The 57,671-nt window shown below is 56.8% G+C and carries 49 protein-coding genes (2 of these 49 only partly in view); 21 read left to right on the top strand and 28 right to left on the bottom strand.

Going from position 1 to position 57,671, the window contains the following annotated elements; translation table 11 throughout:
• Window positions 1-168, top strand: the 3' end of a protein-coding gene (locus D7M11_RS10800) for a peroxiredoxin (protein WP_120747209.1). The gene continues 267 nt to the left of window position 1, outside the view; the window shows 168 of its 435 coding nt (coding positions 268-435); the start codon falls outside the window, past its left edge; its stop codon occupies window positions 166-168.
• A gap of 63 nt (window positions 169-231) precedes the next feature.
• Here the strand turns inward: D7M11_RS10800 and D7M11_RS10795 are convergent, their stop codons facing one another.
• The 4 genes from D7M11_RS10795 to D7M11_RS10780 form a co-directional block, all read right to left on the bottom strand.
• Window positions 232-1,221, bottom strand: coding sequence for an aldose 1-epimerase (locus tag D7M11_RS10795; protein WP_120747208.1), 990 nt, complete (start codon window positions 1,219-1,221; stop codon window positions 232-234).
• A gap of 175 nt (window positions 1,222-1,396) precedes the next feature.
• Complete coding sequence (gene pfkA / locus D7M11_RS10790; RefSeq protein WP_120747207.1) at window positions 1,397-2,362, bottom strand: 6-phosphofructokinase; 966 nt, start codon at window positions 2,360-2,362, stop codon at window positions 1,397-1,399.
• 54 nt (window positions 2,363-2,416) lie between these two features.
• The gene (locus D7M11_RS10785) at window positions 2,417-3,487 is read right to left on the bottom strand and encodes a tetraprenyl-beta-curcumene synthase family protein (RefSeq protein WP_120747301.1); all 1,071 of its coding nucleotides are present in this window, start codon (window positions 3,485-3,487) and stop codon (window positions 2,417-2,419) included.
• A 70-nt stretch (window positions 3,488-3,557) separates the two neighbouring features.
• On the bottom strand, window positions 3,558-3,872 hold the full coding sequence (locus tag D7M11_RS10780) for a hypothetical protein (RefSeq protein WP_120747206.1): 315 nt from the start codon (window positions 3,870-3,872) through the stop codon (window positions 3,558-3,560).
• Window positions 3,873-4,096: 224 nt separating this feature from the next.
• On the opposite strand from D7M11_RS10780, the gene D7M11_RS10775 reads away from it, so the two are divergent.
• The 3 genes from D7M11_RS10775 to D7M11_RS10765 are packed head-to-tail and all read left to right on the top strand — an operon-like array spanning window position 4,097 to window position 8,042.
• Entirely contained in the window at window positions 4,097-5,422 is a 1,326-nt protein-coding gene (locus tag D7M11_RS10775; protein WP_120747205.1) for a multi antimicrobial extrusion protein MatE, read from the top strand.
• Window positions 5,423-5,438: 16 nt separating this feature from the next.
• On the top strand, window positions 5,439-6,728 hold the full coding sequence (locus tag D7M11_RS10770; RefSeq protein ID WP_120747204.1) for an MFS transporter: 1,290 nt from the start codon (window positions 5,439-5,441) through the stop codon (window positions 6,726-6,728).
• Window positions 6,729-6,764: 36 nt separating this feature from the next.
• The gene (locus tag D7M11_RS10765) at window positions 6,765-8,042 is read left to right on the top strand and encodes an MFS transporter (RefSeq protein ID WP_205127045.1); all 1,278 of its coding nucleotides are present in this window, start codon (window positions 6,765-6,767) and stop codon (window positions 8,040-8,042) included.
• Window positions 8,043-8,394: 352 nt separating this feature from the next.
• Here D7M11_RS10765 and D7M11_RS10760 read toward each other — a convergent pair whose 3' ends face one another.
• The gene (locus D7M11_RS10760; protein ID WP_120747203.1) at window positions 8,395-9,741 is read right to left on the bottom strand and encodes an aminotransferase-like domain-containing protein; all 1,347 of its coding nucleotides are present in this window, start codon (window positions 9,739-9,741) and stop codon (window positions 8,395-8,397) included.
• 181 nt (window positions 9,742-9,922) lie between these two features.
• Here D7M11_RS10760 and D7M11_RS10755 point away from each other — a divergent pair, with 181 nt between their 5' ends.
• Window positions 9,923-10,876: a DMT family transporter gene (locus D7M11_RS10755; protein ID WP_120747202.1), complete on the top strand. Its 954-nt coding sequence runs from the start codon at window positions 9,923-9,925 to the stop codon at window positions 10,874-10,876.
• A gap of 79 nt (window positions 10,877-10,955) precedes the next feature.
• Here D7M11_RS10755 and D7M11_RS10750 read toward each other — a convergent pair whose 3' ends face one another.
• Both D7M11_RS10750 and D7M11_RS10745 read right to left on the bottom strand, forming a co-directional pair.
• Window positions 10,956-12,491: an ABC-F family ATP-binding cassette domain-containing protein gene (locus D7M11_RS10750; RefSeq protein ID WP_120747201.1), complete on the bottom strand. Its 1,536-nt coding sequence runs from the start codon at window positions 12,489-12,491 to the stop codon at window positions 10,956-10,958.
• Between the two features lie 611 nt (window positions 12,492-13,102).
• On the bottom strand, window positions 13,103-14,431 hold the full coding sequence (locus D7M11_RS10745; RefSeq protein ID WP_120747200.1) for a Gfo/Idh/MocA family protein: 1,329 nt from the start codon (window positions 14,429-14,431) through the stop codon (window positions 13,103-13,105).
• Window positions 14,432-14,577: 146 nt separating this feature from the next.
• Here D7M11_RS10745 and D7M11_RS10740 point away from each other — a divergent pair, with 146 nt between their 5' ends.
• Entirely contained in the window at window positions 14,578-15,432 is an 855-nt protein-coding gene (locus D7M11_RS10740) for a helix-turn-helix domain-containing protein (protein ID WP_120747199.1), read from the top strand.
• Between the two features lie 88 nt (window positions 15,433-15,520).
• On the opposite strand, the gene D7M11_RS10735 is transcribed toward D7M11_RS10740, so the two are convergent.
• The 4 genes from D7M11_RS10735 to D7M11_RS10720 all read right to left on the bottom strand — a co-directional run bounded on the left by D7M11_RS10735 (window position 15,521) and on the right by D7M11_RS10720 (window position 19,187).
• Window positions 15,521-16,267 (bottom strand): MerR family transcriptional regulator, encoded by a 747-nt coding sequence (locus D7M11_RS10735; RefSeq protein ID WP_120747198.1) that lies wholly within the window; start codon window positions 16,265-16,267, stop codon window positions 15,521-15,523.
• A 21-nt stretch (window positions 16,268-16,288) separates the two neighbouring features.
• Entirely contained in the window at window positions 16,289-17,131 is an 843-nt protein-coding gene (locus D7M11_RS10730; RefSeq protein ID WP_120747197.1) for an Hsp33 family molecular chaperone HslO, read from the bottom strand.
• Window positions 17,132-17,292: 161 nt separating this feature from the next.
• On the bottom strand, window positions 17,293-18,411 hold the full coding sequence (locus tag D7M11_RS10725; RefSeq protein ID WP_120747196.1) for an AbrB family transcriptional regulator: 1,119 nt from the start codon (window positions 18,409-18,411) through the stop codon (window positions 17,293-17,295).
• The gene (locus D7M11_RS10720; protein WP_240041046.1) at window positions 18,411-19,187 is read right to left on the bottom strand and encodes an MBL fold metallo-hydrolase; all 777 of its coding nucleotides are present in this window, start codon (window positions 19,185-19,187) and stop codon (window positions 18,411-18,413) included. Before D7M11_RS10720 ends, D7M11_RS10725 begins: the two co-directional genes overlap by 1 nt.
• Before the next feature lie 108 nt (window positions 19,188-19,295).
• Between D7M11_RS10720 and D7M11_RS10715 the strand changes: the two genes are divergently transcribed.
• Complete coding sequence (locus D7M11_RS10715) at window positions 19,296-20,198, top strand: TetR/AcrR family transcriptional regulator (protein ID WP_120747195.1); 903 nt, start codon at window positions 19,296-19,298, stop codon at window positions 20,196-20,198.
• 89 nt (window positions 20,199-20,287) lie between these two features.
• On the opposite strand, the gene D7M11_RS10710 is transcribed toward D7M11_RS10715, so the two are convergent.
• Window positions 20,288-21,049, bottom strand: a complete 762-nt coding sequence (locus D7M11_RS10710; RefSeq protein ID WP_120747194.1) for a DeoR/GlpR family DNA-binding transcription regulator — start codon at window positions 21,047-21,049, stop codon at window positions 20,288-20,290.
• Window positions 21,050-21,349: 300 nt separating this feature from the next.
• On the opposite strand from D7M11_RS10710, the gene D7M11_RS10705 reads away from it, so the two are divergent.
• Both D7M11_RS10705 and lhgO read left to right on the top strand, forming a co-directional pair.
• A complete protein-coding gene (locus tag D7M11_RS10705) occupies window positions 21,350-22,585 on the top strand; it encodes a Gfo/Idh/MocA family protein (protein WP_158606552.1) in 1,236 nt (411 codons plus the stop codon).
• Window positions 22,585-23,808, top strand: coding sequence for an L-2-hydroxyglutarate oxidase (gene lhgO, locus D7M11_RS10700; RefSeq protein ID WP_120747192.1), 1,224 nt, complete (start codon window positions 22,585-22,587; stop codon window positions 23,806-23,808). Before D7M11_RS10705 ends, lhgO begins: the two co-directional genes overlap by 1 nt.
• A gap of 12 nt (window positions 23,809-23,820) precedes the next feature.
• Here lhgO and D7M11_RS10695 read toward each other — a convergent pair whose 3' ends face one another.
• The 6 genes from D7M11_RS10695 to hprK form a co-directional block, all read right to left on the bottom strand.
• Window positions 23,821-24,732 (bottom strand): helix-turn-helix transcriptional regulator, encoded by a 912-nt coding sequence (locus D7M11_RS10695; protein WP_120747191.1) that lies wholly within the window; start codon window positions 24,730-24,732, stop codon window positions 23,821-23,823.
• Between the two features lie 134 nt (window positions 24,733-24,866).
• The gene (locus D7M11_RS10690; protein WP_120747190.1) at window positions 24,867-26,186 is read right to left on the bottom strand and encodes an ABC transporter substrate-binding protein; all 1,320 of its coding nucleotides are present in this window, start codon (window positions 26,184-26,186) and stop codon (window positions 24,867-24,869) included.
• Window positions 26,187-26,198: 12 nt separating this feature from the next.
• Window positions 26,199-27,497, bottom strand: a complete 1,299-nt coding sequence (locus D7M11_RS10685; RefSeq protein ID WP_120747189.1) for an ABC transporter substrate-binding protein — start codon at window positions 27,495-27,497, stop codon at window positions 26,199-26,201.
• A 32-nt stretch (window positions 27,498-27,529) separates the two neighbouring features.
• Window positions 27,530-29,851, bottom strand: a complete 2,322-nt coding sequence (locus D7M11_RS10680) for a hypothetical protein (protein WP_120747188.1) — start codon at window positions 29,849-29,851, stop codon at window positions 27,530-27,532.
• Between the two features lie 34 nt (window positions 29,852-29,885).
• Window positions 29,886-31,313 carry a N,N-dimethylformamidase beta subunit family domain-containing protein gene (locus D7M11_RS10675; protein ID WP_120747187.1) on the bottom strand — a complete coding sequence of 476 codons (1,428 nt, stop codon included), beginning with the start codon at window positions 31,311-31,313 and terminating at the stop codon, window positions 29,886-29,888.
• Window positions 31,314-31,488: 175 nt separating this feature from the next.
• Window positions 31,489-32,427 carry an HPr(Ser) kinase/phosphatase gene (gene hprK / locus D7M11_RS10670; RefSeq protein ID WP_120747298.1) on the bottom strand — a complete coding sequence of 313 codons (939 nt, stop codon included), beginning with the start codon at window positions 32,425-32,427 and terminating at the stop codon, window positions 31,489-31,491.
• A gap of 480 nt (window positions 32,428-32,907) precedes the next feature.
• Here hprK and serS point away from each other — a divergent pair, with 480 nt between their 5' ends.
• On the top strand, window positions 32,908-34,191 hold the full coding sequence (gene serS / locus D7M11_RS10665; RefSeq protein ID WP_120747297.1) for a serine--tRNA ligase: 1,284 nt from the start codon (window positions 32,908-32,910) through the stop codon (window positions 34,189-34,191).
• 516 nt (window positions 34,192-34,707) lie between these two features.
• On the opposite strand, the gene D7M11_RS10660 is transcribed toward serS, so the two are convergent.
• The gene (locus D7M11_RS10660) at window positions 34,708-35,781 is read right to left on the bottom strand and encodes a GNAT family N-acetyltransferase (protein ID WP_120747186.1); all 1,074 of its coding nucleotides are present in this window, start codon (window positions 35,779-35,781) and stop codon (window positions 34,708-34,710) included.
• A gap of 322 nt (window positions 35,782-36,103) precedes the next feature.
• On the opposite strand from D7M11_RS10660, the gene alr reads away from it, so the two are divergent.
• Entirely contained in the window at window positions 36,104-37,282 is a 1,179-nt protein-coding gene (alr, locus tag D7M11_RS10655) for an alanine racemase (RefSeq protein ID WP_120747185.1), read from the top strand.
• Window positions 37,283-37,366: 84 nt separating this feature from the next.
• On the opposite strand, the gene rpoN is transcribed toward alr, so the two are convergent.
• Window positions 37,367-38,713, bottom strand: a complete 1,347-nt coding sequence (gene rpoN / locus D7M11_RS10650; RefSeq protein WP_120747184.1) for an RNA polymerase factor sigma-54 — start codon at window positions 38,711-38,713, stop codon at window positions 37,367-37,369.
• Window positions 38,714-38,842: 129 nt separating this feature from the next.
• Complete coding sequence (locus tag D7M11_RS10645; RefSeq protein ID WP_120747183.1) at window positions 38,843-39,823, bottom strand: hydroxyacid dehydrogenase; 981 nt, start codon at window positions 39,821-39,823, stop codon at window positions 38,843-38,845.
• Between the two features lie 683 nt (window positions 39,824-40,506).
• Between D7M11_RS10645 and D7M11_RS10640 the strand changes: the two genes are divergently transcribed.
• The 3 genes from D7M11_RS10640 to D7M11_RS10630 are packed head-to-tail and all read left to right on the top strand — an operon-like array spanning window position 40,507 to window position 43,749.
• Entirely contained in the window at window positions 40,507-41,241 is a 735-nt protein-coding gene (locus tag D7M11_RS10640; protein ID WP_120747182.1) for an ABC transporter ATP-binding protein, read from the top strand.
• A complete protein-coding gene (locus D7M11_RS10635; protein WP_120747181.1) occupies window positions 41,238-42,611 on the top strand; it encodes an ABC transporter permease in 1,374 nt (457 codons plus the stop codon). The genes D7M11_RS10640 and D7M11_RS10635 overlap by 4 nt, the downstream gene beginning before the upstream one ends.
• 55 nt (window positions 42,612-42,666) lie before the next feature.
• Entirely contained in the window at window positions 42,667-43,749 is a 1,083-nt protein-coding gene (locus tag D7M11_RS10630) for an efflux RND transporter periplasmic adaptor subunit (RefSeq protein ID WP_120747180.1), read from the top strand.
• 436 nt (window positions 43,750-44,185) lie between these two features.
• Here D7M11_RS10630 and D7M11_RS10625 read toward each other — a convergent pair whose 3' ends face one another.
• The gene (locus tag D7M11_RS10625) at window positions 44,186-44,956 is read right to left on the bottom strand and encodes a LamG domain-containing protein (RefSeq protein WP_120747179.1); all 771 of its coding nucleotides are present in this window, start codon (window positions 44,954-44,956) and stop codon (window positions 44,186-44,188) included.
• Window positions 44,957-45,188: 232 nt separating this feature from the next.
• Window positions 45,189-47,426, bottom strand: a complete 2,238-nt coding sequence (locus D7M11_RS10615; protein WP_120747177.1) for an MMPL family transporter — start codon at window positions 47,424-47,426, stop codon at window positions 45,189-45,191.
• Between the two features lie 197 nt (window positions 47,427-47,623).
• On the opposite strand from D7M11_RS10615, the gene D7M11_RS10610 reads away from it, so the two are divergent.
• From D7M11_RS10610 to mraY, 5 genes are all read left to right on the top strand, one after another.
• Window positions 47,624-48,262 (top strand): TetR/AcrR family transcriptional regulator, encoded by a 639-nt coding sequence (locus D7M11_RS10610; RefSeq protein WP_120747176.1) that lies wholly within the window; start codon window positions 47,624-47,626, stop codon window positions 48,260-48,262.
• A gap of 32 nt (window positions 48,263-48,294) precedes the next feature.
• The gene (locus D7M11_RS10605; RefSeq protein WP_120747175.1) at window positions 48,295-49,224 is read left to right on the top strand and encodes an ABC transporter ATP-binding protein; all 930 of its coding nucleotides are present in this window, start codon (window positions 48,295-48,297) and stop codon (window positions 49,222-49,224) included.
• Window positions 49,208-49,996 carry an ABC transporter permease gene (locus D7M11_RS10600; protein ID WP_240041045.1) on the top strand — a complete coding sequence of 263 codons (789 nt, stop codon included), beginning with the start codon at window positions 49,208-49,210 and terminating at the stop codon, window positions 49,994-49,996. The genes D7M11_RS10605 and D7M11_RS10600 overlap by 17 nt, the downstream gene beginning before the upstream one ends.
• A gap of 117 nt (window positions 49,997-50,113) precedes the next feature.
• Window positions 50,114-50,761 carry a nitroreductase family protein gene (locus D7M11_RS10595; RefSeq protein WP_120747173.1) on the top strand — a complete coding sequence of 216 codons (648 nt, stop codon included), beginning with the start codon at window positions 50,114-50,116 and terminating at the stop codon, window positions 50,759-50,761.
• A 195-nt stretch (window positions 50,762-50,956) separates the two neighbouring features.
• Entirely contained in the window at window positions 50,957-51,910 is a 954-nt protein-coding gene (gene mraY, locus D7M11_RS10590; RefSeq protein ID WP_120747172.1) for a phospho-N-acetylmuramoyl-pentapeptide-transferase, read from the top strand.
• 68 nt (window positions 51,911-51,978) lie between these two features.
• Here the strand turns inward: mraY and D7M11_RS10585 are convergent, their stop codons facing one another.
• From D7M11_RS10585 to D7M11_RS10570, 4 genes are all read right to left on the bottom strand, one after another.
• Window positions 51,979-54,168 (bottom strand): DNA topoisomerase III, encoded by a 2,190-nt coding sequence (locus D7M11_RS10585; RefSeq protein ID WP_120747171.1) that lies wholly within the window; start codon window positions 54,166-54,168, stop codon window positions 51,979-51,981.
• Between the two features lie 113 nt (window positions 54,169-54,281).
• Entirely contained in the window at window positions 54,282-55,010 is a 729-nt protein-coding gene (locus D7M11_RS10580; protein WP_120747170.1) for a YebC/PmpR family DNA-binding transcriptional regulator, read from the bottom strand.
• 202 nt (window positions 55,011-55,212) lie between these two features.
• Window positions 55,213-55,410, bottom strand: a complete 198-nt coding sequence (locus tag D7M11_RS10575; protein ID WP_120747169.1) for a cold shock domain-containing protein — start codon at window positions 55,408-55,410, stop codon at window positions 55,213-55,215.
• A 125-nt stretch (window positions 55,411-55,535) separates the two neighbouring features.
• Window positions 55,536-56,243 (bottom strand): class I SAM-dependent methyltransferase, encoded by a 708-nt coding sequence (locus tag D7M11_RS10570; protein WP_120747168.1) that lies wholly within the window; start codon window positions 56,241-56,243, stop codon window positions 55,536-55,538.
• A 251-nt stretch (window positions 56,244-56,494) separates the two neighbouring features.
• On the opposite strand from D7M11_RS10570, the gene D7M11_RS10565 reads away from it, so the two are divergent.
• Together D7M11_RS10565 and D7M11_RS10560 are read left to right on the top strand one after the other, a co-directional pair.
• Window positions 56,495-57,148, top strand: a complete 654-nt coding sequence (locus D7M11_RS10565; RefSeq protein ID WP_158606551.1) for a GGDEF domain-containing protein — start codon at window positions 56,495-56,497, stop codon at window positions 57,146-57,148.
• Window positions 57,149-57,294: 146 nt separating this feature from the next.
• Window positions 57,295-57,528, top strand: a complete 234-nt coding sequence (locus D7M11_RS10560) for a hypothetical protein (protein WP_120747166.1) — start codon at window positions 57,295-57,297, stop codon at window positions 57,526-57,528.
• A 66-nt stretch (window positions 57,529-57,594) separates the two neighbouring features.
• On the opposite strand, the gene D7M11_RS10555 is transcribed toward D7M11_RS10560, so the two are convergent.
• Window positions 57,595-57,671: the end of a hemolysin family protein gene (locus D7M11_RS10555; RefSeq protein WP_240041044.1), read on the bottom strand. It continues 1,255 nt past the right edge of the window; the window shows 77 of its 1,332 coding nt (coding positions 1,256-1,332); its start codon lies beyond the right edge, outside the window; it ends in the stop codon at window positions 57,595-57,597.

The raw sequence follows: 57,671 nt of genomic DNA, 5'->3' as shown, positions 1-57,671 counted from the left end.
ATCGTCGACGAGGGCGAACGGATCCGCAAGCTGTACGGTGTAGGCAAAATACTGGGCTTGTTCCTTCAGCAGCGGATCGTTTATGCGATCGGCAAAGACGAGACCATAACCTTCGCCAAAAAAGGCAGCCCGCCTGCAAGCGAAATACTCGCATCGCTGCCGAAATGACAGACAAGCCCGAACTCGCAAAAACGCGAATTCGGGCTTGTCCCGTTTCAAACCGCTATATATTCAGCCTTCGCTGTACATTCGGCTCGTCTCCTGCCACACTTCCCCGGGAGCAAGCGAAAGGATGCCGGTTTCGTCTGCGCGAAACGGGGCGTTTGGCGCATTGACCATGTTCGTCTGCGGCTCCGGGCAGAAAAACCCGCTGTTCGCGTCCCCGTTATAGATCATCCAGAACCGGTACGCCTCGCCGGCATCGTATATGAACTTCACGCCGAGCCGCGTATCCGTCAGCTCCATCGCATTGCGGCCGCCCTGGGGCACAGCCGTATAATGGTTGTCCAGCCGGGCGAAATAAGGAGATACCCCGTCTCCCTTCAAGCTTTTCTCGTTGTCGTCCAGCGGGGTAAAACGGCCGTTCGGAAGCATCTGCTCGTTCAGCTCGATCCGCTCGCCGATCGTCATCCGCAGCTTGCAGTCGGACGGGGAGCTGCCCGGAGCGAACGGCGCGTTCAGCGACGTGTGGAAGCCGATTACGCAAGGCATCGCCTCCTGCCCGTCGTTGCGCACGCCCACTTCCTGCCGCAGGCCGTCGCTGCTGAGCGAGTAACGGATTTTGATCGTAAAGCGGTGCGGGAAATACGTATAAGCCGGGTGCGATTCCGTCACCCGCTGGGCTACTACCACATAGCTTGCATGCTCGTCCGAGCCGTAATCGTCAACCTGCCAGGGGATGTCGTAAAAAAATCCGTGCAGATGGTTGTCGCGGTTAGCCTCGTTGACCGGCAAGCGATAAACGGAGCCGTTCCAGGGGAACTTCCCGTCCTCATACCGGTTGGGCGGGAACAATACCGGGATGCCGTGGACCATCGGCCTATTCATAAACGCTTCCATATCGCCTTCCCCAGGCTCGCGAATAAAGCGGAAATTCCTCTCCGTATCGCGGAATGCAACCAGGTTGCCTCCTGCCTGCGGAATCAATGCCGCTTCATACTTCCCGAACTGAAGCCATATGGCTTGTTCACCTTGATAAACGCCTTCAAACGCCTTCGACATCTAACCGTCTCCTCCCGAAATTCCGCCTGGTCTCCAGCCTATGCATGTCCAAGGCAGCTCTATTTCTTGTCATTATAGCACATACGGCAAAGCTTGCCATATGCAAAAAACCGCGCATCCGATATCGGACACGCGGGCTTTGGATGGCTGCTGACAGATCGGCAAGCCGGGAAGCTTACTGGGACAAACGGAGCGCAAGCTCGTACAAGTCGCGGTCAAAGTCCTTCTTCGTATGAACGACCGTATCGATATCGGTAGCGACAAGCTCACCCTTAATGACGCCGCACGCCTTGCCCGAAACGCCTTGAATCAAGCTGTGGACGGCGAAGTCGCCAAGACGGCTGGCCAAAATCCGGTCGTTATGCGTCGGCGTTCCGCCCCGCTGAATATGGCCGAGCACGGTAACCCGGGCATCGATGCCGTTCTTCGACTTGATATGGTCGGCCACGCTCTGAGCGCTGCCCGCTCCTTCCGCGACGACGATAATACTATGCCGCTTGCCGACCTGGAAGTTGCCTTCCATCCGCTTCGCCACTTCGTCGAGATCAAACGACACCTCGGGCACGAGAATCGTCTCCGCTCCGCTTGCAAGACCGGCATACAGGGCGATATCGCCGCAGTGGCGGCCCATCACCTCGACGATCGAGGAGCGTTCGTGCGAGCTCATCGTATCCCGCAGCTTGTTGATCGCATCGACAACGATGCTTACGGCCGTATCGAAGCCGATCGTAGTATCCGTAAACGGAATATCGTTATCGATCGTGCCCGGCAGGCCCATCGCCTTGATGCCAAGCTTCGCGAGCTTATTCGCCCCCTGATAGGAGCCGTCGCCGCCGATGACCACGAGGCCGTCGATGCCTCGCTTGCGGAGGTTGTCCGCCCCGAGCTGCTGGCCTTCCGGCGTTTGGAATTCCTTGCAGCGAGCCGTCTGCAGAATCGTTCCGCCGCGCTGAATAATGTCCCCTACACTGCGAAGATCCATCGGCCGGATATCGTCATTGATCAGACCGGCATATCCCCGCTGCACGCCATAAACTTCCAGACCGTGAAAGATCGCGCTCCGCACGACCGCTCTTACGGCCGCATTCATTCCTTGCGAGTCGCCACCACTAGTAAGTACTGCAATCGATTTAACCGTCATAACCGAAATTCCCCTTTCGTTCGTCGCTTGCGTTGTTGGCTGGAAAACATATGGTTAAGAGGAAGACTTGCGCGTCCAGACGCTGAACGCAAAGAAAAACATACGCATGACCGGACTCCCCTTCATCAGCTTGCGGGAAATAAACCGTACATGCTCCTGCTCCTTTACTTTCGGATCGGATAAGTACAGCGCCAACAGCCCCTCGATAATCATCCGGTGAAACTGCGGATGCTCGAGCCGAAATATATCCTGCCGGGCGCGCTGGGCGATATCCGCGATTTGTCTGGCGGTCGTTTCGCCGTCCTCATAATAACTGCAAAAATTCAAATCGCCGCCGGCCCGGTCTTCCTCCTGATCGATCAAGTAATCGAGCAAAATGTGCAGACCGCACACATGCGGAAAATACGCGAGCCGTATCGCCTCCGCCTGATCTTCGGTCAGACGCTCGCCGGCTGCGGCCATAAACAAATAAAAGACGCCCAAGGTGGAACCGGTCGCCGCGGCAAATTCGTTCCAGCGAAGATGGGGGTATCTCTGGCGGTGCTTGTCCCACCAGGCAAGCAGCTCGCCCTCGCGCAAATCGCGCCGGATATGCTTGTACACCTGCAGATCCGCGTACAGACCGACAAGCTCCTTAACGCGTTCCTTGACCGCCTCGTAAGACGGAAGCTGGGAAACGCAAGACTGGCATGTTTGCACGAGCTTATGTAAATAACCGCCGTCTTCCTTCTCCGCTCTCAGCGCATAATAGTCGGCAAGCGGCGCATTCGGCTCGACCGCATCGAGCATGGACTGGTGCAGCAGCCGGAAATCGTCCGCGTTAAGCGACGTGCTGCGATCGCACAAGTTGTCCAAATAGTCGCTGATCGTTTGGAACGCCACGATAAGCGGGATCAGCACATGACGCATCGGCAAATCGGCGGCGGCGTATACGGCCCCGCCCTTGCAATGGAATTCCTTACTCGTCAAACTGTCGATCGCTTGCTTCCGCAGCTCCGGGTCGGCCATTCTCTCCGCCTCTTCGCGCCAGCGGCCAAGCTGCTTCGTTACTTCCGGAAATACGTACCGATAGACGCGAAAAACGAGCGCTACCGGGTTTCGGGGAACCGTTTGGCCGTATCGCATGGTTGTTTTCACTTGCGGCGATCCTCCAAAGCTTTGATCCCTCTATTATAGTACAAACGGCCGCAACTTCCTAATAATGCCCCTTGACCGAAACGTCCTGATCGGCGCGGAACCACAGATGCAAATCCGTAATGCAGCTGGCGATCTCGGCGATTTCCGTATTCAGTCTGCAGGAACGCGGAAAATCGTCCTCCGTATTCAGCTGATTCTGCTTCTGGATAATCGTGCGCTCGAGCTGCATAATCCGGTCCGGGATACGCCCCCGAATCTGCTCCCAGTCGTGAAGCAAGGCGGCTCGCTCCGCTTCGGTCAGCGCGGCCCAATCCTCGTGCAGCCTGGGCAGTTCGATGCCGAGACGCTCGTCGAATACAAATTCGTATGTCATCGCACCCTCCAAAGGCACGGCTCCCGGCGGTAAGGAAGCTCTTTTTGAAAAGGTCTACGCTTTAATTTATCATGCTTTTGCTCGATACGCCAAGCCAATTTATCGGCTACGTTCGAAAAAAATAGAGCGCTTGTCGCATTTTATACTTTGCGGGGCCGCCTATCCGTTCTATACTAGGATAATACCACTAAAGGTGCGGGCACCGACGTTTGGAGCGAACGAACATGACCGATCAGAGCGAACAACGGCTGACCATGAGGCAGCTTTTTGCTTTTTTTATCCCGCTGGGCCTATCCGCCAGCCTCGTCACGATTTCCCATGTCATCATCAACAGCACGCTTGCCCGTTCCCCCGACCCGGAAATTATTATCGCCAGCTACGCAATCGGTCTCAGTATGCTCGGCGTTATCGAAAAACCCGCCATTTTGCTTCGTCAAACGTGCTCGGCGCTCGTTCGCGACCGGATCTCGTTCAAGGCGATGACCAATGTGGCGGTTTGTCTATTAATCGGCATGTTTGCGGCCGGTCTAGTCATTTCGTACACCGTTGTAGGCAAGCTGCTGTTCCGCTACTTGTTCGGTGCCGAGGATACGATGCTGGAGGCAATCATTCACGTGTATCGCGTGCTCATGTTCGTCAGCATTTTCTCCGGCATCCGCTGCTTGTACCACGGTATTCTGATCAGCAATATGCGCACGAAATGGCTTACCGTCGGCATGGTCGTCCGGCTAGTCGCCATGTACGCGGTATCCTTGTATTTCATTCATACGAACCGGGTGACTAGCGGGCAGGTCGGCGCCATCATCTTCCTGGTCGGCATGGTGATCGAAGCGGCTGTCAGCGTGCTGGAAGGACGGAAGCTCGCCCGGTCGCTGCCGCTCAAGAAGGAAGGCCACGAGGTCGAGCGTACGGGGCACATCTTCGGCTTCTATCGCCCGCTGCTGTTCTCTTCGCTGATCGCCGTCGTGATCGGACCGGCCATCAACGCGATGCTCGGCAAAACGTCGGATATTCAGCTGTCGATCGCCTCGTTCGCCATCGCGGGAAGCCTGACGCAGCTCGTGCAAAGCTTCTTCATGTATATGCACCAGATCGTGCTGAACTTTTATCGCAAAGATGCGGCGCTGGCTCTCCGCTTCGCGCTTTTGTGCGGATTCGTGCCGACCATTCTGCTCGGCGTGCTCGGGTATACGCCGGTCGGCCCCTGGTTCATGGAGCATGTGATGGGCGTAAACCAGCGTCTGATGGAGGCCAGCCTTCACGCGCTGCGCGTCTTTATGCTGATGACGCTGCTGTATCCATGGCTCGATTTTTGCAACGGCCTCCTGATGCTGCGGGGCCAAACGAAAGTAATGATGTTCTCGCAGGCCGCGAACGTGACGGTCACGCTTGCCACGCTTCTCGTATGTGTAGCGGCGGCACCGGGCTGGAACGGGATGATCGGCGCTCTTGCGCAGTCGCTCGGCATCGCCGGCGAGCTGTCCGTCGTACTGTACGTCCTGCGTTCCACGTCTACGGGGATCGAACGCCGGGCATCGTCTTCCATTTAGAAAAGGATGAATCCAAGTGACTACCGAAATCAAACAACAGCCCGCTTCCGGAGCCCGCTCCGGCGATAGCGGCAAAATGCACGACTCGGCAGAACACGAGCGCACAAGCGCACCGGCGCCGGAACACGACGCAAGGCCTACCGTGAAGGATGAGACGGTCATGCGCTCGTTCTCCTTCGTCTTTTATATGACCATGGCGCTAACCGTCTCGTTTTTCCCGCTTTACTTCAAGTCTCAGGGCTACTCGAATTTGCAGATCGGGGTCGTTTATTCAATCGGTCCGTTTATCGGCATCGCCGCGAACCTGTTCTGGGGTTATGCGAGCGACAGGCTGCGGACGATCCGCAAGGTGCTGCTCGTGATGCTGTGCGGTCAACTGCTTACGACGATCGTCCTGACGCAGATCGACGCGATCGCCTGGCTTTATGTGGCGATGACCGTGTACAACTTTTTCCACACGCCCATTAACGGCCTGAACGACAGCTTGACGCTTCTCACGATCCGCCGCAGCGGTAAAAGCTATGCCAGCTTCCGGGTGTGGGGCTCGCTCGGCTTTGCCTTCTCTTCGGTCGTGTTCGGCTTCGTTCTACACACGGTCGGCGTCGAAAAAACGATATGGTTTACGGTCGGCACGATTTCGCTCTCGCTCGTGCTCGCCTACTTCTTGAAGGACCGTTCCAGGGGCGGGCCGGCCGCCGGATCGGGAGCGGTGAAAATGTCCGGCTTTGTCGGCATTTTGAAGCAGCCCGGACTGCTGCTGTTCCTCGCGCTGATCTTTACGATGTCGTTTGCGCACCGGACGAACGACGGCTTCCTCGCCCTTACGATGAGAGGGATGGGAGCGAGCGACACGGTGATCGGCTGGGCGTGGACGGCTTCTTCGCTTAGCGAAATTCCGATGTTTTACTGGCTGAGCAAAAACGGGCACAAGTACAAGGAGCTGCCGCTGCTCATGATCGCTTCGTTTTTTTATGCGGTCCGCTTTTTCCTCGTCAGCATCGTTACCGATCCGATCTGGATCATCCCGCTCCAGATGATGCACAGCGTGACGTTTGGCATCTTTCTCGTTACCGCGCTGCGTTATATTCAGCAGCTTATTCCGGACGAATACCGGGCTACCGGACAGGCGATCTACAATATTGTCTGGTCGTGTCTCGCCGGGCTCGCGAGCGGCGTTGTCGGCGGCTGGGTGTTGGACGGCTGGGGGGCTCCGGTCATGTACCGGATCGCGGCCACATCCGGGCTGGTCGCCTGCGCAGGGTTTCTGCTGACGCATGTCATTCAGCGCCGCCGGGCCGGTGAATAGAAAAAGACCGCGATAATGCGGATATAGAGACAGGATGTGCTGCGAGTGATAACCGCAAACGACAATGCGAACAGGCCGATCACACTCATAGCCGTCGTGACGGCGTTTTGCCTGCTCGGAGATTCAATGCTGTACGTGGTGCTGCCGATTTATTGGCATGAGGCCGGGCTTACATCTCTGTGGCAGGTTGGCATTTTGCTGTCTGTCAACCGGTTCGTAAGGCTTCCGCTTAATCCGCTGATCGGCTGGCTGTACCGGAAAATGCCGCTGCGCGTAGGGCTCGTCACAGCTGTGCTGCTCGGCTCGTTAACGACGATCGGGTACGGCACGCTCCACGGCTTTGCCGCCTGGCTGGTCTTGCGGGCTGTCTGGGGCGTCGCCTGGTCGCTGCTGCGAATGGGCGGCTTCCTGACCGTCATCGCTTATTCCGACGATTCGAACCGCGGCCGCTGGATGGGCCGTTATAACGGCTTGTCGCGCATCGGCAGCTTGTTCGGCATGCTGCTGGGCGGCCTGCTCACCCCGATATTCGGGCTGTCCGCGGTAGCAGTTGCCTTCGGCCTCATCGCCCTGGCGGGCTTGCCGTCCATCAGCATATGGATGCCGAAGCGGAGTACCGCCCCAGGGAAAGCGGACGTAAAGCCCCGGACGGCCTCCGAAGACGGAGCCGCGGACCAAGCGGGAGTGTGGTACAAATCCGCCGCCGTGCGCAAGGCGATCGCCACCGGGCTGATTTTGTCGATGCTGCAAGCGATTCTTACGGCTACGCTCAGCCTCGTCATCGAATCGAACTACTCCGGCGTGCAGACGCTGTTCGGCATCGCCCTTGCCGGTACCGCCCTCGCAGGCGGGCTCCAGGCGGTGCGCTGGACGGCCGAGCCGCTGCTCGCCTCGTGGTTCGGCCGCCTGTCCGACGGCCCGCGCGGCCGGCTGCCGCTGTTCGCGACGGCGCTTGTCGCTTCCGCCGCCGGCTTCGCGCTGATGCCGTGGCCGCTGCCGTTCGCGCTGTGGCTCGCCGCCGTACTGCTCGTCATGGTCGCCGGCACCGCCGTCTCCACGCTCATGGACGCGCTCGCCTCGGATGCGGCCCGCACCGCCTCCGTCATCGCGGTCATGACCGCCTACTCGGTCGCCACCGACCTCGGCTCGGCGATCGGCCCGGCGGCCTCCTATGCGCTCGCCGGCTGGGCGGGCGGGCTCGTTCCGGCCTATGTCGGCAGCGCCGTTATTTTCGGCGCAATCGCCCTGTGGCACTGGCCCCGCCGCAAGGCGAAGCCCTTCTCCGCCGGTACGGGTGCCTCGGGCGGGCTGTGAGCTTGCAGGACGGGCGTGGCTGTAGCCCGGCGGCCGGATAGCGGAACTTGCGGTTCCGCTATCGCCGCTTCGCCGGTCTACAAAGCAGACTTAACAGAAGCGAAAGTTCCGCTATTGGCCGAAAAGCCCGCTTCTAATCGAGCGAATGGCGGCCATAACGGAACTTTCGCTTCCTCTATCGCCTTTGATAGCGCGTTCCGCGAGTATAGCGGAACTTTTATTTCCGCTCAGCCGCCTCCGGGGCGGTGGCACCTCGGCACTGCCTTAACGGAACTTTTACTTCCTTTCTCCCGCCGCCAGCGAAGCTGCGAGTCTTTCTCTCCGCTCTCCGCTCTCCGCTCTCCGCCCCCTTTCAGCCGCGTTTGCCGAGTTCCTCGGCGATCATGGCGACGCCCCGCTCGATATCCGCCTCCTTCACGTTCGAGACGGTCAGCTTCACGATCCGCTCCTTCGGAAAGCCGGATAAATAATGCTTGTCGACCGGCTCAACGAGCACAGACCGCTTACTCAGCCTGGCGATCAAGCCTGGGATCGACGCTTTATCGTTCGGCAAGATATGCGTATGTGTCGACGGGGAGCTTGCAGCCTCGAACCGGTAATGCTCTCCTCCCGGGCCCGCGTAACGCGACAGGACCTCCGCAAGCAGACGGGACCGCCTCGACCACGATGCGCGCAATTTTTGCTTGTGCCGCTCATACATCCCGCTCTTCAAATAAATTTCCAGTGCCGCCTGGGACAGCATCGAGCTATCGATGTCGCTCAGCCGCTTCCGCCGGGCGAACGGCTCCGCAAGCGCCTCCGGCAGCACGGCAACGCCGACGCGAAGCCCCGGGAAAATAAGTTTCGAATAGCTTTTCAAATAGATCACTTTGCCGGCCGTATCGTAAGCATAAATCGGGTCGGACTTGCCGTTCGTCTCCATATCGGCCAAATAATCGTCCTCGACGATATACACACCGTAGCGGGCCGCCAGCTCGGCGATCCGTTTCTTCTCCGTCTCGGTGTAGGAGCTGCCGAGCGGGCTGTGAAAGCGTGGAATCGTATAAAACAGCTTAATGCTGCCCGTGCGAAACAACCGCTCCAGCTCGTCCAGATCGATGCCCTTCGCAGTCCGCCTGATGCCGATAACGGGCAGCTGCAACGTTTCGACGAGCTCGTTTACGAGATGGTAGCCGGGCTGCTCTACAAGCAAGCTCGTTCCGCCGTTCGGTAACGGCATCGAGGCCAGCAGCGCAAGCGCCTGCTGAACGCCAGACGTAATACAGATGCGGCTGTCCGGGGCAAATACCTGATAGTTCGTGAGCTGCTTGCGGACGACCTGAATTAAGGAAGGCAGTCCCTTCGGCGTCCCATATACGAAAAGCTCGTTACGGTACGTATCAATCGCTTTATTGATGCAATGGCGAAAATCCAAGTACGGAAATACGTCCGGGTCGGGTGAAAACGTCGCAAAATCAAGCTGCTGCACTTTCGGCAGCTCCCGCTGCGTCCCCCGTACGACCACGTAATAGCCGCTCTTCGGCACCGAATAGATCAAATGCCGCTTCTCCAGCTCACCCATCGCCCGGACAACCGTTCCCGCATTGCAGCCGTACCGCTCCGCCATAACCCGCACCGAAGGCAGCTTGACGCCCTCCTTATAGGCGCCGGCTTCGATCGACCGCTCAAGCTCGTTTATCAGCTCCATATATTTGTGCATACTTCGCCTCCGCTCCGTTATCCCGCAACGGCACTTTGGTAAGTATCATCCGCGGGAGTCGCATCTGTATCGATACAGACGACCTTTTTTCATATTGTAGCAAAATGGCGTTCGTTTTACGATAGTCGTATCCGTTCGGGTCTACCCCCTATCTTCTCGTAACAAGGAGGCTTGGTCTTACATGCCAACAAACAAGGGCAACCGCTCCGCTTATGCGGCCGCTTTGCTATACGCGTTCATCATCGGCTTTTCGTTCCTGTTCGTCAAATTCGCCCTGACCGCAGCCTCTCCGCTGGACACACTCGCTCACCGCTTTACGATATCGCTCGCCGCAGCTGCGGCGCTCGTCTTGTTCGGACCGTTCAAGCTGTCCATCCGGCTGCGCGACATAGCGGCGATTTTGCCGCTCGCTATGCTGTATCCGACGTTATTCTTCACATTCCAGACGTTCGGCCTCGCCCATACGACGTCCTCCGAAGCCGGTATCGTTCAGGCAATGGCGCCCGCGCTGACGATGATCCTCGCCGCTTTCGTACTGAAAGAGCGTCCCGGCTTGCTTCAGCTGTTGTCGGTGCTGCTGTCGGTAGCCGGCGTCGTCTATATTTTCGTCATGAAAGGCGCCCGGCTCGAGGCTGCTTCCTTGACCGGCGTAGGCCTGATCGCCCTGGCCGCCTTGTCGCTTGCCGGATACGGCGTGCTGACGCGGAAGCTGGCGCAATCGTACCGCGTTATCGACATTACGTTCCTGATGTCGCTTATCGGCTTCGTGGCGTTCAACGGCTTGTCCGTCGCCGCCCATGTGGCCGAAGGATCGCTCTCCGCCTATTTCCAGCCGTTCATTAGCCCCTTGTTCACGGTGTCGATTCTTTACCTCGGCGTCTTGTCTTCGCTCGGGTCGTCGCTTCTGTCCAACTTCGTCTTATCGCGTCTCGAAACGTACAAAATGAGCGCATTCAACAATATGGCGACGCTGATTACGATTTTGGCGGGAGTCGTCATGCTGGGCGAACGGCTGACGATCTACCACGGCATCGGCGCGGTCATGATCATTGCCGGCGTGCTCGGCGCGAACTTGCCCGCAGCCGGGAAACGCAAGGCGCGGACGGTGCCTAACGCCAGCAGTGCGCCAAAATAAGTAGCAAACGATAAGAAGAAGAAAAACCTCGGGAATCGCGTCACAACGCGGGTGCTCCCGAGGCCTTTGTCTTTCCCCATTACCGCCAATTCTCGACCGACCAAACCTGCGTAACCCAGTCTTCGTAAAAGGCGGGCTCGTGCGAAACGAGCACGATCGTGCCTGCATACGCCCGGAGCGCCGTCCGGAACGCTTCCTTCGCCCGCACGTCAAGATGACTCGTCGGCTCATCGAGGACGAGCATGTTGCTGTCGGTCAGCATCAGCTCGCACAATCGGACTTTCGCCTGCTCTCCGCCGCTCAGCGAGCCGATCGGCTGGCGGATCTGCTTATCCGGCAACCCGCAAAGCGCCAGTGTGCGGCGCACCTCCTTCTGCGTTTTATCCGGCCGCATGGCTAGAAGGCGATCGAGCGCCGTCTGCTCCGAGGCAGACAGCTCTTGGGCGAAATAGGCGGGACGCACCCGCTCTCCAATCCGAACCTCGCCGGCCAGAGGCGGAATGAGCCCGAGCAGCGTTCGCAGCAGCGTCGATTTGCCGATGCCGTTATGTCCGACAATGGCGATCTTGTCGCCGCGTTTGACGCGCAGCTCCCGGATCGGGGCGAACAGCGGCTTTGCATAGCCGATCTGCAGCCCTGCCGCCTCCAGCACTGTACCGGACGGCTCGGCGTGTACGGCGAAGGCGAAGCGCGGACGCGGGGCGGACGGCGGCGTATCGATCCGTTCCAGGCGTTCCAGCGCTTTCTCGCGGCTTTTCGCCTGCTTCGCCTTGCGAATGCGGTTTTTGTCGATGAACGCTTCCAGCCGGCCGATTTCTTTTTGCTGCCGCTCGTAGGCTTCCTGAAGCTGCGCCCTGCCCATCTCGCTGCTCCGCAGAAAAGACTCGTAATTGCCGGCGTACCGCTTCATCGTCCGGTTTTCAAGATGATACACGACGGATGCGACTTTGTTAAGAAAAGCTTCGTCGTGCGAAACGACGAGATACGCTTCGCCATACGACTGCAAATAGTCGGTCAGCCAGCGGATGTGGACGTCGTCCAAATAGTTGGTCGGCTCGTCAAGCAGCAGCACGCCGGGCTCCTCCAGCAGCAGCTTGCCGAGCAGCAGCTTCGTCCGCTGCCCGCCGCTCAACTGCGACACGTCGCGCTCCAGGCCGAGCTCCGTCAGACCGAGCCCAGCGGCAACCTCCTCGATTTTCGAGTCGAGCCTGTAAAAACCGGACACCTCCAGCTTGTTCTGCCACTCTCCATAACGGGCCAGCCAGTAGTCCAGCCGGTCATCTCCTGCCGTCATGCGCTCAGCCGCCTGCACCAAGCAGGCTTCGATCTCGTACAAAGGCGCAAACGCGCTCTGAAGCACCTGCCTCACCGTTGTTCCAGGCTGCAAATCTGAATGCTGCCGCAAATAACCGACCGTCACCTGGGGCAGCCATTCGATGTTCCCTCGATCCGGGATCAGCTCCCCCGCCAGCAAACGCAGCAGCGACGACTTGCCTGCCCCGTTGCTTCCGACCAGGGCGGCATGCTCGCCCCTCACGAGACGAAAGCTAATATTTTGAAAAATATGCTTATCCCCATACGAATGGGTTACTTCCTCTACACTTAGCAAACTCATACCGTTCTCTCCTTTTTTTCGGCTTCCTTTGTTGAAGCCAACCGGAAGAACAGCAGGATAAGAAAAACGTCTATCGACGTATATTCGGGTGGGCCGCGGTTTAGGCCCTATTTAGTTGTTTTGCGGATTTACCCAAAAAGAAAAAGGGCAAGGCGAACAAACGCCTTACCCTTTGCCTGTATACACGCAAAGAAAAGGAACACCCGTTCTTTATCTACTGTTCTTCGGTTGGCTTATTGCTGTAAATGGGCAGACTTCTCCCGTTTAAGCCAATTTCCGAATTTGAACAGTCGATAAAAACGTCATTTCCTTTCCTCCTTTATGGTCGCTTGTGAAACGGAATGCGGGGGCCCAAACCTAACTGCGAGAGCCCTGCTCAGCCGCATGCCCCCAGTATACAGAAGGCGCAAACGGAAAGTCAAGACCGGACGGCAGCTTGGATCAGAGCAATCGCATGAAGCGGTAAGCAGCAAATACGGCCGTGCGGAAACAGTTGATCCTCCACTCGCTCTTACAATCGGATTCCTTGATGGAAGAATGCCGGGGTTGGAATCCGCTTGTAAAGGCGACCGCTTCGCTGTTCCGGATGCAACTGTTCCACTCCGCTCGAGCTACCTCCCGAATGCGGTTGCCCTATCAGCCCGCTCCGGGCTACCGTATGCTTCCTGGAGCAAGCCCGGAATCGAGATCGGCTTGTTGTCGCGCACCGACTTCCATACCGCTTCACCGATGGCGATCGAATAAGCGCCGTCCTCCGCGCCTGCCAAAATATCGTACTCCCTGAGCGGGTCCGGTCCCAGGAACAAATCCTCCTGAAGCAGCGGGTCGCCGCCGCCGTGTCCTCCGCTGTTTTGCACGACGCCTATCACTTCTTTGGAACCGAACAGCGGAATATAGTCGATCGTCTGAACCGGTATCGGAAACGGCGTCCGGCCCGGGGAATGGTATTCGGTCGTTTCGATCCGGCCTTTCGTCCCGTTGATCGCCAGCCGGTAGCCTTCGTACGGCGCCGAAAAATTGATCGAATAGCTGAGCAGCGCTCCCCGGTCGTATTTAACCGTCACCGCGTACGTATCCTCGATGTCGATCTCCGAATCGAAAATGCACTGGTCCGGGCGGTAGGTGGTAAACCTTTGCGAAATCGGAGAAGCCTGCGCGACCAGATGATCGTCGGGCGGGACGACTTCCTTGCTGCGCGTCGTCCACCTCATCACATACTGGCAGTTCGGCTTGACGCTGCAGGTTTCGCAGTGGCGGCCGTCTTCCTTTTGCGGATTCAGCTCGCCGTCCGGCCCGAAATAGTTGAGCGCCCCGTAGGCGAACACCTCGACCGGTTTTTGCGCGATCCACCAGTTGACCAGATCGAAATGATGCGTGCTTTTATGAATCGAAAGGCCGCCGGAGTTTTCCCGCTTGCGGTTCCATCGTTTGAAGTAGCTGGACCCGTGATGCGTATCGACATACCAGTTCAGATCGACCGAGGTGACCCGGCCGACTTTGCCTTCGAGCACAAGCTCTTTGATTTTGCGGTGATACGGGCTGTACCGGTAGTTGAACGTTACCGTTACTTTCCCCCGGCTCTCCCGCTCCGCCCGGATAATGTCGCGGCACTGCTCGCTGGATATGGCCATCGGCTTCTCGGTGATGACGTCCAGATCGTGCCGAAGCGCCTGCACGATATATTCCGCGTGCGTGCTATCCTTGCCCGCCACGAGCACGACATCCGGCTTCGTCTCCGCCACCATCTTGGCAAATTCGTTCGGAGCGAAACCCGGTACCCCGCTCAGCTCCGGATATTGCTTGCGGCAAAAATCAAATCGAAGCGGGTCGATATCGAGCAGACCGACGATTTGATAATGATGACCGAACGTTTTTAACATCGGGCCGACAAACATGCCGAGAGCTCGTCCGCTCACGCCGCAGACAACAACCTTTTTCATGAAACATTCCACCTCATCTGTTCTGATTTCGCTTTCTCTGCTATGATCATAAGTAAAAATACGTATACGATCTACGCCAAATTTGCTGCTTTTCGTCGTAAATTGCACATATTTTGACTATTCTATCGCAAGAGGAGTACGAACCGATGAGCGAGGCGACAAACGACCGGCTGAACCCGGTGCCGAGCGGCGATTTTTCGATTCACAGGGCGCACCGGACGACCCCGTTTACCATGCCGCTTAATCATTATCACGAGGCGTACGAAATTTATTACATGCGGTCCGGCGAACGGTATTATTTCATCAAAGACCGGACGTACCGCATCCAGCCCGGCGACCTTGTGCTGATCGACAAGCATGTGCTGCACAAGACGCAGCATATTACGAAATCCCACGAACGCATCCTGCTCCATTATCGCGACGGCTTCCTCGATCCGCTACTCGGCGGCGCCGAATGGAGTCCGGCGTCTATATTCGAGCATCCGGTCGTACGGCTAACGATGAAGCAGCAGTCTTATGTCGAGAGCTTGCTCGACCGGCTGCTGGAGGAAAGCCGGCTTCCCACGCCCGAATCGCCGATTTACATCAAAGTCACGCTGGCCGAGCTGCTGCTGTACACCGCCAGATGCATCCGCGAGCAGACGCACGCCGCGGTCCGCTCCGAGCCGGCCAATCCGATGTTCGAGCGAATTTCGGCTGTAGCCGCCTATATTAACGACCATTACGCGAACGATCTGTCGCTGACGCTGCTGTCCGGCTTGTTCCACATCAACCCGCATTATTTGAGCCGGATTTTCAATAAGGTGACCGGATTTTCATTCGTCGAGTACGTGACCCTCGTTCGGCTCAAGGAAGCGCAGAAGCTGCTGCTGGCCGGCGATAAAAACGTGACCGAGGTGGCGGAAACGGTCGGCTTCGAAAGCTTGTCCCATTTCGGACGCGTCTTCAAGGCGTCGATGGGCATGAGTCCGAAAGATTACCGCAAAATATATGGGAGCTGACCTTGGCAGACGCCCGAGGCAGATGGCGGCGGGATATGTGATGAACCGAGGGAATGTTCAACGGGTAAGCGCCCCATAAATCCGGGGCTCAAGTGGTGGATTTATTAGCCTTTCTTGCAAGGAGTATCTGTTGCAAGTAGGCGAATAACTCTGTGCTTAGGCCGTAGTTCATCTGATGGTGCGAGTTATCTGCATGGAAGCGATGAACCGCATCGTTAAGTTCTGCATTATTGCCGGTAGTAGATTGAATGAATGCAGTCCAATAATCTGCAAGCATTTGCACTTGGGGAGCATCGGCAGCGATTTGCTCCGCCTTACATTTCTTCAACTGTTCAATAAAGGAAAACCATTCTTCTTCCCGTTGTTGCTCTTGCTCGGAAGAGGATTTGTAACGAAGCTTAAGCCAAGTAATTTGTTCCTCCGACAAATATTGCTTGGTGTTCATTTGCATCATCATAATGATTTCGGCCATCTCCTGAACCGAGGGAGAGCGGCAGTTTTCAAGCGATTGCTGAATTTCTTGAAGCGCTTTGCAAATTTCCATTTGCTTGGTAAGGGCCTCGTTTGCCTTTTCCAATTGGATATGGATGAGCAGCGAGGGATCGGAATTCGTCGTACCAAGCATGTCCCGAATTTCCTCCAAGGCAAAACCGAAATTTTTCAAAGCCATAATCTGATAAAGGTTCTGAATGTCTTTCTCAGTGTATAAACGGTGTCCGCCCTCTGTTAAGTGACCGGGAATCAACAGGCCGATTTCGTGGTAATGGCGTAAAGTTCTTATCGACACGCCGACCAATTTGGCTACATCGCCTATTTTCATTAAGTGTCTGTTCATAAGCTGCTCCTCTAATTTCCATTAGTTTTGCGAAATGATATCCTGAGGGGAGTAGGCGTATTTCTGACCGCATAAGTTACAAGCTATTTCTACCGTATTTTTTTCAGAGAATATGTTTTCCAACTCCGTGGTGCCTAAAGCGTATAGCAGTGGCATTAGTGTTTCTTTGGAGCAATGGCAAAATAGGCGGATGGTTTGTTCTTCTACAAGACTGGCTTTGTTGATCGCCAGCTTTATTGTTTGCACAAAATCGGTACCGGTCGTTCTGAACAGTTCTTCATTGTTATCCAGTTCCTTAACCCATTGTTTCATGACACCAACAGGAGTGAAAGGAAGCGCCTGAATAAACGCAACCCGACTATAGAGAACGGAAGTGCCCTGCCCGGAATAAAAGGTTCTGAAAGTCGTATCCAACTGCTCGCTTTGACTGAAAAAGTGAGAGAAGTCGTCGACAATATTTCGATACGGCATATCCACTGTACTCGTAAACAAGGAACCCATGCCAATATCCTTGGTCATACGAATCAGACCCTTGTCTCCAATAAAGCCGGCCAAGTTGTCTAACGTTCGGTTACTTGCGGTAATGGCGTCACTCGCATAGCCTCGCACATCCCCATTAGATTCGATGTCACAATGAAAGTATTCAAAGGGTGTTGATGTTTTCAAACGAATGCTGAGTCTTTGACGTTCCTTCAGCGTACCGCACAAAACGCTTGATATCGAGAAACAGCTCGCAAATGCCTCGGCATACCCCGCTTTCAACGGTTGCCTTTGCATAAGCTGCTGCATCATAGCAGTATTATCCAGTACAAATATTCGCACTTGTTTATCATCGCTCAAAAATTTAGTTATTGTGGATTGCATCAGAAAGCCCCCTTCGCCTGACAGTATACAACCTCACGTTACGTACGATTCAAGTCGCGGAGAAGAGAAACTGAAAATAAAAAGAAAAACCCCCTCCAAGCAGCCGGTTTATTATGTAAACCTGTCTACTTAAAGGGGAACATATCCGTTGCATACAACTATCAGGCCGTTCTGTTCACCTTCAATACCGACCGGAAGACCAGCCTCAGAAGAGGCGGCACCGCAAAAAAGATAAATAACGTTCGGAATAGCTGATAACAGGTAATCACCGATAAATCTGCATTCACTTCCTTGGCGATAAACGCCATCTGATCCATGCCGCCCGGGGAAAGACTAAGGAATGACGTCACTACCGGGATGTCGTGCAGCCGTGCCAGCAGCAGACTCAGCAGGATCGCCACCCCGATGAGCACAAGCCCGTTCATTAGCGCAAGCCATGTAACTTTGAGCTTGTGTTTCAAATTTTCCGGCTTCAGCAGCAGCCCGATGTAGCTCCCCATCATGATCTGCGACAGGTCAAGCACCCAAGTCGGCAGCGAAAATCCTTCGTAGCCCGACAAATTCAGCAGCATAGTACCGATCATCGGCCCAAGCAGAAAAGCCGTCGGGAACTTGATTTTTTGGCCGATAAGCGCGAACAGGATACATACGATTGCGAATAACCATAGATGCGACAACAACCCCATATATCCCTCTGATCCGGTCACGGCGGCTACTGCAGCGTCGTTGCTTCTTGCAACGTGAAACAACGGGCTGAAGATGAGCAGCGGTACGCAGAACATGATCATGATCAGCCTGGATACCTGCAAAAAAGTAACGATCGTCAGATCGATGCCCTTCATTTCCTCGGCCAGCGTTACCATCTGGCTAAGCCCGCCGGGAATGCTTCCCATCAGCAAAGTCGGAAAAGGAATGCCGGACAGCAGCGAGATGACAAAGGCGATGCCTGCGGCGCATAGGAGCAAAAGTGCCGTAAACAGAATCATCGTCGGCAGTTGCTGTCCGATCTGCACCAGGGTCGACGCGGTGAACGACAGCCCCAGCGTGTAACCGATAATGATCATCCCGGTATTGCGGATCCGTGCGGGCCAGTAGAACGTAATGCCCCTGAATACTTTGGAGCCGATCAAGACGAATACCATGGAGCCCAAAAGCCATGGAATCGGCATATGGATCAACTGAAAGAAAAAGCCTCCCATAACGGCAAAGGCACAAGCCGTCAAAAAGCGGATCCATTTGTTTTGTTTCCAAGATGAACCTTGGTGCTCGGTGCCATCCATTACAGGCTCTCCGTCAATTGTTCAATCACCGCATGGACATCGCCTTGAAACAAACCTCCATGATAGCAAATCACAGTATCGATCGGGTACGCCTGCAATTTGCGAAGCGACGCAAGCGCCGTCTTCATGTCGGGCGTAGCTGTCGACCTGGGACCTTGAAGCTTTCCGTTCTCGACGACCATCGCATCTCCGGCAATGAGCGTTTTGCTGGGCTCGTGGTATAAGCAAATATGACCCGGCGTATGCCCGGGCGTATGAATGACCGTAAGTCCTCCGCCGAAAGGCAGCTTCTCCCCGTCCTCCAGCAGACGGGTCACATTTTTGACTTTACCCGAAAAGGCGGATTCGAAAGCGGCGGCCAGATTTTGCGGCAGAGACGTTAGCAGCCTTGTCTTCATTTCCCCGCTGAACTTGATTAACGGCTTCAATCCGTCGATATAAGGCTGGTCATCCGTATGCGCATATACGTCTACGCCTTCGCCTTGGAATTCCGGCAATCCGCCAATATGATCGACGTCCTGATGGGTAACAATAATGGAATAAGGCGCCAACGAATCGAAACCCGCCTCGGTCAATAGCTTTGTAATCGGGCCGTGACAATCGGGCATTCCCGTATCTACCAATACATAAGCTTGTTCGTCGCGAATGACCGACGGGTGGATCACCATTTGGTTCGCCCCCACCCGGACGGTAACTTCCAGCATCTCGATATGTTCACTTATTTTCACGTTGTGCCAAAGCAGATTGCTCTGGCTCACCTCCTTTAATTTTTGCATCCGAAAACTCACGAGTTCATTATATGACTTATAAGTTTTTGGTGTCAATTCGTTTATTGACCATCAGATGGGGACCTGTCAGAATGTGTAGGTATAGAGGTGGTAGGAATGGAACAATTCAAAAGACAACAAATTATCGAAACAGCTATGCGCATTTTCAAAGAAAAAGGATATTTCGCTGCCTCCATGCAGGACATCGCGGAAGCTTGCGGCATGGCGAAAGCGAGCATCTACAAAATTTTTCCCTCGAAGGAGGATCTGTTTACCGGGGTGTTCGTCGAGGTACACCGGACCCTTTTCGAAGAAGCCCGAACGCTCGACCGGACACTTCGATTAGAGGGCCATTCGCCAAAGGAAAGCTTGCGCCGCAAGATCGAATACCAGCTGCAATTTATGCTTGAAAACTATTTTTTCACCCGCGAATTCAAAGATTTGCCGATTACAAGCAACGAAAATTTTCTGATCGAATGGCGTAAAAAACGAGCGACACTGCTTACGATGCATCTCGACTGCTTCCGCGAAGCGTACGGCGAGCCTATCGTCCCTTATCTCGGAGATACCGTCGCCATCTTCCGCGGTATGCTCAGGGAATATTTATCTCATTCGGTTCAAGCTGCGATCTCAGTCCCCATGTCGGATTTGGCCGGATTTCTCGTGGATCGGATGGAAGCGATCGTCGGCGATTTGATCGCAAGCGGAGCGGAGCCGGTACTCAAAGCTTCGAACGCTTATTTCAACGACATCAGCCCGCTGAGCGACGAGGCTCGGCAGGCCAACCTGGAGGCCTTTCTTAACGTTGTTGTTCTCAAGATTAAGGAGCTGCCCCAGCCGATGCGTATCCGGGAGGAGCTGCTGGAGGTCGTCGGCCTGCTGCAGCGCGAGCTCGGGCAACCGAAGCCGAATAGCACCCTCGTAAGGGTGTACATTACTTTCCTAGATACGATCGGTGATCTGAGACCTTATACAAACCAACTCGTCCTTATGCTGAATCAGCCGGCCATGCAACATTAACTCCTTCGGCAAAAAAAAGAAAAAGCCTGCTGCTCGAATCCAAGCAACAAGCTTTTCATGTACTGTAGCTCCCGTCGGCGTTTTACCGCTCAGACGGTGATTACCTTCACCCCACCGTCGCGGAAACGCTGCACTTGCGCCTCGGACGCCTCCTCGCCGGTAATGAACGTGTGCACCGCCGATAGGGGAGCGACCGAATGCAGCGATGCTTTGCCGATCTTCGTGTCGTCGGCGACGACGATAATTTCCTGCGCCGCCCGGATCATCCCCTGCTTCGTCGGCACAAGCTGCGCTTCCGGGTGGGTCAGGCCGTGCTTCGTATGGATCGCCGGCGTGCCGATAAACGCCTTCTGCACGTGAAGCGTCGAAAGGATCTGATCCGTAAACATCCCGTTCAGCATATAGCTCGAATGATACAGCGAGCCGCCCGTCACCAGAACGGAGATTCCTTTCGAATCGCGCAGCTCGGCAGCGATGTTTATATCGTTCGTCACGACCGTAATGTTGGAGCGGTCGACGAGATGCTGGGCGATATGGAACGTCGTCGTGCCGGAATCGAGTATGATATGGTCCCCGTCCTCGACAAGCTCGGCGGCCCGCTTGCCGATCCTTTTCTTCTGATCGAGCTGATCGTGCGCTCGTTCCGTGAAGGACGGCTCCCTGTTGGCCCCCTGATCGACAATCACGCCGCCGTGCGTACGCTTCAGCAGTCCTTCCTGTTCGATCTCGGCCAGATCGCGCCTGATCGTCGCCTCGTGCACCTGAAACGCCGCCGCCAGCGCGGCGACCGAAGCGACCCGATTTTGTTTCACAAATTCCACAATGCGCATTTTCCGTTCTGCCGCGAGCATGGATGGACCCTCCCGATTATGGCGCTATGTACGCGCAGTTTTGTTTGTTCGCTGTATGATTATGCTCGTTTCTATTTTCTCCTAGCTTACGAAGCGGCGACCGCTTTGTCAACTTGCCGCCTGTCACACAGGGCAAACGTTAACGAATGTGAAGGCGGTGGAAAAGACACTCCGGAGGGCCCATGATCCTCCGCACAAAATGGCAACCCCGATCGAACATTGTGACATTCATCCGTACCGGGAAAAAGATTATGATAGGGGCGAATCCATCATCCTGCTTGCATACGGAGGTTTTGTCACTTGAGTTCTGGACCTGTAAAGCTCGCTATCGTCGGCGGCAGCCGCGGAGCCGCCTTTCTTAAAGTGCTCGCACCGCTGGCGGATCAGCTGCAGCTCGTCGCCTTTTGCGACAAGCGCGAAGAGATGATCGCTAGGTGGAAGGAAGATCGGCCCGATCTGCTTACGTTTACCAGCTACGAAAAATTGCTCGAATGCCCCGATATCGATGCGGTGTTTCTCGCCACGCCGTTCACCGTGCACGCCGAACAGTCGATTCAGGCGCTTCGCGCAGGCAAGCACGTGCTGAGCGAAGTGATCGCGGCGACCACGATTGAGGAATGCTGGGCGCTCGTGGAGGCGGTCGAGCAATCCGGTCTGACCTACATGATGGCCGAAAATTGCTTGTTCACCCGCTCCAATATGATGGTGGCGCAAATGGCGCATGCTGGCCTCTTCGGCGAAATATCGTTCGCCGAGGGCGGCTACATCCACGACGTCCGGCATTTGCAGCATAGTTCGGATGGCACGCTCACCTGGCGGGGGCGTTTGCGCAGAGACGTGAACGGAGTCGTATATCCGACCCATTCGCTCGGCCCGCTCGCCCATTGGCTGCGGATGCATGAGCCAAACGGCGATACCCTCGAATCGATGACCTGCTTCGTATCGAAGGAGGTCGCGAATCACAGCTACTTCCGCGAGCTGTTCGGCGACGCTCATCCCGGAGCGGACCGCGATTATTGGCGGCAGGGCGATTCCGCCGTCGCGCTGATCAAGACGAGAAACGGCGTCCTCATCCAGCTGCGGTACGACGTCAAATCGGCCCGGCCGATTCAGAACGCGCATTACGGGCTGCAGGGGGCGAACGGCGCGTTTTTGTCGGGAAGGCACAAGGACGAGGACCCTATCGTATGGATCGGCGGCCGCTCGCCCGGCGTGTCGCCGCAAAGGCACGGGGAGCCGCGGGCGGAGTGGGAGTCGCTCTGGACGTATGCGGAGCAGTACGAGCACCCAGCCTGGCGCAAATGGCGGGCACAAGCCGGAAACGCCGGGCACGGAGGCAGCGACTTTTTCGTGCTGGACGAGTTCAGCTCAGCCATCCTCGAGAAGCGGCGGCCGCTTATCGACGTATACGATGCGGTAATGTGGACCTCGGTATTTCCGCTATCCGTCCTATCGGTGGAAACGCAAGGAAAGCCGGTCAAGTTCCCCCGTTTCAACCGGACTGAAGCCGTCCGCGCCCCCGGGAGCGAAGCGTGATGCGGTGCGACTACTTAATCGCAGGCGCCGGAATCGTCGGCCTATCGATCGCCAGAGAGCTGATGAAGCGGGAGCCGAACGCGCGCATCGTCGTGATCGAGAAGGAAGCGGATGTAGCGCAGCATGCGAGCGGGCGGAACAGCGGCGTGCTCCATGCGGGCTTCTACTATGCGGCGGACAGCCTGAAAGCCCGCTTTACCCGCGACGGCAACCGCGCGATGAAGGCGTACTGCAAGCTCAGGGGAATCGAAGTTAACGAATGCGGCAAGCTGGTCGTCGCGAAGGACGCATCCGAGCTGCGGGGCTTGGAGGAGCTCAAGCGGCGGGCGGAGCGAAACGGCGTCGAGCTGCACTGGGTGGACGAGTCGGAGGCGGCGCGCCTCGATCCGAACGCCCGGACGTACCAGAAGGCGCTGTATTCGCCGACGACCGCCTCGGTCGATCCGGTGGCGGTATGCCGGTGTTTGAGAGACGAGATCGCGACCGGCGGCGTCGAGCTGCTCTACAACACCGGGTACAAGAGGCGGGAAAAAGGCGCGATCCGGACGAGCGGAGGCGTTATCGAATGCAGCTATTTCATTAACGCCGCCGGCCTGTACGCCGACCGGATCGCTCACGATTTCGGTTTCGGAACAGCTTATACGATTATTCCGTTCAAGGGGATTTACTTGAAGTACGCCCCGGCAGCCGTGGATGCGCGCATGCATATTTATCCGGTGCCGAACCTTGGCAACCCTTTCCTCGGCGTGCATGTGACGAAAACGGCGGACGGCGCGGTCAAGATCGGTCCGACGGCCATTCCGGCCTTATGGCGGGAAAATTATAAGGGCCTCAGCCGTTTCCGGCTGGGCGAGTTTATCCGGATCGCCTGTTACGAGACGAAGCTGCTCTGGACGAACGCCTTCCAGTTTCGCCGGCTGGCGCTCGAGGAAATCAAAAAGTACCGCAAAGCAAACTTGATCGGACTTGCGTTGCTGCTAAGCCGCAAGCTCGATCCCGCACAGTTCGGCGCGTTTGCTAAGCCGGGCATTCGCGCTCAACTGCTGCATAAGGAAACGCTCGAGCTTGTTCAAGACTTCGTGCTCGAAGGCGATGGCGAGTCGATGCACGTCCTGAACGCCGTATCACCCGCCTTTACCTGCTCGCTGCCCTTCGCCGCCTACGTCGTCGACTGCATCGAGGAGAAGCGGTCCGGAAAGGAAGCCCGGCATGGGGCCATATAAAGCGCGAACCTGTTACGGGAGGAGCGAAGGCGGTTCATCTTGCCGCTGCTCGCTCCTTCGGCTTGTCCGATATACGCTCGGGGGCATTCGGTAATGATTGCTGAATGCTCTTGTGAATGCGAAAATATCCGAATAGCCGAGCGACAGCGCGATCTCGGTGATCGAAAAATCGGTTTCCTCGAGCATCCGGGCGCCGTTATTCATCCGCAGCCGCAGCAAATATTGCCCCGGCGAGATGCCAAGCAGCTTCGTAAACGCTACCGTAAAATGCGAGCGGTGAATGCCGACGTAATCGGCGACGTCCTGAACGGAAATGGCCTCATTGTAATGCATGGTCATGAACGTTTCGCTTTCCTTGATCCATTCGTACGCGTTTTTGTCGCGTGCGTGCGCGGGACCGGGCGGTTTGGCGACGATCAGCTGATCGAACACCTCGTACAGCCTGCTAACCCAGCGGTAGTAGCTGCCGCCGCCGGACTTCAGCAGCAAAAATTCGTCCAGCAATTGATGCAGCATCCCCGGTATTCCCGGCGAAATCGCCTTGCGCGCATACGGCCGCTCCTCGGTAATGCCTACGCTTTGCAGCAAATAGCGCACGCCCTCCCCTTCCAGACCGAACCAGATCAGTTGAAGCTGCGGCTTCTCCGGTATAACCCCGTATTCCACCGCCTTCTCCGGAAACAGGCAGAACATATCGCCCTTGTCCAAATAAACGGGCTCCCCGTCCGCCTGAAACATCATCTGACCGTCCAGCACGAACTGCACGATAAAATACGCGTACGTGCGCGGTATCGTTTGGTAATGCGGCTTGGCCACCATCCGGCCGGCGAACATCGGGCATAGGCCGATCGCCCTCTCCAGAGCGGACGGCTTGTAAAACGCCATTTTGGCATATTCGGTCGCATATTCCTTCAAACCGCGCATAGCAGCCCTCCCGCTTCTAAGTGTTATTCCAATTTTACCATATCGGCGGCAGTCGTTGACCGGGAAAACAAAAAGGAAAGGACGTACCTCCGAGGAGAAGTACGTCCGGACGCGAGCAAATCGCGGCAACAAGTTTATTTTTTCGGATTTTCCTGAGTCGCAATATACTGCTTGATCTGATCCTCCAGATCGCGAAGCGCCGTATTAACATCTTTCTCGTTTTTGGCCACCTTGGTAAATTCCGCCTCCATCAGCGTTGTGGCTTTGCTGTAATGGCGCGATAGTCCAGGAGCCGGACCCGATTTCCCCTTAAACATGCCGGTGATGTTTTTCCCCTTTAGCTCGGGCATTTCCTCGCCGAACATCTGGATATACTTCGGATCCTTAAGCGTCGATTTTCGCGCCGTCTTCTTAGCCATAACCGTCTGGACTTCATCGGAAAACAGCACTTCCAGCACCCGCATCTGATCGTCGGGGTATTTGCTCATCTTGGTCGGAATCATCAGATGAATGTTGTACCAGCCGCTTATGTTCGGATTGTCTTTGTAATAAGGCTTCTGAACAATGTCCCAATTCAGATTCGGGATATCCTTGAGCTGCGAGAACAGATTGCCTTGCGGCGCCAGCATGGCGACCGTCTTGTCTTTCATAAACCGGTCGTACATTGTTTGGTAGGAGCCGAGGTAAGGATTGTTCGGCACCGAAAATAGGGTCTGGCCGAGCTCGAACGCTTTCTTGTAAGGCTCACTGTTAACGAGGACGTTATTCGTTTTGTAATCGATATAGGGCAGCGACTTTTGGGCGATTAACGAAAGCTCGGTCGATTGCAGCCCGTAATAATTGACTCCCCCGTCCTGGCGGGACAGCTTGCGGGACAATTCGATCGCTTCGTCCCAGGTCATGCCGTCCTTCGGATAAGGCACGCCGAATTTATCGAAAATATCTTTGTTGTAGTACAAACCGATGACATTCTCGGCGTAAGGAAGCGCGATTAATTCGCCGTTGGCCGAATACTGCCGGATTACGTCCAGCGCACCCTGGTCGAACTTACTCAAGTCGAAATTGAATTTTTTGGCCAGCGGGTTAATGTCAGTGTAGATGCCCTCATCCAAGTGATTGGACAGCTCGCCGTTATACGATACCCAGAAATCGAGCTGCTGCCGGGAAGCTACGAAATCGGCCAAATTTCCCGTGACCTTCTCGACCGTAAGATGCGGGTACTTTTTCTTTACCGGATCGGTAATCAAAGCCTGAAAGTCTCCGGCGGGCAAATACGAGTCGGGCGCGAGTACTTTGAGCGTTACCGGTTCGAGCGGCTTGGCCGGCTCGTTTGCCTTGACCGTTCCGGGTGTAGCCGATGCCTTCGCCCCTTCTCCGCCTTGGCTCGAGCAGCCGAGGGCTGCCGCTGTCATAACCGTCGCCATTCCGGCCGCGAACAATCTGTTCATCTTCATGTTCGTATCCCCTTATTTCAATTCGGCGATTTTCTTGTTGATCTCTTCGTCCGCTTCCCGTAACGCCGTGTTGAGGTCCTTGACTCCTTTGTTGTATTCCTCGAACTTTTTCTGCACGATATTCCCGGCGTCCTTGTTGTATTTGGATAACGCGGGAGCAGGAGCCGCTTTGCTTTTGAAAATCGATTGCAGGCTTACGTCCTTCAAATAATCCGCATCCGCGCCGAATTGTTTTTTCGTTTCCGGATTCAGGAGCGGGGAGCTTCTGATGAATTTTCTGGCGCTTTCGATCTGCACCTCATCCGACGTGAGCGTCGTGAGCACCTGCATCGCCGCGTCCCTGTGCTTGCTTTGCTTGGAAATGAACATATAGTGGGCGTCGACCATACCGAATACGTTCGGCTTGTCTTTGAAGCTCGGGTACTGCGCGATGCCCAGATTAAAACCGTTCTTCACGGCGTCTTTGAGCGCATAAAACAGATTGATGGAGCCGTACATGGCCACATTTTGTTTTTTGATAAAGTCGTCGTGCGACGTCGTCGGGCTATTCCCCGGGATCGAGCTGATCCGGTTGCCAAGCTCGAACACTTTTCTCCACAATTCGTTATTGACGTTTGCTCGATCGGTTTTGCCGTCTACGTAGTCGGGGGATAGCGGAAAAGCTAGCCGGTGAATGTTCTCGTAGCTGAGCCCGCGATACTGGACGTCCCCCTCCATGCGCGTCAGCTTCTTGGCAAGCTCCGCCGTTTCGTCCCAGGTCATGCCGTCCTTCGGATAAGGCACGCCGAACTTGTTGAACAAATCCTTGTTGTAATACAGAGCATTAAATTGCATCGAGTACGGAAGGCCGTACAGATCGCCGCCTCCGGCTACAGCCTTGATCGTTTCAAGCGTAGCCGGCTCAAACCGGTTCAAATCGACCTTGTGCTTCTTGACGAGGTCCGAGATGTCTCCGAGAATGCCGAGCTGCATGAATACGCCGGCGCCGCCGTTCCAGTGAACGAGCAAGTCGGGAATATTGCCTGAGGCAACCGCGTTCTCGACGGAGCTGTTCATTTTTTCGAGCGTAATGTTCGGATGCTTCTTCTTCAAGGGCTCGACAAGCAGCGTATTGAATTCTTCGTCGCTAAGCGGCTGATACAACAAAATTTTCAACGTTACCGGCTCGCTTTTGATCGGTTCGACGGCTTCGACCGCTGGGCCTGCTTCGGCTAATTTCTTAGGCTCCTGACCGCAGCCGGCCAAACCGGTCGCAACGAATAAGCTCAAAGCGGCTTTCCAGACAAACGTTTTCCCCATGTTTCTTTTCATTGGTACCCCCTATATGAGATCTGCAGTTTCTATCAAACCTCTACCAAATCGGTATAGTAGCCGAGAACGGAACCCGCCACTTGCTCCGGGGTTACGCCGTCTTGACGAAGCGCACCCTGTCCCGCATACGTTTCGATCACGTTACCTGTAACCGCTTGCACATAAAACACCGCGCTTTTGAACAAATTGCGCCAATCAAGCGCAAGCGCCTCATTCGGTTTCATATTCGACGCATCCGACACTTCCAGCTTGGAGCTTGATATCCATCTGACGATCGTCACGTTTGTCGTTCCGTCGCCTGCCTTCAAGCTGCCTATCGTGGACGGGTAGTTAAACTTCGTTTTGTACAGCTTGCCGTCCAGCCTGCGAATATATTGGCCTTTGGCGACGGTGGTCGTAACGCCGGGTGACGGGGGCGGTTCGAGAAGCATGCTCGATCCCGGCGTATTTTGTTCCAAAACCATGCCTCTGGACAGCTTATAGCCCGAATTGTTGTCGATATCGGATAAATCGTAGATCGGGTAATACGGCTTGACGCCGGGCGCGCAGCTGATTTCATTGTCCTTTATTTGGTAATCGGCGTTTGACGTGTGGGAATTGTTCAGCGTCTTGATCGTTTGCTTCATATTGTCTGGCTCGGCAGTGTACAGCTCGTATTGCTGGAACAGGTTGCCTTGAATGAGCACCCGGGATACATTGCGGTTAACCCATATCGGCAATTTGGTGTTTTTGAACACGTTGCCGGTTAGCGCCACTTGCCTGATCCAGCTTGTGCTGCCGGTGTCCACATGCAAGGCGATCCCGTTCCCGCCGCAATTCACAATCGTGTTGTGCCGAATATCGAGCCCGGTCGCCTCCACGTTAATGTAAAACTTGATCCCGGCGTCGCCGGAATATAAGCTGTCGGACACGGATCGCGTCCTATATTCGATGTAATTGTCATGAATCGTTACATTCCGGATAGGCGTCGTCTGCACCCAGGTCGGCGTTTGCAGCTTCACGTCGATACCGGCATTAGGCTCGGCATGGCCCTGCTGCATATCGTTGATGACAATACTGTTGCCGGCAATCGTTACAGGCCCGAAATGCCCTTCCGGCAAATTCATCGGCCACAGGAAGATTCCCTTGTTCGACGATTCGATCGTATTGTTGCACACTTTGCAGCCGCGGCCCCCCGGCTCCAGCACGAGCAGATTGTTATCGTACGAGGTGGAAGGGGTTACAAGAATGCCGTTCGTAAAGCCGAGGCAAATGTTGTCGTTGCAATGGCTGTTGTGACCCTGGAATTCGATGCACGTTTCCGGAGTGAATGTGGTCCGGTTCCGGCTGTAAAACAAGTTGTTTGCGATATGGTTGTTCTCCCCCGCGATCCAAAGCGCGGAAATATCGAACCAGCCAAGCGGGAAACGGTCGAAGTCGTATACGATTTCGCAATCTCGAAACGTGCTGTTGTTCACGTCCCCCCGAAACACCCATACTCCGTTCGCGATGACCTTCAGGTTTTCCAATATGTAATTGAAGCCTTCCCCGCCGTTGAAAAAGGTGCGATGACTCGTCCATGCCGCGGAGCTCGTGACGGCATTATCGACGTTGCAATCGAGAGTCAGCTGCTTGAACGCGATATTGCGCAGCACCTTGTTCGGGACCGGATGCGTGAACAATTCGCCCCAGTTGCCCGTGGAGCCGTGAATTTTCAAGATCGAGAGATCGCGGTGCACGCCTCGCACGGTTACATTCGACTTTAGAATAATCGTCCTATTCTTCGCGACAACATGGAAGGTGCCCTGGGGGATGATGAGATAGCCGCCGTTCAAGGAGTCCAGGTAGTTTAAACCTTTCTGGATATAGGGCACATTGTCCGGGATCGATTCGCGGCCGCCGAATTGCTTGAGATCAATCGTATTGTCCTTGACGATTAATTTGGCCTGCAAACCGTTCTGCAAATTGTGAACCGAACCGCCGTCTTCGGCAGCACCCGCCATGGCTGCCGAGATGCTGTAGGCTCCTCCGCCGCCGTCGCCGCGCTCGTAATAGCCAAGCGTCACCACGACTCCGCCTTCCTCCAGATCGTCCATGATTTTCATTGCCGCGACATGATCGGCGAACATCGCTCTCTTCGCCAATTGTGCCGTAACTCCGACCGCATATTCCTGCACCACTTCTTCCGCAACCCGGCGAATCCCCGTCGCGTTCCCATTACCGCTCCCATTGCCGTAAACGCTGTTCGCCACTCCGCCGCTGCCGAGCGCGCTGTCGCTGCCGCCGATCCAAGCCCCTGTTACCGCCGCGGCACCCGCCGCTCCGAGCGTCAGCAGCTTTCTTCTCGTCATCCGGTCGTCCAAGCCCCTCTTCATGGCTTTCCTCCTCCCTATGCGTTCACCGCGAAGGCTACACGTCTGTCTGCGTCCCGATGCATCTCGCCAGCAAATTCCGCGTCATTTGCTGCACGCGCGGATCGGGGCCCTGCGCGCGGCCGAACACGCCCTTGGCCGGAATATGCCCGGGCGGGCTGCTCAGTCCTTGCGCCCACCAGATCGTGCCGGCGTTAAACACCCAATTTCCCTTCGGACCGGGGTATATGACGGCTGCGTGCTTGCCGTCGCCTACTCTCGGGCTCGCGTGTTTTTGCCTTGCCGAAGGCGGCGTCACGCCGGTCAGCTCACTGTGCGCGAGCATCTCCAGGCCTTCGATCTGCTTGAACGGAGCGCCGTGGTATTCCCAGCCGACGAGGCCCGGAATGCCGTCGCCTTCCTTCATGCCGGTGCCCTCGAACACCCAGTGATCCGGATTCGAGACGGTCCAGTCGCCGTAGCCCGGGCCGAATGTCGTACTCCCCATCAGCTCGTATTCGTCCAGAAACCGCTCCTTTCTGGCGAAGGCGCGAAACGGCGCTCCCGTAAGCGTGTTGTCGTACGGGATAATATCGTGATTGACCGCATTGCCGCACAAAAACAGCAGGCTGACTCCGGCATCCCTCGCTGCGGCGGCGTTCTCGTACATTTGCCGGGTCCAGTATTCGTCGTGCCCGACCGAGATGAACACTTTGCAGCGGCCCAGAAGCTCGGGATCCTGATGCAGATCAAGGTTCGAGCAGTATGTCACGTTATACCCCTCCGCCTCGAGCCAGAATGCCAGCGGAAACTCCCACAGCAGGAACGATCCGGAGCCGCACGACAGCGGCTGATCCACAATTTGGCAATACTTGGAGTACGGCCGGTCAAAGCTCACCCTCACCTGAGGACCCATGTACCATAACCCGAGTGTTCCGTCGTCGTATATCGAGTTCATGCCCGGCCATTTGTTGTACGCTTGCCAAGTCAAATCGCTCGTCTGCACAAGGATATCGGTCCGTCGCCGCTCCTTGACGACGAAAACGATGTAGCTCTGGGCGCGGGAGGACGTTTGCCGCGTTAGCTTGACCAGATAAACGCCGCTCCGCCAGTCTTCGGGAATTTGCAGCGTCATGGCCGGCTTCCAGCTGCATTCCCGCAACCGCTCGATCGTCTCCATCGGCACCGGCTGCGCCTCGCCGTCGAACGTGCCGAGACAGCCCATATGCCGCCCGCCGGTCCCTCCATAATAGCCGAGCCGGTAAACATCCATCGTATACCGGCATGCCGGTTCGACGCTGACCATCAGATCGATCGACTCTCCGGGATAAACGCTCGTGCGGGATGCGTATCCTTCGATCGTTCTGGAGCGCAGGCCGCCGATCAGCGACGTTTGCACCGTTTCGGCCGTATCGAAGCGAAACCGCGTCATTTGCCAATCGAGCGTACCCGGCTTTGTATTTTCCTCTGCCGTAGCGTGCAGCATGTTGACCCACTCCTAGAAATCGGATGTACTGTGTTCCCCTACATCATAATCGTTCGCTTAGCGCGGATGAATGCTTGAATGTTCGGCTCGATTTGTTATTTTGTTCGCACGGCGGCACGCAAAAAAATAAACCGTTTCGCGTCGTATGCGAAACGGTTTACGGTTGAAGCCGGGCTTAATGCTTCTGCTGCTGTTGTTGTACGGAAGCCTCGATCCGCTGCATAAACTCTTCGGCCGCACTGTAGCCTTGCAGCCGCAAGTACCAGTTGTTGGCCGCCGCCTCTACGAGCCCGGCCACATCGCGGCCAGGCTGCAGCGAAATTTGGATGTGCGGGATGCGGACATCCATGTAAGTCGTATATTTCGGCTCCACGTCGAGCTCGTTGTACAGCTCGTTTTCCTTCCACTGGGTCAGCTCGATATCGAGCACGATCCGGGTTTCGTCCTGAAATGCGCCCCGGCCGTAAATGCGGGCTACGTTGATTAGCCCTACGCTGCGCAGGGCGAGAAACTCCTTCGTTTTGCCGTCATGGGTGCCGAGTATCGTTTCCGGACTCAGCTTCTTCAGCACGACGGCATCGTCGGCGACGAGCCGGTGGCCGCGGCGGATAAGCGTCAGCGCCGTCTCGCTTTTGCCTACGCCGGACTTGCCCCGCAGCAAAATGCCGATACCGGCTACGTTGACGCATACGCCGTGCACTTGAATTTCTTCCGCGAGCGTTTTCGTCAAAAACGCGTCGACCATACCGATCCATTTCGTAGTCGGCTCCTTCGTGCGGAGAAGCGGAATGCCTTCCTTGTCGCAATGCGTAATCAAATAGCGGAGCCCTTCGATTTCCTGGTTCCACGTAACAACAAAGCAGGGCGGATGATACTGGACGATATGGCCGATCCGGTTGTCCCGCTCCCCTTCGGATTGCTTATGCAAATACGTAATTTCTTTGCGTCCGAGCACCTGCACCCGCTGCTGCGGAAAAAAATCGAAATAACCGACAAATTCAAGCCCCGGCCGATGGACGCGCGATTTGCCGATCGTTCGGTCCAGCCCGGTCTGACCTGCCAGAAGTTCCAGATGGAAGCGATTGACCAAATCTTGCACCGTTATTGATTTCATGGCAGTCGCCAGCACCTCTTTCGTTAAATGGCATGACCTCATTATGGCTTGCTTTTGCCTGTTGTGCAAGCGCCTTTCCCCTGCGTCTCGTGCCGATTTGTTGACATTATGCTTCCCCGGCGGGCGGCAGTTTATGGCCTCGGGTACGGCAAAATATTCCTGCTTTTTCGGGCGCTCCGGCATTTGACAGACGCATCCGCATCCTGTATACTTCTGCTCAATCAAATATGCGCAATTAGGCCGATGATGAGCATCCAACTCGGAGGCGTTTGCGACCGGGATTTGTCCTATCAAAAGTGCGGCTAAGCCGCTTGCGATGCGCCACTGTCCTCTAAGCATACCGGGAACCGCCCCGTTACCGCGGAACCAAGCGGACCGGTTTGCCGGTCAAATTGGGTGGCACCGCGGGTGAATCAGCGCTCCTCGTCCCAAACGACGAAGAGCGCTTTTTTGTCATTTTCCGGAAAAGGACGTGGACGTATGCTGGACATCCGATTTATTCAAGAAAACAGGGAGCGGCTCAAACTTACGGCAAACCAAAAAGGGCTGCCCGACTCGATCGACGAGCTGCTAGAGGTGGACGAACAAAGAAGAAGGCAGCTTGCCGATGTCGAACGGTTGAGACAGGAGCGGAACCGGCTGTCGGAGCAGGTATCGGCGCAGATGCGCGCGGGTGCGCGGGAAGAGGCCGAGCGGACGAAAACCGAAGCGAAGCGGGTAGGCACGATGCTGGCGGACCTGGAGCCGCAGCTCGAGGTGCTGGAGAGCCGGTGCAAGGAGCTGATGCTGTACGTGCCGAACGTCGTTTCGCCGGATACACCTGTTGGCGCTTCGGATGCGGACAATGTGGAGCTGAAACGGGTCGGCACGCCGCCCGTCTTTGATTTCGAGCCGCTCGATCATGTGGCTATCGGCGAATCGCTCGGTTTAATCGACATGCAGCGCGGCGTCAAAGCGGCCGGAAGCCGCAACTACTATTTGCTCGGAGCGGGGCTTCATCTACACCGGGCGGTTCAGCAGCTCGCCGTCGATCTGCTGGTGCGCAAAGGTTTTACGGTTATGGACGTACCGATGCTCGTGAGGGAGGACACGCTGACCTCGGCGGGATTTTTCCCCGGCGGCCGGGAGCAAACGTTCGAGCTGCCCGCGGACGACAAATGGCTTGTCGGCACGTCGGAGGCGTCACTCGTCGCCTACTACGCCGGCGAGATCGTCGACATGTCGCAGCCGATCCGGCTCGCTGCCGTGTCGAACTGCTTCCGCCGCGAGATCGGCTCGGCCGGGCGGGACGTGCGCGGGCTGTACCGCGTCCACCAGTTCGCCAAAGTCGAACAGGTCGTGCTCTGCCAGGGCGATGCGGAGCAGTCGGAGCAGATGCTCCAGGAGATTACGCGGAACGCGGAGGAGCTGCTCGCCCTGCTGGAGCTGCCGTATCGGGTCGTCGCCGTCTGTACCGGCGATATGTCGCAAAAAAACTACAAGCAATACGATATCGAAACGTGGATGCCGAGCCGCGGCAGCTACGGCGAAACGCATTCGTCGTCGAACCTGCACGACTTCCAGGCGCGGCGCGCCGGCATCCGTTACCGCGACGAGGACGGCAAGCTGCGCTACTGCCATACGCTGAACAACACGGCCGTCGCCTCGCCGCGCATCCTCATCCCGCTGCTTGAGAACCATCAGCGCGAGGACGGCACGGTTTACATCCCTCCGGCGCTTCGCCCGTACATGTATGGCATGGACGCGATTGGGCCGGGGTTGTAAGGTGGTTTCGGCGGGAAGCGGAGACTGAGAGAGCCGAGGGCTCGAAGCACGCTGCGGAGGCTGGGCGGCTGGAGGATAACGGAATGCTTTTCCGTTATTTAGGGTAAAAAAGGCGACTCTGCAGAAATAGCGGAACAATTTTCCGTTATATCTGCGGCAATCGCCGAAATGAAGTAAAAAACGTGTGAAGTAAGCCATATAGCGGAAATTTGTTCCGCTATTCTCCTGAACCAGTACGATAAAGGGAGAATAGCGGAATTTTTGTTCCGCTATTTGTTCGCGCGCTGTTCGCCGATGCGAACGTATGGCCGCGACCGTCCGATGCCGTGCGGATTACACACGCGTCCGTAGCCGCATTGGCTTGTGCCTTACATTACCCCGGACGCAGACGTATGGTGCGTACGCCTTACATCACACTGGCCGTAGCCGCATTGTGTGGGAGCCTTACATCACACCGGACGCAGACGCACTATGCGGTACAAGGCCGCCCTGCTCCTTGCCCTGCCCTACGTCCCCCTACTCGTTCGCATTCTCACTGTACGTTTCGGCAAACGCCTCGGCCAGCTCGATCGCCAGCTCCTTGTTCGCGACGAGCCGGTCGAGATCGTCCTGCTCCATATCGACGATCGCCGCGCCCGAGAACAAAGCGAGAAACTGCGAATACCGGATCGGCTTCGACAGCCCGACCGCCCGCGAGAACCGCGCCATTTCACAGGCAAGCTGCGTCAGGGTGACACGAATGTCCATCTGCGCGAACACCCGCTCAAGCGTCTCGTCCGTCTCCTGCCCTTCCGGGTTTGACGCGGCGACAGCGGAAGCATCGTCACCGTCCGGCGCCGCTTCGAAAAACTGTGCCGCTTGCTCCTCGATGCGAGCGATATACGTTTCGGACTCGACATTGCCGCGCAAATCCTCGTAAAACTCCATCTTCTCGTACTCGACAATAAAGCTGCGCGTTTTTTTGGTCCACGATGCATACAGCTTCGAGGCGAGCACCTGCTCCATCGTCCGCTCCGGCGTCGCCCCTTCCCGCAGCAAGCTTTTCGCATATTCGGTCAGTTCCTGGGACAAATCCCAATCGGCGTAAAACTTCGCTTCCTCCTCGGGCGTCATCGGTTTGGCCGCTTCCGGGGGAACGAGCCACTTGGCGTACATGTAGCAGTCGTCACCGTCGATCATCCGCCTCTCGTGCATCGAATAGCCGGCGCTTTCGTACAGCGCCTGCGCCGCCGTCTGCGCTGCGGTCGTATCCAGATGAAGCATCGCAAAGCCGCGCTCCTTCGCCCGCTCCTCCAGCTTGTTCAGCATAAGCCGCCCGCAGCCGCGTCCTTGCAACTCGGGCGCTACGCGCATCCTTCTGATCTCCGCCGTATCGTTCGACGTTGGCCGGAAGGCGCCCATCGCCACGATCTCTCCCTCGGCTTCGCCGACCCAAAACTCGCCGCCGTCATCCGTATAAGCCGCTGCAATGTCGCGCAGGTCATCGTCCCACGGTCCGTCGCCCTTGTAAGCCCCCTCTTCCCGCAAAGCCCGCTCGTGCAGCTCCAGCACCCGCTCCCGGTCGCCGCTCCGGTATAGGCGTAATTCCATGTACAGCTCCTCCTCGGTCAAGCTTATTTATGTCCAGAACGATTCATGGAAACAATGAACTAAAAGTAAATGATACCTCGATTCCTCTCCAAATGGAAGCGATACGCCTCCCGGGAATCTTACCCGCGGAGTGCAGCTGCGCCCAAAAAGCTTACGGGATTCGCACCGGTCCGGCGGCAGCTCGTCACGCTCCGGATGCGACGGAAGATTGTGACAACCGACAAAGCGAAGCCGCTTTTTTCGTTCGGAGCAACAAAGACAACATCTTCCATACTCCCCTATACTAAACGTATTTGAACAAAGCCAAAATTGGGTGAAAACAATGGATCTAACGACAAACGGCGCGGAGCCGCCTCACGGATATCGCCATACTTGGGCGGACATATCGCTGGAAGCGATAACGCACAATACGAAACTGTTCAAATCGAACTTGACGGGCGCCGCCGCCCTCATGGCCGTTGTCAAAGCGAACGGTTACGGGCACGGCGCGGTCGAAACGGCAAAAGCTGCTATCCGGGCCGGCGCGGATCGGCTCGGCGTCGCCATCGTCGACGAAGCTCTTCAGCTTCGCGAAGCCGGGATCACGCATCCGGTGCTTGTGCTCGGGTATACCCCCGCCGAATCGGTGAGCGCCGCCGTCGAAAACGATGTAGAGCTAACCGTATTCACCGATGACGTGCTGGAGGCCGTAACGTCTTGGGCAGAGCGGCTAAAACAGCCTGCCCGGATTCATATAAAAATCGATACGGGGATGAACCGGATCGGCGTGTCGGACCGTGACGAGGCGCTGCGCCTCGCCCGCAAAGCGGCCCAGTCCCGTTTTACGGTGCTCGAAGGCATCTTTACCCATTTCGCCGATGCGGACGGGGAACAGCCGGATTACACGCAGCAGCAGTTCGAATCGTTCCTTGAGACCATCCGCTTCCTAGAGTCGAACGGGCTCCGAATACCGGTCAAACATTGCTGCAACAGTGCGGCGACAATGCGCTATCCACATATGCATCTCGATATGGTCCGGGTCGGCATTGCGCTGTACGGGCTGCATCCGTCCGACCGTACGCGTTTGCCGCAATACCCGCTCAGCCCCGCCTTCAGCTTGAAATCGAAAATCGCTTTTCTGAAGTACGCCGCTCCCGGCCAGCCCGTCGGCTACGGGTGCGCGTTCGTGCCCAAACGTCACAGCCTAATCGCCACCGTTCCGATCGGTTATGCAGACGGCCTGTCCCGCCGAATATCGGGCGCCGGATATGCGCTGGTCAGAGGGAAACGCGCCCCGTATGCAGGCCGGGTATGTATGGATCAGCTAATGCTGGACGTCACTGACGTTCCGGACGTACAGCCTGGCGACGAGGCCCATCTGCTCGGCTGCTCGGAAAACGAATGCGTCTCGGCGGACGACATCGCATCCTGGCTTGGAACGATTAACTACGAGGTCGTCTGCGCCGTCGGGAGCCGGGTGCCCCGGACGTATACCGAAGCTTCGAGCGGGCCAGAGACATAAGGGCTGACACTAGCCGGCAGCTCTCGGTAAATTCGATGGCGAAAAAAAAAAAAAAAATAAGGCTCCTTCCGCATCGGGAGGAGCCTATTCTGCGCTTCCGCTATCCTTATCCGCTATAGGCGAGCCGTCCGCCCGCAACCGGGAAGACAGCAGCTGAATCTGCTCGCGGTATTTCATCACCGTCCGTCGGGAGATGCGGATGCCTTCCGCGGCCAACCGATCCGCCATCTGCTGATCGGATAGCGGATTACGTTTATTTTCGCCGTCGATGTACTGCCGAATGAGCACCTTCACCGATTCGGCCGACGCATTGCCGCCGCTTACGGTCGGCACGCCGCTCGTAAACAAATGTCCGAGCTCGTACAGCCCTTGCGGCGTCTGTACGAATTTATCGCGAACGGCCCGGCTGACCGTGGATTCGTGCAGACCCAGCCGGTCCGCGACCGTTTTCATCGTCATCGGCTGCAAAAAACCGATACCCCGCTGCAAAAAATCGCTTTGCAGCTCCGCAATCGCCGTAAGCACCCGGAGCAGCGTCGCATAACGCTGCTCGACGCCGCGGATGAGCCATTTGGCCGACCGGAGGGAGCCGCTCAGAAACGCCTTCGTTTCCCGGCAAGCCGGATTAGACAGCAGCCGCTCGTAATTGGCGTCGATCGATAGATTTGGGACCAGCGCTGCGTTCCATTCAACCGCAAAACGCCCGTTTTCTGCACGAATATAGGCGTCAGGCTCGATATAACCGACTAAAGATGAGCTAAACCTTAGTCCGGGTCTTGGGTCCAGTCCGCGAATGTAGCCGACTGCTTGCCGTACTTCCTCTATAGTGATCCCGAGCTTATCTGCAATCTTTTTCAGTCGGCCACCAGCCACGTCGTCGAGACAATCTTCGACGATAATTGCCGCACATCCGTTCTCCGGGCGCTTCGAGGCGATTTGCAGCAGCAAGCACTCGCGGATATTTCTCGCAGCGATGCCGGCCGGCTCCAGCATTTGCAGGTGGCGCAGAGCGTCCTCCACTTCGGTTAAGGACTCCCCTAACACGTCGGCGGCTTCTTGGACACTTATCGCCATATACCCGCTGTCGTCCAGATTACCGGCCAGAAAACGCGCAATTCGCATCCGGCGCTGTCCGATCCCGCTTGTGTGCAGCTGCTCAAGCAGCACGGATTCGAGCGTATCCGCGCTGCGGCGGCCCTGGTCCTGGGGCTCGGCCCCGCCACCCTCCCGCAAGCTTCCTCCAGACCTGCGTTTCCTCATTCCCGGTGTTCGCCAGGCTACGGAAAGCAGCGGATTGCCTAACGACTGCTCCTGCAAATAATCGGCAAGCCCCGCAGCGGACAACTGCAAAATGTACAGAGACTGCTTGAGCTGCGGCGATAGGCTTAACTGCTGAGCTTGCGTCTGGCCAAGAGTAGCGTTCATCTTCATCGTCTGCACCTGCCATAGCCTTGGTTGTATGTTATTTCCATCATACACGAAATGGCGGCAAAATCGTGTACTAAAAAGAACCTACTGAACTACCCGGTTAGTTCCGGCCTGCTTCGGCAACGCTTCGCTTCACTGCCATACCTCCGGATTGCCGATATACTCCGGCCGTTCCCCCGCAAGAACACGGAGCATGTTTCGGGCAACGGTCGTTGCCGCGATATAGTTGCTTTCCTGCGTCGTCCCCGCCACGTGCGGCGTCAGGATCACATTCTGCAGCGCAAGCAGCGGATGCTCCGCCGGAATCGGCTCCGGCTCAAATACGTCCAGCGCGGCCCCGGCCAGTTGACCACGCCCGAGCGCATCTACAAGATTGTCTTGATCGACAACGGCACCCCGGGCCGTATTGATCAGCCATGCATCCGGCTTCATAAGCCCGAGCAACCGGCTGTTTACGAGCCCGCGCGTATGGCGGTTTAGCGGAATATGCAGCGAGACGAAATCCGATTTGTGGAAAAGCTCGTCCAAATCGGTCGTCAGCTCCGTCTCCAGCCGCTGCGCCGCCTCCCGCTTCGTATCGTCCGCCGTGCGGGTCCAGGCGGACACTTCCATGCCGAGACCGAAGCGCAGCCGCTTCGCCACCTCACGGGCGATCGTTCCGAAGCCGACTAACCCGGCCGTTTTTCCGTACAGCTCCCGCGTCGGAATGTCCATCCGCGAACCGAAACGCCCCTGCCGCATCTGCTCGTGAAACGGAATGAGCGACTTGGCCGCAGCCATTATAAGCATAACGGTATGTTCGGCCGTTGAAACGGCGTTTACGGCGGGCGCGTGAAGGACCGGAATTCGCTTCGACGTAGCATACGCCACATCGATATTGTCGAGCCCCACCCCCGCACCCGAGATCGCTCTCAGCCGCGGAGCGGCATCGATCACTTCCTTCGTAATACGGGCCGGAGCACGAAGCACGATTCCCTCCGCTTCTCGAACCGTATCGCATAAACAGCCGACGTCATAGTCATCCGTGCGTACGACATCCGCTCCTTCCAGAAGCAACTGCTCTCCTTTTGGGTGATACATGGACAGTACTTGTACGATTTTCGGTTTTCTCATCACAGGTTCTCCCTTATGGCGGCGGAGCCGCTCCCGCTAAAGTTTGTCGAGCGTATCCGCGAATGGCGGCTCGAATCGGCCCTTCTCTCATTTTCCGGGACCCCAAATACGCCCCTCGCTACGTCTCTATGATAGCGTGCAATTCGCAGGCGAGCTATGGCTTCCTTCCACAAAATATGGGCGGACTTGCGCGAGTCTTTCAGTCAGCTTCGACAATTTCCGTCCTCCCGGCTGCCCGCTGAACGCTGGCCCCAAATATCAGCTTAACGGAGCCGTTTGTTCCGCTAAACGCTTCCTTCCCCCGTACGTTCCCTCCATAACGGAACAAGAAGTTCCGCTATGCCCTCAAAAAGAGCCGGATTCGGCTTTATTTGCCCGGTTTAACGGAACTTGCACTTCCGTTATCACCTCGTTTCCAGCCTTCCTGCGCAATAACGGAACCGGCGCTTCCGCTATGCCAGCCCGGTCGACGGATACTCGCCGGAGCTTTCCCGTACCTTGCTTCATCAGAAGGAACCCATTTAGCAGCAAAAAATCCGAATCGTTAAGAAAAACTTCACTTTTTCTTGAAGAACTATTAAGTACCATCGTGTATGATAGAAGTCGCTAAAGGAGCCGTCCCGAGGACGGCTTCGTGTCATGGACAAGGACTATCAGCAAAACCATATAGGCGGAGGGGTACCGTGCTAGAAGTGCAACAGCTTTCCCATTCGTTCCCAAGCGGAACGGAATCGACGCAAGTGCTCTCCGGAATCGACTTCCGCGTGGAACGCGGGGAGATGGTCGCGCTGCTCGGCAGCTCCGGCTCGGGCAAGTCGACCCTGCTGAACCTGATGGCCGGCTTGATGAAGCCGACCGAGGGCAGCATTCTGATCGCCGGGCGCAGCATCGACAAGATGAGCGAGAACGAGCTGGCCGTTTTCCGGCGAACGCATATCGGCTTCATTTTTCAAGCGTACGAGCTCATTCCCCATCTGACCGTGCGCGAAAACGTCGAGCTGCCGCTCGTGTTCCAAGGGCTTCGCAGCAAAGTTCGCCGCGAAAAGGCAATCGAGCTGCTCACGCGAGTCGGCCTGGCCGGCAAGACGGAGATGTTTCCTTCGCAATTGTCCGGCGGCCAGCAGCAGCGCGTCAGCATCGCCCGCTCGCTCATTACCGAGCCGGCGGTCGTCTTCGCCGACGAGCCGACCGGCAATCTCGATACGAAGACGGAAGCGGAAATTATCGACCTGCTCATCGAACTCAATGAAAATTCGGGCATTACGTTCGTCATCGTCACCCATGAGCATGAGGTAGCCAAACGGACGAAACGGATCATTCAGCTGCGCGACGGTTACCTGGTCGAAGGCGGCGCCGCGGAAGCTCTGGCGGACGTCACGGCGGCAGAGGCCGAGCCGCTTACGGAGGTGCGGCCATGAGACTGCGCGACTACCTCGTGCTCGGCTGGGACCAGCTTCGACGGCGCAAAGTCGTGACACTGCTGTGCGTCATGGGCATCGCCATCGGCTCCGCTTCGATCGTCGTCGCGCTGGCGTTCGGCGAATCGATCTCGCATTATACGACCAAGCAGATGAGCTACTATTTGAAAACCGACGAGATCACGATCATGAACAGCAAAAGCTCGGGACAAGCCGGCGGCGACACCGAATTCGGCGTACTGACCAAGCAGAAAATGAACCTCATCCGCTCGCTCCCGCATGTCAAGAGTATTGCCGGCAAAGAAAATATCGACCATATGGAATTTATCGCGGACGATTCCAAGGTCGGCAACATTGACCTGATCGCTACCGATCTGGAGACGCTGGCCGACTTCGGCTCGGAATTTCAGCAAGGCGCTCCGGTCGAACAGGATAACGTCATCGTACTCAGCTATACGGCGACGGTCGGGCTGCGGGACAAGCAGGCGTCGCTCAGCGAATCGGCCCGCCAGCGGCAGTCCCAGGAGGAGATCGCCATCCTCGAAGGACGCGAGAACGCCAAGATCGTCTCGTATCCGCTGTATCGCAAGCAAATTCGGCTGACCAAAACGATCACGCTTTCGGACGGAACGACGAAAACGGTCGAGTTTCCGGTCCGGGTCGTCGCCATCGAGAAACGCCCGGAAGGCATGTCGGACCGGATGGCGTATTTTTCGCAAAAAACCGCCTACATCTCGACAGGACTCGGCAGACAGATCAAAGAAGCGATCGCCGCCGCAACGGGCGATACGTCGAAGCTGACCAGCGCCGCCGAAAGCAGCTTCGATAACGTCACCGTCAAGATCGATTCCGCCACAAACGTCGCGGATACGGACAAGCTGATTCAAACGCTCAAACTGCGGACGATGAACAATTTGAGCCGTCAGGAAAGCCTCGGCAAGGAGTTCGTCATTATCCGCATCATTTTCGGAGGAGCCGGCCTGTTCATTCTGTTCGTCGCCTCCATCTCGATTATCGTCGCGATGACGATGTCCACCCACCAGCGGAGAAGGCAGATCGGCATTATGAAGGTGCTGGGCGCCAACCTGAAGCAGATCCGCAACATGTTCGTCGTCGAATCGGCGCTGCTTGGCTTGATGGGCGGACTCGCCGGCATTTTGTTCGCCTATTGGGTCATTTGGGGCATCAACATCATTTTGATCCAGACGAATAGCGGGGGCTCGGGAGGGGATGCGGAAATTTTGTTCATCAGCTTCTGGATTTTGCCGCTCGGCATGTTTTTCGCTATCCTTACCGGCGTTATGTCCGGCATTTTCCCGGCTATCAAAGCTTCGAGAACCGACGCGCTGACCGCGATCAAACGCGATTGATCCGCTTTGCGGTTCCATGTTAAGCCAGACTCTAATTTAAAAGGAGCAAGCAAAGATGCGCAAAAAGAAAAGATGGCTGTACGTGGGAATTGCGGTGCTGTTGTTCGCCATAAGCAGCCTGCTGTATGTGCAGAGCCATCCGGGCGCCCCCAAGACGCCGGCCGCTCCGGCTGGCAGCGCGCTTTCATTTAAGGTAGCGAAAGAAAACCTGGCGAATACGGTCGAGGTGAAAGGAAAATCGTCCTATGTGAAGGAGACGATCGTGTACGCTCCCTTCTCCGCCGACATCACGGAATGGCAAGCGAGCGACGGCGCGCAGGTCGCTCAAGGAGCGCCGCTGTTCAAGCTCGACGACAAGGCGCTTCGCGACGAAATCGCCCAGATGAATGCGAATATGCGCAAATCGGATCTCGAGACGCAGCTCCGGACAGCCGAGCAGGCGGGCGCGGCGAAAGCCGGGGAAGCGATCGCTTCGACCGAAGGCGAAGCGCTGCAGCGTTATGCCAAAAATGCGTCCAAAAATGTGCAGGACGAGCTGGACCAAGTGAACCGGTCGATCCAAAGCTCGCAGCTCGAAACGAAAAAGAGCAAGCTGTCGCAAGCCGTTACTACCGCGCCGGAGCCGGGCATTTTCCTGCTCTCCGCCGCCGCCAAGCCGCAAAAAGTAGCCGAAGGGGAAGCGGTAGGCAAAATCGTCGATGTATCGAAGCTGCAAATGACGACTTCCGTCGGGGAGTATGACGTGTTCCGCATTCAGCCGGGTATGCCCGTACAAATTTCGATTGACGCGCTCAAGCAAACGAAGCTGACCGGCAAAGTCGAGAAAGTGTCGAAGTTTCCGAAGACGACAGGCGCGAACAACACCGGTCCGGCGCAGTTTGAAGTCGTCATTTCGCTGGATACGCACGACAGTCTTGTCGCCGGGCTGAATTTGACCGCCACGATCGAGACGGATAACAAGCAAAATGTACTGACCGTTTCGACGCTCGCGGTACAGCGCGACAAGGACGGCTACTATGTCATGCTGGAAACGCCGGATGGAACGCAGAAGCGGGCGATCAAGGTCGGACTCGAGACGGCCGACAAAACAGAGGTGCTGGAGGGCTTGCAGGAAGGCGACACGGTCGTGCTTCAATAAGCGGGGCAACCGGTGCCGACATACGGGGGATATGGCTATGCTTTGCGGTCATTGCGGCGGATACGGCTTCCGCCCGGTGACGCAAAGCTTTTCGCACCTGATGCTCAGGGACTCGATATAGGTCGGAAAATCAAAGTGCCGAGAAAGTCCTGACCTGAGGACTTTCTCGGCACTTGTCGAAGCCTTAACGGAACTGCGTTCCGCTATTGCTTCATTTCCCGGTTATTTCCCGCGAATAACGGAACGCCATTCCTTTATTCGCCCCATCACCAAGCAATTTGGCCGCTTTGGGGCAAGTTAACGGAACGGCGTTCCGCTATTGTTCGAAGCGAACCGCGCAAACTGCCAATAACGGAACTGCGTTCCGCAAAGTCTCTCTCGAACACGGTACGCGCCAGCGAGCCGTCGGCTCGATAGCGACCAGCGGTAAAACCGCTCAAGCGCGAGCAGGAAGCGTCTTCGCGGCCAGCGCCGCGATCTCCTCCGCGCCAAGCGCCCGGTCGAACACGGCCAAGCCGCCGAGCGTGCCGGTAAAAAAGTTGCCCGGCTCCCCGGAGCGGTCGACGGCCCCGACCGTAAAATCGGCGCCGTCCGAGCCGCCGTCGAACAAGCAGCCCTCATACCGATACGGGTTATACGTTTCGCGCTCGTCCAGACGGCCGTCAAGGTACGCCTTCGCATAAGCGCCGTCGTATGTAAAAGCGACAAAATGCCATTCGTCCCGCGTCACCGGCGTAGAGCCGATGGCCGAATCCATGCAATATTTGTAGCCGGGCGTCGGTCCGCCGACCGAAGAAACATGGCCGCACACTTGCTCGGCGCTGTCCCATATGCGCAGGTTCAGAAACAGGCAGTACTGCCGCTTCAGACGGGATTCGTCCCACATGCCGGCTACCGCCTCGCAGCCGTTGTAGGCCGACCTCCCCCATCGCAGCCACGCCGCAACGCTTACTTGGCTTTGAGGACCGTGCATGTTGAGGCCGGAGCATTCGTCGCGAGGGATGCGAAGCCACTGCCCGAAGTCGAGGCGGGCTGCATAAGGCCCGAATACGCCGCCGTCCACGCGGGCGATCGGACCGTTCATCTCCCGCAGCGGGTACGCGTGCGCGCCGGCCGACAGGCGGTCTTCCCCGCTCGGTTCCTGAAAGCTCCAAAAGCAAATCAAGCCGGATGTTGCAAGCACTTCGGATTGCACCGTTATGGTCATGTATCGTTGTCCTCCTCGGGATAGTTCCTTTCGCTAAAGCGGTGGGGCGCGGACACCCGTATCCGTTTCTAGCATACGCCGGAACGTTTTCCGATTGCCATACACAATACGCGCATCCGGCTGCACTTTTTTGCGCGGCGGCGCCTTCCGGATGCAGGTAGTAAAAACCGGCCCCGCAGGCAGGGCCGGATTCGCATGTAGCCTTATGCGCTTATCGTCCGTGGCGTTCGCTTTACACGGCATGCTCCGGCTTACCAGAAGCTTCCTTGCGAGAAGCCGCTCCCGGCCAGAACGCGAAACGTCCAAGGACGGTAGTGATCGCGGGAACGAGAAACGGTCTGACGATAAACGTATCGAGCAGAACGCCGATGGCGGTAATAATGCCGAACTGGAGCAATACCTGAATCGGCAGCGTGGCGAGAACGGCAAACGTCCCGGCCAGGATGAGCCCGGCGGACGTGATGACGCCGCCCGTTTCGCAGACGCCTTCGCGGATCGCCTCCTTCAGCGGCATCTGGGCTCGTTTTTTCCAAATGCTCGAGATCATGAAAATGTTGTAGTCTTCGCCGAGCGCGACAAGGAATACGAACGCATACAGCGGAATCGCACCCGCTACCGCATCCGCGCCCATGAAGTAATGCAGCACGATCCAGCCGAGCCCGAGCGCCGAGCCGTAAGACAACACGACGGTTGCAATCAGGTAAAGCATGGCGACGAAGGAACGCAAATAAGCGAGCAGCAGCAGCGCGATAAGGCCGATGACGACGGGAATGATGAGACGTTCGTCGCGTTCGGTAGCCCTCTTCGTGTCGTACTGCTGGGCGGTCTGTCCGCCTACCCAGACCCGGTCGACGGCGCTCGCGACGCCGCTGCCTGTCAGAGCCGCTTCCGCCGCTGCACGAATGTCGGCTATATATCCCATCGCTTCGTTGCTGTACGGATTGGCGTGCAGCTTGACGTCGACGGAGACGATATTCGCGTTCATCTTGCCTTTTTGCGGCGCGGACACCTCGTCCACGAACGACAGCTTTGACAGCGCACCCTGCAGGTCGGCCGACTTCCCTTCCGTATCGGCCATCACTTGAACCGGCGCGAGGCTTCCGGGGGAGAACGACTTTGCGATCAGATCGAACCCTTCGCGGGACGGCATCGTTTTCGGAAACGACGAGAGCAGGTCGTACGTATAATTGATTTTTGGAGCGAAGGAAGCGGCCCCGATGAGCACGACAAGCGTTACGACAATGACGGTCCACGGTTTGCGGACGACGACATCGGCGAAACGGGCGCCGAGCGTAGTCCGGCTGCTCTGCTCCTTGACCGGCACGCCCTTCTTCTCGGCGCGTTCCCGGACCATCTCCGGCGTTCTTGGCACGAACGGGTAAAACGACCCGCGGCCGAGTATCGCCAGCAGCGCCGGAACGAGCGTCAGACTGGCGATTGCCATAATCAGAATAGCGAGACTGAACGGAACGGCGAACCGGTGAATGGCCCCGTAATCGGCAAGCAGCAGCGCGGCGAGCGCCAGCACGACCGTAAAGCCGCTCATTGCGATCGCTCCCGACGAGCCGCTGATCGCCCGCTTCAGCGCGGTCCATTTGTTCGCCTCCTCCGTCAGCAACTGACGGAAACGCGCGACGAGGAACAGGCAGTAATCCGTTCCGGCGCCGAACAGCAGCACGGTCATAATCGAGATCGCCTGCGAATCGACCTCGATCCAGCCCATCTTCGCCATCCACCCGAGGATCGGTCCGGATACGCCGTAAGCGAATCCTACGGCAATAAGCGGAATGAACGCCAGGATCGGCGACCGGTATATGGCCAGCAGCAGCACAAGCACGAGCAGCACGGTCGCGATCAGGAGCGACACGTCGGCGTTTTTGAACAAAGCGACGGCATCAACCGATATGCCGGCAGGGCCGGTGACCCGGACAATCAGTTTGGATGACGCTACCTCCTCGGTAAACGGATCGTAGCCGGCCTGGGCCGTAATCGTCTCCTCGAGTTTCTTGAAGTTTTCTTTGAGCAGATCGGATTCCGCCGCCTGGGAAAAGACTATAGGCGTAACGAGCGACAGTTTATCCGCGGAGAGCTGGGCTTTCAGCGCCGGCAGCGGCATCTGGTGATAAGGCGGCAGGGCCGTTTGCTCCGGCAACGGATTTGCGGTAAACGTATCCGCCAGCTTTTGCACAATCTTCAGATCGTCGTCCGTCAGCCCGCCGCTCCGGTACCAGACTAGCAGCCCTGGAACGCCGTCCGCATTCGGGAATTCCCGCTTCGCCACTTGCTCGGCCTGCACTGACGGGAACGATTCGGGCAGATTGGCCGCGTTATTGTTTTCCTGTGAATTGACGGTAGGCAGCAGGGCGTTCAGCACACCCGCAACAACGATCCATAGCAGCAGCGTAATCCATTTGCCGCGCGGTCCGCTCACGCACCTCCCGTATGTTTCAAGCGTCTTGCTCACCCGCATCTCCTCCTGGCTTCGTTCGCGAACTCGACATTTGAGCGTCGTTCGGATACATTGGGAATGTATACTACTCATTATATACCGAACGGTTAATTTTAACGATACAAAAGTTTAAGTTCACTAAAGTGACACAGTCTGAAAAGTGAAATTACGCAGCTTGCATTTTTCACAAAACGTTAACGGAAAAGGAGCGGACCTTTATGAAACCGACACAGCCGCAAGTTCGCCGCAAACCGGGCCGTCCGAAAACGAGCGAGCCGTCCACCGTCAAATCAACGCTGCTGCAAACTGCATCCGCCCTGTTCATGCAGCTCGGCTTCGAAAGCGTATCGATGGAGCAAATCTCGGCCGCCTCCGGCGTCACAAAAGCGTCCGTCTACTATTACTTCCCAAATAAAGCGGAGCTGTTCACAGCCGCCGTCGTCCATATGATGACAGGGATCGGCCGTTTGACCCGGGATATGCTGGAGCAGCCCGGCTCGTCATTTCGCGAACGGCTCGCCGCCGTCGCAGATGCGCATATGCGCGCCGCGCACGTCGACTTCGAGAGCCTGATGCGCGAAGCGTCTCCGGCGCTGTCGGGCGAGCAGATTGCGGCAATCCGCGAGGCGGAGCGATCGATTCACGTCGTGCTTGCTGAGACGTTTCAGCGCAAAATCGACGCCGGAGCGATGCGCCCCGGAGACCCGATGCTATACGCATACGCGTTCTCCTCGCTGCTTATGCTCGGAAACCGCAGCGGCCATATGTACGCAGACGGGGAAAACGGCAAGCTTCCCCCGATCGAAGCGGATACCATTGTCGACCTGTTTTGGTATGGAGCTTACCATATGGTATAATTTGTCCACCTACTTACGTGGAGGTTCAAGATATGTCTCAACAACCCGTAGTTCAACTGCGCCAAGTAACGAAACGAATCGGCGGCAAAACGCTCGTCGATCATCTCTCATTTGATGTGCCGAAAGGCGAGGTGTTCGGCTTTCTCGGTCCGAACGGCGCCGGCAAAACGACGACGATCCGCATGATGGTCGGCCTCATCTCGATGAGCGAAGGCGAGGTGCTCGTAAACGGCCTTAGCGTTAACAAGGAGTTCGAGCGCGCAATGAAGCATGTCGGCGCGATTGTGGAAAACCCGGAGCTGTACAAATTTTTGACCGGGTACCAGAACCTTGTCCACTTCGCCAGAATGATTCCCGGGATCAGCGGCGAACGGATCGAGCAGGTGATCCGGCTCGTCAAGCTGGAAAACCGGATTCACGACAAAGTCAAAACGTACTCGCTCGGCATGCGCCAGCGGCTTGGCGTCGCCCAGGCGATCCTGCACAAACCGGACGTACTTATTCTGGACGAGCCGACCAACGGCCTCGATCCGGAAGGCATCCGCGAGCTGCGCGACTACTTGCGGCATCTCGCGAAGGAGGAAGGGACGGCCGTCATCGTCTCGAGCCATCTGCTGTCCGAGATGGAGCTGATGTGCGACCGTGTGGCGATTATCCAGAACGGCAAGCTCGTGGACGTGCGGCAAGTCCGCGATATGGTCGCGGGCGGCGACGGACAAGCTCAGGTAACGGTTCTCGCCGAACCGGCGGCGCTCGCCGCCAGCGTGGCCGCTAAGGCGGTTCCGAACGGCTCGGTGCAGGAGCAGCCGGGTGGTTTTACCGTGTCCGTCGACTACGGAGACATCCCCGCTCTGGTGCGCCAGCTCGTGCTTGCGGAAGTGAGCGTGTACGGGGTCAAGGCGGCCTCCAAAACGCTCGAGGATCAATTCCTGGAAATGACAAGAGGTGGTCAAATTGAGTAGCCTGCTAAGCTTGATCCGCAACGAAAACATGAAAATCTATTACCGCCCCCGCACTTGGATCATGGCCGGACTCGTGCTCGTCGCGACCATATGCTTCGCCTTCCTGCTGAAATCGTTCGGAACGGACGGTTTCATCAATACGCTGGCCTTCGCCAGCAACGCGGCGTCGCTCACCTTTCTCGTCTTCATCTTCTCCGTCGTCATCGCGGCGGATATCGTGGCGGGCGAATTTACTTGGGGAACGATCAAGCTGCTGCTGATCCGGCCGGTCAGCCGCTCGAAGGTGCTGCTGTCCAAGTACATTGCTGTACTGCTGTTCATGCTGATGCTGCTTGCCCTGCTGTTCGTCAGCTCGCTTGTGCTGGGACTGCTGCTGTTCGGTTCGGGCGGCCCCGGCAGCTCGGAGGATATTCCGCTTACGATGAGCGGTATCCTGCGCGAGTACGGCTTCCGTCTCATCGATCTCGTGATTCAGGTTACGTTCGCGTTTATGATCTCGACCGTATTCCGCTCCAGCGCCCTCGCCATCTCGCTTGCGTTCGTCATCATGTTCGCCTCGAACTCGGTGATGACTGCGCTCATCGCGCTCAAAAAAACGTGGGCGAAATATATTTTGTTCGCGAATACCGACCTGTCCATCTACTTCGGGGGCCGCAAGCCGCCGTTTGAAGGAATGACCCTCGGATTTTCGGTCACGATGATCGTTCTTTACTACGCCTTGTTCATCGTGCTGGCGTGGACGATTTTTCGCAAAAGGGACGTTGCGGGGTGACAGTGGCCAATCGATCGGCTATAATGGAAGAGGAATTTTTTTAGTACCTGGTCTTAAAGACCGGCAGCTCCTGCTTCCATACTACCGACTACGAAGACAAAGGCGGACTAAACCTATATGAACTATGAAGCTTTCAAACAAATCGTGCTCGACCGCAGAAGCGTCCGCAAATTCAAGGAACTGGACGTATCCGTAGAGGACGTCAAAGAACTGATCGACTGCGCCCGGTATGCACCGAGCGATACGAACTCGCAGACTTGGGAATTCATCGCGATCATGAACCGGGAAAAAATCAAGGAAATCGAGCAAATGACGTGGGACGAGCTGCACAAGCGCGCCGCCGGTGCGGAGGAGAGAGGGCTCGGCCGGGAAGCCAAGCTGCTCACCAAGTCGTTCGGTCCTTACGCTACGGCTTTCTCCGATGCGCCTGTGCTGATCGTGCTGCTGGCCACGCCGTACAACTCCAAATTCCGCGAGCGCATCTTCGATCCGATCGCGCTTGTCGATGATGCCGTCTGGGCGGAGGAGGGCATCAAGAGCAGTTGTCTCGCCGCGCAAAACCTGATGCTGGCCGCCCATGCCCGCGGACTTGCGACGTGCCCGATGACCGGACCGGTACTGCTCGCGCAGCATCGGCTCCGCGAATACCTCGGGATCGATGAGAGCCGTCAAATCAATATGGTGATCGCGCTCGGTCATCCGGTTGATCAGCCGGGGCGGCTGGCCCGCAAAGAAGTGGACGAGATTTTGACGATTGTGCAGTAAACATGTTGTGCAATGGCATAGTTCAAGGCTGTCCGATTCAGGGCAGCCTCTCGTTTTGTGCGGAAAGTTACAGCCGGCAGGAATAATTGTCCAATAGGTGAAATTATACTATTACAAAGCGAAGCTGCCTGCCTGCACACCCATACTTCTACAGCCAACCTACCAATACGCCAGTTGAAAAGGAGCTAACCGGACATGGAGCTGACCGCCCTGGGCGTATCCGCCCTCTCCTTCGCATCCGTCGCCCTGCTTACTCCGGTCCTGATCCGGGGACTAAGAACGCTGAAGCTTACGCAGCCGATTCGCGCGGAAATGCCCGCCGATCATCAGGCCAAAAAAGGAACGCCGCTGATGGCCGGCCTCATCTTTCTGATCGGCGTGCTGCTGATCGGCATGTTCTCGCCGAGCCCGCTCAGCTTGTATTTATGCGCAACCTTCGTCCTGTTCGGCCTCGTCGGTTTCCTCGACGATTACAAAAAAGCGGCGTTTCAAGACCCGCGCGGCGCTTCGGGCAAAATGAAGCTGGCGCTGCAATTTTTGTTCACGTTCGCGCTGATCGCCATTCTGTTCCAGATCATGCCGATCGAAACGAACATCGTCGTTTATGGCGACCTCAAGCTGGACATGACCCCGCTTCTGTATGTGGCCGTCATGTCGCTGTTCATCGTCGGGTCGGCTAACGCGATCAACTTTACGGACGGGCTTGACGGGTTATTGATCGTCGTGGCGATCCCTACCTACTTTTTCTTCTTCGTCATCTCCGAGCATCCGGAAGTGAAGCTGTTCTGCCTTACGATGATCGCTTGTTTGCTCGGCCTGCTCATCTATAACATTTATCCGGCCAAAGCGTTCATGGGCGATACCGGCTCGCTGGCGATCGGCGGATCGCTCGCTTTTCTGGCGATGATCGAGAAGGTCGAAATTTTGATCCCGCTCCTGTTTTTCGTTTATTTTGCGGAGCAGCTGTCCGTCATTTTGCAGGTATGGTACTACAAACGGACAAAGCTGCGCATTTTCCGGATGGCTCCGATCCATTACCATTACAGCCTGAAATACGGCTGGTCGGAAAATCGCATCGTCATCGTTTTCGGCCTCATCTCCTGGCTGTGCTGCCTGGCGTGTCTGCTGCTGTGGAAGCTGATCTACTAAACGAAAACAAAACCCTCCTAAGCCATGTTTCGGCTCTGGAGGGTTTGTTTTCGTTTGGATCCGATGCCTCACTCCTGCTTATCCCCGCCGCGCTCCAAAGCCGCTTTCAGCGCATCGCCGAGGCTCGAGCCAAGCGACACATTGTCGCTGAACTGCTTCGCGAGGTGAGCCTGCTGCTTGCGCCCGGCTTTGCCGCCTCCGCCTCCGCTGCCGTCCGTGTCCAGCTTCTCGACGACGTTGCATGGCCGGCACTGAAAATATTTCCCCGCCTTGCCGTCGTGGATTTCCATCCGCTTGTGGCATTGCGGGCAGCGACGACCCGACAGCGATGGTTCGGCCGCCCGCCGGAACCCGCATTCGCGGTTCGGGCATACGAGCATTTTGCCGCGCTTGCCCTTCGTCTCCATCATTCGCTCACCGCAATCCGGGCATTTCGAATGGGTGAGATTGTGCGGCTTGTACTCCTTGCCGCTCGTTTTCACTTCCGCTACAAGTCCGGCCGCCCGGGTGCGGATACCGGCCATAAACGCCTTCGGGTCGCCCTTCCCCTGGGCGATCCGCTCAAGCTCCCGCTCCCACTCGGCGGTTAAGTCGGGCGAGCGCAAATCTTCCGCCACGAGCTCAATGAGCTGCTTGCCTTTGCCTGTCGGCACGAGCCGGTTCTGCCCACGCTCGATCGTATCGGTGTGCAGCAGCTTCTCGATGACGTCGGCACGGGTGGCCGGCGTGCCCAGCCCCCGCTTCTCCATCCCCGACAGCAGCGACGCCTCCGTATGCCGCGACGGCGGTTTCGTCTGATACTCGCCCGCCCGCGTATTCTTCGCCTCCAGCTTCTGTCCGGGCTTCAGCTCGGGCAGACGCTGCGACGGCAGCGTCGCCGCCCGGCTCTCCTGCGACGCTTTGTCGTTTTCCGTTTCGTCCTCGTCGTCCTCTTCGGCAAACGACGGCAGACTGCCGTACAGCTCCTTCCAGCCCGCCTCCTTCTGCACATAACCCCTCGCGTAAAAACGGTCGTCTCCCGCGCGAATGACAAGCGAAGTTTCGTCATAACGGCTCGGTCCGTAAAACAGCGAGATAAACCGCCGCACGATCAGGTCGTACAACCGGCGCTCATCCGGACTGAGCGCGCCAAGCTGGACGTACTGCTCGGTCGGGATAATCGCATGATGGTCGCTTACCTTCGAATCGTCGACGATTCGTTTCGTTACCGCAAGCGGCTTCCGCAGCAGCGGCCGCGCCAGAGGGGCATAAGGCCCGGTCGCTACGCTTTCCAGCCTGCTTTTGAATGTGGGCGCCATATCGGACGTCAAGTAACGCGAATCGGTCCGCGGATAGGTGACCAGCTTGTGCTGCTCATACAGACGCTGGAGCACGTTCGACGTCATCTTCGCCGAAAAGCCGAGCCGCTTGTTCGCATCCCGCTGCAGCTCGGTCAGATCGTAGGCGAGCGGATGCAGCTCCATCCGTTCCGTGGTCCTTACTTGCTCAGCCACGGCTTGCTTCCCACGAATACGGGCGACGATCGCCTCCGCCTCGGCCTTGTCGTACAGACGGCCGTCATGCCGGTCGTCCTTGCGCCACATGGCGGTGAAGCCGCCGAAGTCCGCCGTTACCGTCCAGTACGGAACGGGGCGGAAGCCGGCGATTTCGCGCTCCCGCTCCATTACCATCGCAAGCGTCGGCGTCTGCACCCTCCCGGCGGCGAGCTGCGCGTTGTATTTACTCGTCAGCGCCCGCGTCACGTTTAACCCGACCAGCCAATCGGCCTCCGCGCGGCAGACGGCGGACATATACAATCGGTCGTAGTCCCGCCCCGGCTTCAGCTTCTGGAAGCCTTCCCGGATCGCTTTGTCCGTCTGCGATGAAATCCACAGTCGCTTGAACGGCTTCCGCCAATGGACAAGCTCCATGATCCAGCGGGCGACAAGCTCGCCCTCCCGGCCGGCATCGGTGGCGATAATAAGCTCGCCGATATCGGGCCGTTTGCACAGCTGTGCCACCGCTTTATATTGATGCGACGTTTCGCGGATCACCTTCAGCTTCATCTCGCCGGGGATGATCGGCAAATCTTCCAGCCGCCACGTCTTGTAAGTCGGATCATAGTCCTCCGGCTCCGCCAGCTCGACCAGATGACCGAGCGCCCACGTGACGACATAGTTCGGCCCTTCATACCAGCTTTTCTGCTTCCCGTTCGCCCCGAGCACGCGGGCGATTTCTTTCGCGACGCTCGGCTTTTCGGCCAGCACGAGAGATTTCATAACAGACGTTTCCCCTTCCCGATTCCAAACTCCGTTCCAACCATACTTAGGCAAAAACCCGCCCAAGGCTCGCTCGGCCAAGGACGGGTCCGTATGCGTACTTCCAGAAGCTATCAAGCTTCGTCGGTCTCAAAGTTGGCGTACACATCCTGTACGTCGTCGTTGTCGTCGAAGCCTTCCATCATCTTCATCAGCTTGTCCGCATTTTCGCCTTCCACTTTCACGTAATTTTGCGGCACCCAGCGGATAGCGGCGCTGTCGAACGTATAGCTGGAGGCTTCCAGCGCATTTTTCACCGTTTCGAACTCATGCGGATGGGTTAAAATCTCGAAGCTTTCGTCGCTCACGACTACGTCCTCGGCTCCCGCCTCGAGCGCTTCTATAAGCACTGTGTCTTCTTCCAGCTCCTCGCGGTCTTCCCGGTCGATCGTCAGCACGCCCTTCTGGTCGAACATGTACGACACGCAGCCGGATTCGCCCATATTGCCGCCCCGTTTGTTGAAAATGGAGCGTACGTCGGCCGCCGTCCGGTTCCGGTTTTCGGTCAGGCATTTGACCATAATGGCAACGCCGCCTGGTCCATAACCTTCATAAATGATCTCTTCGTATTCGACGTTGTCCCCGCCGCCTGTCGCCTTCTTGATCGCCCGCTCAATATTGTCGCCGGGCATATTAATCTGGCGCGCGTTGGCGATAGCCGTCTTCAGCTTGAAGTTGCCTTCCGGGTTCGGGCCGCCCTTTTTCGCTTCCATATAAATTTCCCGGGCCAGTTTGACGAACATATTGTTCCTTGCCTGGTCCAGCTTCCCTTTTTTCGCCGCGAAATTTTTAAACTTTGGCATAGATGGTTAGCGCTCCTCGTTCGTAAGTTGGCAACTAGTATTTTACCACTTCCTCCTTGGAACGGTCAAAATTTGCATCCAAATTCGGCTGAAAAACATACAAAAGCCGGAGCCCGGGATCGCTCCTTTTCGGAACGAACCGGAACTCCGGCTGACGTGAGTCCCGCTTCAGGGGCTCATGGACGTGCGGTATTCGTGCGTTTTACCGTTTACTTACGTTGGCGGCTTGAGGACCGCGGTCCCCGTCCACTTTATCGAATTCCACTTCCTGGCCTTCATCGAGCGATTTGAAGCCATCTCCCTGAATCGCCGAGAAATGAACGAACAAGTCTTCCCCGTCATCGGAACGGATAAAGCCGTACCCTTTTTCCGCGTTGAACCATTTTACTGTACCCTTCAATCGAACTACCTCCACTTATACTGTTTAACGCGCGATCAAACAAAGATTTGTCGCGCCTACGACCGTAAATTACGGCACGTCGACTAGTATATTCCAAAACGAATTCATTTATTCCGCAGCAGCCACTATTTTTTGCAAATGCACAGCAGCTCCGACGAGCCCGGGATGAACGGAAGCTCGGACTTTTCGAAGGAGCAGGTCCCGCCCAGCGACTCCAGCTCCTCTATAAGCTCTGCCATGCCGGGATACGGCTCCCAGCCAAGCGACAGCAGCGGGTATACTCTTACCTCGCCGCCGGGCTTGCAGACGCGGATAAGCTCCTTCAGCGCAGCGCGATGAAAATCGTCGCCGAACTGGTCGCGGTACAGGAACAGAAAATGGCTGCACAGCACCAGCGAAAACGTATCGTCCGCAAACGATAACGACGGAAGCGCCTCGGCGATGTAATGCTCGCCTGCATCAGGCAGCGAATAATCTTGTATAAACAACTCCATCGACCGGATTCGTCTGGCCTTATGGTTATCGATATGGCCGTAATAGCTCCAATCGAAGCGATGCGCCAGCCGCGCCAGCTTCTCCGTAGACGTCTCGATCTCGGCGTAGCCTTCCTCGCTCATCCTGTCCGGCGTTTGCGCATACCTGGGGTCCGCGCATACGACATCGATGCCCATACGCCTCGCCTCGGCCGCAAACGACGACGCCCCGGCCGCCACATCGAGCACTCGGCCGCGCCTTAGCAGCCCCTCATTCAATCCGAACATGCGCTCGTACTCGGCATAGCCTCTGCAAGTCATCGCTACCCCGATTTGTTCATAACGTCCCGCTTGCAACATGAACTCCACTCTCCTCGGCTCATTGGTTCTAACTAACGTCTCTCGGCTCGTCCGGTCTTCCGGACTGCCGGATGACCGTACCCGGGCTCTCCCGGGTATTTCTCCGATTATAAGGGCGACTCCCCTGTAAAATCAAGGGAAATTTTTTTGCAAAATGTCCAAGCCGCTATTGCCAAATAGAAAGATATATATAATAATTTGTATTGTAAATAATGCAATACATAAAAATCATATTATGGAGTGATGTAGATATGAAGCATGTCGATACGCTAACCGGTCTCCCCAACCACAAGGCTTTAGAGAAGTACTTGCAGGATCGCATCGATCGGGACGAGACCATTGCGCTCGCGATGCTCGATGTCGATCATTTTCTCAACATCAATGAGCAGTTCGGCAGCGAAACGGGAGACGAAGTATTAAAGACACTGGCCTCCCTGCTGCGGGAGACGGAAGGGACGACTGCGTTCCGCGTCTCCGGCGACGAGTTCGCTCTGGCGATGGATGGAATGACGCTTGAGCAGGCGTTTCTCGCTATGGAGCGGCTGCGGATCAAGGTCGAGGCGGCTAAAGAGGCGTTCCCGGCGCTGGAGGGTGAGCTCAGCACAACGCTAACAATCGGGGTCGCCCAATACCCGCGCGACGGCAAAACCGAATCGGCTTTGAGGCGAGCGGCCAGCGCCGCACTCGTTTCCGCCAAAGAAATCGGCCGCAATCAAGTGGCGCTTCCGCCGAACGAGGAGATGGTGATGAAATCGTGTTATTACCCTTCCACGAACGTCCGCCGGCTGAAAAGCCTCGCCGAACAGCTCGGCAAAAAGGAGTCCGCCCTGCTGCGGGAAGCGCTGGACGACTTGCTGCGCAAATACGACCGGAGCGAAATATCCCGCCGGACGAAGAGCGAGTAGACGCAGCCGACGGCTCGCGGAGGAACACTGGGCAGTCGCATTTGGGGGATCAAACTGTGACCAACCCCGCCCCTATTGCTTTCCGGGTCCCGATACGCTATGATGCAACCATCATAAGATTACCAAAGCGATTGGGGAAATGAAGCATGATCAAAAAGCATCAAATCTACAAGCAAGACAAATGGAATATGATCAATGCGGAGGTCCACGGCTCCCGCGTCGTCGTTCGCATCATTTCGGATCAGTGGGGCGAGGATAACTTCGAATTTTTGAGCCGGCCGGCTCTTATGCATTGGGCGGAGGAACGGTTCACGCCGGAGCGGTTCGAAGGAACCGAAGAAGATCGGCTGCAAATTCTCGACAACTTCAGAAACGTCTGAACACGCCAAAATCCCCAGAACGCCGGTTTGCCGGCGCCTTGGGGATTTTTCGCATCCGTACTTCGATTACGATACTTCTTGCCTGGCCGGCATCTCGTACTGCTCCGGCACATGCACGATCACCCTGGAAATGCGCATATGCT

Origin of the sequence: Paenibacillus ginsengarvi, assembly GCF_003626695.1 — a bacterium.
In the GTDB taxonomy this organism is placed as follows: Bacteria; Bacillota; Bacilli; order Paenibacillales; family NBRC-103111; genus Paenibacillus_AB; species Paenibacillus_AB ginsengarvi.
Note: the sequence above shows the minus strand (reverse complement) of the source record. Positions and strands in the feature narration are given on the sequence as shown.

Coding starts and splice junctions, on each gene's coding strand:
- D7M11_RS10795 (WP_120747208.1), bottom strand. CDS start 1,221: ATGTCGAAGGCGTTTGAAGGCGTTTATCAAGGTGAACAAGCCATATGG.
- pfkA (WP_120747207.1), bottom strand. CDS start 2,362: ATGACGGTTAAATCGATTGCAGTACTTACTAGTGGTGGCGACTCGCAA.
- D7M11_RS10785 (WP_120747301.1), bottom strand. CDS start 3,487: ATGCGATACGGCCAAACGGTTCCCCGAAACCCGGTAGCGCTCGTTTTT.
- D7M11_RS10780 (WP_120747206.1), bottom strand. CDS start 3,872: ATGACATACGAATTTGTATTCGACGAGCGTCTCGGCATCGAACTGCCC.
- D7M11_RS10775 (WP_120747205.1), top strand. CDS start 4,097: ATGACCGATCAGAGCGAACAACGGCTGACCATGAGGCAGCTTTTTGCT.
- D7M11_RS10760 (WP_120747203.1), bottom strand. CDS start 9,741: ATGCACAAATATATGGAGCTGATAAACGAGCTTGAGCGGTCGATCGAA.
- D7M11_RS10755 (WP_120747202.1), top strand. CDS start 9,923: ATGCCAACAAACAAGGGCAACCGCTCCGCTTATGCGGCCGCTTTGCTA.
- D7M11_RS10750 (WP_120747201.1), bottom strand. CDS start 12,491: ATGAGTTTGCTAAGTGTAGAGGAAGTAACCCATTCGTATGGGGATAAG.
- D7M11_RS10745 (WP_120747200.1), bottom strand. CDS start 14,431: ATGAAAAAGGTTGTTGTCTGCGGCGTGAGCGGACGAGCTCTCGGCATG.
- D7M11_RS10740 (WP_120747199.1), top strand. CDS start 14,578: ATGAGCGAGGCGACAAACGACCGGCTGAACCCGGTGCCGAGCGGCGAT.
- D7M11_RS10735 (WP_120747198.1), bottom strand. CDS start 16,267: ATGAACAGACACTTAATGAAAATAGGCGATGTAGCCAAATTGGTCGGC.
- D7M11_RS10730 (WP_120747197.1), bottom strand. CDS start 17,131: ATGCAATCCACAATAACTAAATTTTTGAGCGATGATAAACAAGTGCGA.
- D7M11_RS10725 (WP_120747196.1), bottom strand. CDS start 18,411: ATGGATGGCACCGAGCACCAAGGTTCATCTTGGAAACAAAACAAATGG.
- D7M11_RS10720 (WP_240041046.1), bottom strand. CDS start 19,187: ATGCAAAAATTAAAGGAGGTGAGCCAGAGCAATCTGCTTTGGCACAAC.
- D7M11_RS10715 (WP_120747195.1), top strand. CDS start 19,296: ATGGAACAATTCAAAAGACAACAAATTATCGAAACAGCTATGCGCATT.
- D7M11_RS10710 (WP_120747194.1), bottom strand. CDS start 21,049: ATGCTCGCGGCAGAACGGAAAATGCGCATTGTGGAATTTGTGAAACAA.
- lhgO (WP_120747192.1), top strand. CDS start 22,585: ATGCGGTGCGACTACTTAATCGCAGGCGCCGGAATCGTCGGCCTATCG.
- D7M11_RS10695 (WP_120747191.1), bottom strand. CDS start 24,732: ATGCGCGGTTTGAAGGAATATGCGACCGAATATGCCAAAATGGCGTTT.
- D7M11_RS10690 (WP_120747190.1), bottom strand. CDS start 26,186: ATGAAGATGAACAGATTGTTCGCGGCCGGAATGGCGACGGTTATGACA.
- D7M11_RS10685 (WP_120747189.1), bottom strand. CDS start 27,497: ATGAAAAGAAACATGGGGAAAACGTTTGTCTGGAAAGCCGCTTTGAGC.
- D7M11_RS10680 (WP_120747188.1), bottom strand. CDS start 29,851: ATGAAGAGGGGCTTGGACGACCGGATGACGAGAAGAAAGCTGCTGACG.
- D7M11_RS10675 (WP_120747187.1), bottom strand. CDS start 31,313: ATGCTGCACGCTACGGCAGAGGAAAATACAAAGCCGGGTACGCTCGAT.
- hprK (WP_120747298.1), bottom strand. CDS start 32,427: ATGAAATCAATAACGGTGCAAGATTTGGTCAATCGCTTCCATCTGGAA.
- serS (WP_120747297.1), top strand. CDS start 32,908: ATGCTGGACATCCGATTTATTCAAGAAAACAGGGAGCGGCTCAAACTT.
- D7M11_RS10660 (WP_120747186.1), bottom strand. CDS start 35,781: ATGGAATTACGCCTATACCGGAGCGGCGACCGGGAGCGGGTGCTGGAG.
- alr (WP_120747185.1), top strand. CDS start 36,104: ATGGATCTAACGACAAACGGCGCGGAGCCGCCTCACGGATATCGCCAT.
- rpoN (WP_120747184.1), bottom strand. CDS start 38,713: ATGAAGATGAACGCTACTCTTGGCCAGACGCAAGCTCAGCAGTTAAGC.
- D7M11_RS10645 (WP_120747183.1), bottom strand. CDS start 39,823: ATGAGAAAACCGAAAATCGTACAAGTACTGTCCATGTATCACCCAAAA.
- D7M11_RS10635 (WP_120747181.1), top strand. CDS start 41,238: ATGAGACTGCGCGACTACCTCGTGCTCGGCTGGGACCAGCTTCGACGG.
- D7M11_RS10630 (WP_120747180.1), top strand. CDS start 42,667: ATGCGCAAAAAGAAAAGATGGCTGTACGTGGGAATTGCGGTGCTGTTG.
- D7M11_RS10625 (WP_120747179.1), bottom strand. CDS start 44,956: ATGACCATAACGGTGCAATCCGAAGTGCTTGCAACATCCGGCTTGATT.
- D7M11_RS10615 (WP_120747177.1), bottom strand. CDS start 47,426: ATGCGGGTGAGCAAGACGCTTGAAACATACGGGAGGTGCGTGAGCGGA.
- D7M11_RS10610 (WP_120747176.1), top strand. CDS start 47,624: ATGAAACCGACACAGCCGCAAGTTCGCCGCAAACCGGGCCGTCCGAAA.
- D7M11_RS10605 (WP_120747175.1), top strand. CDS start 48,295: ATGTCTCAACAACCCGTAGTTCAACTGCGCCAAGTAACGAAACGAATC.
- D7M11_RS10595 (WP_120747173.1), top strand. CDS start 50,114: ATGAACTATGAAGCTTTCAAACAAATCGTGCTCGACCGCAGAAGCGTC.
- mraY (WP_120747172.1), top strand. CDS start 50,957: ATGGAGCTGACCGCCCTGGGCGTATCCGCCCTCTCCTTCGCATCCGTC.
- D7M11_RS10585 (WP_120747171.1), bottom strand. CDS start 54,168: ATGAAATCTCTCGTGCTGGCCGAAAAGCCGAGCGTCGCGAAAGAAATC.
- D7M11_RS10580 (WP_120747170.1), bottom strand. CDS start 55,010: ATGCCAAAGTTTAAAAATTTCGCGGCGAAAAAAGGGAAGCTGGACCAG.
- D7M11_RS10570 (WP_120747168.1), bottom strand. CDS start 56,243: ATGTTGCAAGCGGGACGTTATGAACAAATCGGGGTAGCGATGACTTGC.
- D7M11_RS10565 (WP_158606551.1), top strand. CDS start 56,495: ATGAAGCATGTCGATACGCTAACCGGTCTCCCCAACCACAAGGCTTTA.
- D7M11_RS10560 (WP_120747166.1), top strand. CDS start 57,295: ATGATCAAAAAGCATCAAATCTACAAGCAAGACAAATGGAATATGATC.